We start from the raw sequence: 57,671 nt of genomic DNA on the forward strand, positions 1-57,671 counted from the left end.
TCACCGTGCAATCGCCCTGCAATAGCCCCGCACATCGAACACGTCATCGCAGCGACATACGAACGAGGGTACCGTCGGCCGGTTTGGTTGATACGCCCGCACGGGCCGGATTCTCTGCGTGATCGGCGGTGAACCGGAACGTTTTGACAAACGCGCCGACGGTCAGCCCCACTTCAAGTTCCCCGAGATGCTTTCCCGGACAAACTCTCGGGCCGTGTCCAAAACCGAAATGCAGAATATCTTTCGTCGCACGGCCCTTGGCAGCTAGATTCCGCCACCGTCCAGGTTCAAATTCGGTCGCGGGAAAACCCGTTGCCTCGACTCCCCAATGATCTTCGTGCCGATTGGCATGCCACACGTCTAACAAGATGTGCGTCCCCCAAGGGATCAAGATTTTTCGCTCGTCGCTCGTCGTTACCCATGTGTCCGTGGTCGCTCGCCGTGGCAAAAAATACAGCGAGGGTGTCAACCGCAGCGTTTCGTCGAGTACGTCACGTAGATACGACGCACCGGCGAGAGCCTCCGGTGTATACACATCAATCTCTTTGACTTCGTCGTACACCCGCTCTTGCGCGTCCGCATGCCGAGCCAAATGAGAGATCGCCCACGTGGCGTAAGAGGTGGTTGCCTCCAGTGCCCCCGCTAAAAACACTTTCAGATTACTGATCAACTTTTCGTCAGGTGCGTCTGATTTGAACTGTTTCCACAAGGCCCGTTTCTGGGCACGCGGGGCCAATACCAAATGCGTCAACTCCTCGAACGCGGCGTCATCTTCTTTTGCCTGCAAGATGCGTTTGCTCAGACTGGGAAACCGACGCCAAGGAATCCCCATCCGGTTCTTGACAGTGTCAGACACGATGTGATCAATCACGCGTTCCAATGCAGGCACGTAACGGTCTCGCAATTCGGCATACGAGATTTCGGCGCCAAAGAAGTTGTTAGTCAGCATTTCTAACATCACCACTTTGACTTCGGACTCCAATCGAATTTCGACGGATTCGTGCCCACTGCTGGCCAAGTGTTCTCGCAGCACTTCGATCCGAGATCGAACGGTCGTGCGAAACGTCTCGGCAAACTCATTGAATTGCTCCGGTTGAAACAGCGTCGTTTTTCCAAACGGACACGCCGCAATTTTTCGCTGCTTCTTCCATTCCGCTCCGTTGGCATACAGCAACGTGTCCGTCCCGGTCGCCCGGGCAATCCCAACCGAAGGCAGCGTGTCGCGATCAAACTGCCCCTCACGATCGCCGGTGGCGGTTGCAATCGCCCGAATCATTCCCGGATCTCGCGTCACGAGAACGGGCGCAAACCCGGGGACATCCAAATACCGGTTGTGTCGTCCCGGCCCCATCTCCTCATCCGCCTTCCAGAAATAGGCCTCGAGAATCCACACCGGATCTTGGTAATTCCAACGATGCGGGAACGGCAGCGACGGACGCCCGGACCCTGGATCAAACAGCCGCACCCTCGATGGCAGACAATCACCATCAAACGGACAGACGGCAAAGAGTTGCTTTGGCAACCGTAAAACGCGTCGGTAACCCGGGAGTGATTCGCACAGAAGATGATTGAGGTCACGCATGATCAAGAATCCTTTTCATCGCACCCCTCGCCAAAAGCCACACCGTCATCGGTTCATCAAAACCGACCGGTGATCCTTGTTCACAAGTCACCAAGTCGCACACCGATCACGCAGATTGTAGCACCCGCGGAGCATCCATCGAGTCAAACGTGGAAAAGAATTCCCGCTCTAACCCAGTCGCTTGCGATCCGCCAACAACACGACCGAGGATCGCGATTGAACCAAATAAGACGCAACGTTTTCTAGCGGAGCACCTTCGCCGATGTCATGCGGCGAAGGCAAGTCGGTGTCGATCATCCTCTTCCACGGATGGAAGTGATCAGGCACCTGAGGCAACTCGAACTCAATTGGTTTCCAATACGTGTTGAAGATCAAATGAAACCAGCGGTCCGCGGCGGGAATCGTAAACGCAATGCTGTGTGATTGGTCGCTCCAATCTGGGCAATCCACCTCGCGACCGTGCCATCGAACCTGCGAAAGCGAAATGACATTGGCGAGAGTCAAATGCGGATCGGCCCGTTCGGGCAATCGTTTTCGATAGTCCAACAAGTATTTGACAAACCGATGGATGCCGGCGTGCTTTTCCAACAACTTCCAATCGAGCCAACTGATCTCGTTGTCCTGACAATACGCATTGTTGTTCCCATTTTGGGTGCGACGCATCTCGTCGCCCATCAAAAGCATTGGGACGCCGAATGCCAGCACATTGATTGTGAACAGATTCTTAATTTGTTTGGTGCGTAGACGTTCGATTTCAGGGTCATCCGTCGGCCCTTCCACACCGCAATTCCAACTGACATTTTCGTTGTGACCGTCGCGATTACTTTCCTTGTTGGCCTCGTTGTACTTGCCTTCGTAGGTGACCAAATCATTCATCGTGTATCCGTCATGAGACGTCACGAAATTAATGCTTTGTTCAGGCTCGCGGTTGCGATGTTCATAGATATCGGGACTGCCCAAAAATCGCTTGGCAAACGTCCCCACCGTCCCGCTGTCACCTTTGACGAAAGCACGGACATCATCACGAAAGTGACCGTTCCATTCTTTCCAGTGATCACCAAAAAAGTTCCCGACTTGGTACAATCCGGCGGCGTCCCAGGCCTCCGCGATCAATTTCGTGCCGCTCAGCACGGGGTCGGTTTCGATGTCCCACAAGATCGGCGGGTTGGCTTGCGGATGGCCGTTGATATCACGCGACAGCACCGAGGCGAGATCGAAACGGAAACCGTCAACGTGCATCTCCTCGACCCAGTACCGCAGACTGCTGAGGATCAACCGGCGGACGACCGAATGGTTCCCGTTGAGTGTGTTTCCGCAACCGCTGTAGTTTGCATACTGCGACCGTTGGGCGCCGGAATGATCAAAGTGCCCATCGAGGATATAGTACGCCGAATTCTCGAGCCCTTTAAAACTGTAGGTCGGCCCCGCCTCATTTCCTTCGGCGGTATGGTTATAAACCACGTCCAAAATCACTTCGATGCCCGCCCGATGTAGAGCCTTCACCATGTCGCGGAACTCGTCGAGAATCGCGAGCGGCGAGGCGGCCGACGCATAACCGGTATGCGGAACAAAAAACGACATCGGGTTGTAACCCCAGTAGTTACTCAGCCCGACGGGGGCCTCTTGCGGATCAAACTGAAACACCGGTAACAATTCGACCGCCGTGATTCCGAGTTCTTGCAAGTAAGGAATCTTCTCGACCAGTCCGGCGTACGTGCCTCGCTTTTCCTCACCCACCCCGGAACTGGGGTCGACGGTAAAGCCCCGCACGTGCATCTCATAGATCATCGTTTTGTTAAACGATCGGTAGAGCGGACAATCACCTTCCCAGTCGTATGTTGAAAGGTCAGCAACGACGCTCTTCATCGCGTACGGCGTGCTGTCACCAGGCCGGCCACAGGCGACCCGGTTGAACGCTTTGGGAACCGCGATGGCTCGCCCATACGGATCCAACAGAACCTTTTCACCGTCAAACCGCAGTCCGTGGTCAGGATCATAGGGCCCGTGGGCACGAAACGCGTAGATTTGCCCAGACTTCAGGCCGTCCACATGAACGTGCCAGTAGTGAAACGTGCGGTGTTTGGCGGGATCCAGCTTGATGACTCGCGCCGGCTTTCGATCGTCCGCATCATCAAACAACAACAAATCCATCCGCGAACAACTCTTGGAGTGAACACTAAAGTTGACTCCTTCGGACGTGATCGATGCTCCGAGCGGATAGGTTTTTCCGGACGAGATATTGGACATGCTGAAATGAACCCAAGCGGAAAGTGGCCAAACGGAACATGAGTGTGATCAGAATATCACTTCAAACCGCGAAAAAACACCAATCGTCAATCGTATTGCGCCCCGCCCTCCCAAACGCCCCTTCAACGCGATTTGGGAGGTTGTTAATTTTCCCCTCGCTTTCCACCTTCGGTTTCAGCAACAAGTCACGCTGGAATCGGGCGGTTGCGATGGACCACCGAGTAGACGCAAGGAACGAGAATCAGTGTCAAAACCGTCGACACAATCATGCCACCCAACAACGCTCGAGCGAGTGGAATCATGGCTTCGTTGCCCGGCGCGAGTTGAAACGACAAGGGCAACATCGAAGCGACCAACGTGAGCGACGTCATCAAGATCGGACGCAATCGGACCTGCGCCGCTGACAACGCCGCGTCTCGAGGCGCCATCCCTTCACGTCGACGCTGGTTGGCGAACTCCACCAACAAGATCGAGTTATTGACCACCACACCGATCATCATCAACGTCCCCATCAAAGACTGAATATTGATGTAGGTATCCGTGAAGTACAGCACCGTAAGCACGCCACCGATTCCCAAAGGCACCGCCAACATGATGATCAACGGATCGAGGAAGGATCGGAACTGCGCCATCAAAACGAGATAGACGAGCAATGTCGCCACCGCCAAACCGACACCGAGCATACTCATCCCGGACCGCATTTTTTCAATCGGCCCACGCAAAGCCACCGACACGCCATTTTCGAATTCCATTCCCGCCAGCGTCGTTTCGATATCGGCCGCGACGCTACCGAGATCCCGTCCCGCGACGTTGACATGGACGTCGTTGACGCGAGAGATATTGTAGTGGGCGATTTCCGCGGGAATCGTCACTCGGCGGACCGTCGCAACGTTGGCCAGCGGAATGGTGATCGGACCGTCGGGCGTGTTCAACGACAACGGAATGTTACGAACGTCGTCGAGGGATTCAAACTTATTCGATTCATACTGCACGCCCATAAAAAAGTCGGTCCCCGATTTGGGGTCGATCCAGATCGTCGGTGAATATCCAACGCTTGACCCCAGTGCTGTGAGCACCGTCTGGGCAACTTGCTCCTGATCGACGCCAAGATACTTGGCCCGCGTGCGATCGACTTGCACATCAAACTGAGGGTAATCGAGTGACTGTGCAATTTGGACATCGCGTGTTCCTGCGATCGGCTGCACCGCTTTGACGATGCGTTCCGCCGCGTCACGGCATTGTCCGAGCGAACCAGCTGAGACCTGAACGCTGATCGGTGTCGGCACTCCTTCATTAAGTGCCATGTTGACGATACCACCTGACACGAACAGGAATTCTTCGAGCGGATATTCAACCGCGAGTTTTTCACGCAGCTGCTCGATGTAGGTTTTTGTACCGACGCTTCGATTCTCTTGCGACAGATTAACGATGATATACGCCGTGTCGGGACCTGAGTTGGAACTGAGCACGGTTGAGAATCCCGCACCTTTGCCGACCGGTAATCCGATGTTGGAAATCAACGTCTCAATTTGTTGTTCAGGAATAACCTCCTTGATGGTTTCCTCGATCTTGGCCACCAGACGTTCGGTTTCTTCGAGCGCGGTTCCCGGCAACGTCTTCAACCGCAACTCAAACGAGCCGGCATCGACTTCGGGAAACAATTCCGATCCGAGCCGAGGGTACAACGCAAACGTCGCCCCCACACCGATGACGATCGCTAGCGCTGTCACCGCAGGGGCTTTCATCGCGGTGTTCAATAGCCGACCGTAGGCACCGCGTGGCATTGCCGAATTCGCGGCGGATTCGTCACGTTCGTTTGCAGTCTGCTTGTTCCGCACTTTTTCACGCACAAACGTCGCACAGAACGCGGGAACCACTGTCAACGCTAATAAATACGACGCGCCGATCGTCAACGTCGCGGCAAGCGATAGCGGCGTGAACAGATATTTGATCATGCCTGTCAAAAACACCGCTGGCAAGAATACGGCGAGCGTCGTGAGTGTGCCCGCTAAGATCGCTCCCGAGACCTCGTGCGTCCCATCTCGCGCGGCATCCATTGGTGATTTGCCCATTCGTGAATGACGAATCACGTTCTCGACCACAACGATGCCCGCATCGACCACCGTCCCGATGGCCAGCGCGATCCCGCCGAGGGTCATGACATTGATCGTTTGCCCCGAGAACGCAAACCCGAGCGCACCGATCAAAATCGCCAGAACAATCGTGGACACGATAATGACCGTGGGAATCACACGGCGCAGGAAAACAAACACGACCAACGAGACCAACAACGCCCCCAGTCCCACTTGCGTCAACAAGTTCGACATCGCTTTGCGAATGTATCCCGATTGGTCGGAAACCAGCGTCACTTCGGTCGCTTCGGGGATATCGCCGCGTTCCTTCATTTTTGGAATTTCACGTGCGATCCCTTCGTAGATGCGATCGACGACAGCGATCGTGTTTTCGCCCGGCTCACGGAGCAGGGGGCAATAAACGCTGCGAGTGCCGTTGACTCGCACAATGTTGTACTGCAACGCCGCGTCATCCACGACTCGGCCGACGTCTCGAATGAAGATCGGTCGATCGTTGCGGACCGCCACCGGAATCGCCTCAATGTCTTCGACGTTGGGAAGCGTGTTGAGCGGATGCACTTGGTAATCGGTACCGCCCATCGACGCCGTTCCCGCTGCAAGAACGAGGTTCGACTTCTGCATCGCATCCACCACGTCCGTAGCGCTGACGTGATAGGCCTGCAATTTTGCAGGGTCCACATAGACCATCATCTGGCGAAATTTGCCACCGAACGGGTGCGGGATTTGAACGCCTTTCAACCCGCCCATTTTGTTTCGAACCGCATAGTACCCGATCGTGTACAGCTCCGATTCGGAAAGTCCTTCGCCCGAAATTGCCGCCAGAACGACCGGCAAATTTGACGGTTCACTGCGCAGCGTGAACGGCCACTCAATGCCGGGCGGCAAGTGAAACATGTCGCTGGCTTCGAGGTTAACGATGTCATTCATCGCCGAACTCGGATCCGCACCGGGTTGAAAAAACACCTTGATCACGGCCGCGCCTGGCACGGTGCGTGATTCCTGATGTTCAATCTTTCCCGCCAGCGTCAAGGCACGCTCCACCCGCGATGACACAGACTTTTCCATGTCGAGTGTCGGTAACCCCGGATACGAAAAGAAGCTCACAACGACCGGTTTCTTAAAATCCGGAAGAATGTCAATCGTGATGCCTGGAATGACGGCAGCGCCGAGCACACACAATGCGATCGCTCCCGCCAAAACGGCGAAGCGATTGTTGAGAGAAAAATTGATCAACGACATCAGTTGCCACCCCGCAGCACGGCAACTTTTTCGCCATCGACAAAACGTTTGAGGTGCGGTCCGATCACGCGTTGCCCCGGCTCGACCCCCGACAGCACCTCGATCGAATTCCCATCGTCGATACCCGTTTGGATCGAAACGACCGAGACGGTTTCGTCATCGCTAACCGCATACACGTAAGCATTACCCGTTTCGTCAAACCGGATCGCTTGCGCGGGCAACATGTTGGCGGCAACTTTCGTGTTCAGATTGATGGAGGCTTGGCCAAACATCCCCGGCAACAATTTGCCGTCCGCGTTTGAAACCTCCGCTTCCACTAACATCGTCCGTGTACTCGGATCAAGACTTCCGCTGCGACGAGTGACGCTCGTGACGATTGGTGATTCCGATGCAAACGATGGAAACGTCAGCGTCACTTCGTCACCGCGGTTAACCAACGGAGCATCGGACTCGGGAACGGGAATGCGGATTCGAACCTTGTCAACTTGGCTAACCACAAACAGCGGCTTACCGCTGCCGACTTCGCTTGCCTGACGAACCAGATCTCCCGGCTCGATATTACGTTCCGTGACGACGCCCCCGAATGGAGCGGTCACGGTCGCGTACTGGATCATCACATCCAACTCTTCGAGCTGTCGCCTCGCGATTTGGGTGTCCGCTTGGGCCGCATCGAAATCAGCAATGGCGGACTCGACTTGTGCCTGGGCGACTTCCACTTGGGCTTGCGCCGACTCAACCGACGATGCGGTCGCGTCTCGACGAGCCAATTCGGAATCACGCTTCATGCGTGCTTCGTCCAACATCCGATTCTGCAGCGACCCGCGTTGCACCAAATCTTGGGTGCGATCGAACTCAGCCTCCGACGCCGCGAGTGATGCCTCCACGCCTCCAAGTTGCGACTTCGACTCCGACAACATGGCTTCCGCCGAACGCACTCGAGCTTTGGCCAGATTGATGCCCGCCGTCGCTCGACGTTCTTCCGATTCCAATCGTTTAATCTTCGCTTCGACGACGTCGCGTTGTTTCAGCAGCTCCGGGACATCGATCGATGCCAGCTCGGCGCCCTTTTCCACGTAGTCGCCGATGTCCGCGTTGATCGCAATAACGAACCCTGAGGCTTTGGCACGTACTTCGGCGCGGTAGTAGGCATGGACCGTCGCCGGCTGTCGCGTGGTTCGTTTGACCGCAGTCGTTTCGACGGCCACCGTTTTGACGGACAGCGTGCGTGGTTCGCCCTGTTTCTTCGCAACAGGCTCACCGCCAGTACAACCTGCGACCATCAGAAGGCACGTGATGACGCTTCCCAACTGTAAGACGCGACGGCATCTGAAAAGATGTTTCATGGAGTGGAATTCGAGAGGGGGGGTGGGCAAAACGGGTGGGACGCGGCCCGAAATCACAAGGCGGGATCAGTAAAGACAAAATGAAAATCAGCCGAACTTTCGGCACAGCCGGAACAATCGATACGGCCCGTTCCAATTTGCCAATGTGGAGCACACATCGTAGTTGGCACAACACACGATATCGATAGCCCGCAGAATGAAAGCATCTGATTCAACGTAATCCGCCGTCATCATCGATGCGTTCGGATGCCGAAGCATGTTTCATACGATCCTTGCGGTCCTACCAGCGATCGCCGCCACCCTCATGAATCGATGCCCCCTTTCCCGATTCCAGACATTCAGAATCGGACCGGGCATGAAAAGCGAGTTCCGGCCAAGGTTCAGCCAATAGTCAAGGACGACAAGATGCAACCAACAATCAAATCCCCATCGCTCCTTCTTACCCTTGGGCTAGCCGTCGGCGGGTGTGCCGGTGCCCGCCATTTCGCCCAAACGCCTGTCGCGGAAGTCACCACACAATCCAGCCTCGTAGCCTCGGCCGACGAGACACGCCCTAATATTGTTGAACCTGAAAACAATAACTCGCACGCCCTCGTTGCCTACCAAGACGACGAGGCAGTCGTTTCATCGAGCGATCGACTCGTTTCTCGAAACTCCGAGTCGACGCTCGTCGCGACCCCGTTTCCAGAAGCGGGTTCGCTAGCGATCCCCGCCAACACGATCGACTTGAATTTACCGTCGGCCCTCGCAATGGTGGGCGGCCAACATCCGGTCGTTGGCTTTGCGCAATGGCGCGTCCAAGAAGCCTACGCTCAATTGGCTCGCGCCGAAGCGTTGTGGCTCCCATCGATCCAAACCGGATTCAGCTTTCACCGTCACGACGGGAACTACCAAGCCAGCGATGGATCGATCGTTGACGTCAATCGCAATTCATTTCAGTACGGTCTCGGCGCCGGCGCAACGGGTGCGGGAACGACCAACACACGACCGGGCATCATTGCCCAATTTCATCTTGCGGACGCGATCTTCCAACCCGAGATCGCCGAGAAGACGGCATGGGCACGTTCTCACGCGGCCAACTCGGTTCTCAACGAACAACTGTTGCAGGCGGCATTGGCGTACACCGAATTGCTAAACGCCCACCAAGATGCTCGGATCCTTGAAGAGACTCGCGACCGCACCGCCGACTTGTCACGGATCACGGCCGATTTTGCCGAAGCCGGCGAGGGGCTGAAGTCGGACGCCGAGCGGATGCAGACCGAGCTGATCTTAATGGACAGTCGTTTGAATGCCGCTCAAGAGCGAATCGCGATCGCGTCTGCACGGCTCGCGCAAGCGATCAGCATCGATGCATCGAATCCGATTCATCCAATGGATGTCACGGTCATCCCCCTCGACCTCGTCGGTATCAACGCGGACAAAGCATCGCTGATCGGCACCGGCCTTGCGGCACGCCCCGAATTGAAGGAGTCACAAGCTCTCGTCGCCGCCGCATGCGAAGCGTTCAAACGTGAGAAGTTCGCTCCGTTCGTTCCGAGCGTTCTACTCGGATACAGCACGGGAGGTTTTGGCGGCGGTCTCGGCAACGATCTCAGCGACGTCGAGGGCCGCTACGACTTCGATGCCATCATGTCATGGGAAGTACGCAACCTCGGATTTGGCGAACGCGCCGCACGTCGCGAAACCGCAGCAAGAGTCCAGCAGGCCAAGTACGAAAAACTGCGTGTCATGGACCAAGTCGCACGCGAAATCTCCGAAGCGTACAGCCAAGTGGAATTTCGTCGCCAGCAGATCTCGATCACCCAACAAGCGATCGAAACCGCCCAAAAGTCGTACGAGTCTAATCTCGACCGCATCCGAGACGGCGAAGGACTGCCGATCGAGGTTCTGCAAGCCGTCCAAGCGTTGCAGGCCGCTCGACAAGCGTACCTGCAATCCGTCGTCGAGCACAATCAAGCACAGTTCCGTCTGCAATGGGCACTCGGTTGGCCCGTGAGTGCTTAGACAACCGCCCAGCTGCAGCCTTTGACGAAACGCCGCCTAGGGATCCTGAATCACGAACCGGCTTGCACGACCGGTTGAGTGTGGCGGTCGCTGCACAACACCACGAGCAAATTCGACACCAGCGTTGCCCGTTGCTGATCGTTCAGTTCGACAATGTTGTCGCGTTTGAGATGTTCGAGTGCCATGTCGACCATTCCCACCGCACCGTCAACGATCTTCGTTCGCGCCGCCACGACCGCCCCGGCTTGCTGTCGCTGCAGCATCGCGGACGCAATTTCAGCGGCATACGCGAGGTGACTGATCCGCGCTTCGATAACATGCACGCCCGCGGTCTGCAGACGTTCTTGGATGTCTTCGCGGAGCCGACTGCAGATTTCATCGGTACTGCCTCGCAACGACTCTTCATGGTCTTCGCTGTCGTACGGGTATCGCGTCGCAAGGTTCCGCAGCGCCGCTTCACTCTGGACTTCCACAAAGTGAACGTAGTCATCGACTTCGAACAAAGCCTCTGCCGTATCGGTCACCCGCCACACCACGACGGCCGATATTTCGATCGGATTGCCGTCGCGGTCATTCACTTTGGAAGGGCGGCTGGCCGAGCGTGATTTCGCTTGCACGACCGTTCCCGCCGCATCTTTCTGCTCTGGCGTCGATGTCGAACCGGTTTCAAAGTTGCGGATACGCAGACTCACCCGTTTCTTGGAATAGAACGGATTGACCCAAAAGAACCCCGACTGTTTCACCGTACCGCGATACTCACCAAACAGGATCAGCACCCGCGAATCGTTCGGCGTGATCGCCATCAATCCACACAAACCGATCACCGCAATCGGCAGCAACATGATCCCCAACACGGCCGCAAAGCCCGAGCCAGAAACAATTCCTCCGATCATCATCAAGACACCCAGCACGAGCAAACCCAAGCAGCTCGCAAGAGCCATCCATCCGGTCGCGGGGACGACAAGTCTTTCGGGATGGACGACGGGAGGTTGTTCACCGACAGACGGTTGAGCGTAATTGGACATCGAACGTGACCTGAGAAGGGGCATGGAACGTGGGTCCGCAAAACCGATCACGAACACCACTCTCAATCAGGCCAATTTGATCGGATCACCGGGCGCAAAAACACCGCGAAAGCGTCTTTTTTCGTTGCAAACCAATCAATTTCCCGACCGACGCCCTACTTCGCCAGGACGGGCAATTGCATGGACACGCCCACGGGCTTCGCAGCCGGATTGGTCCGCATCGACTTTCCAATCGTGGAAACAAACGTGTCTGGATGCTCGATGATGTCCGCAGTCATCTTGTGATGGTGATAATGCATCGCACACTTGATCACATAGTAAAAATAGATCGCCGGATCGCTCAGCCGTCGACGAACCACGTTCAGAATCCTCCGCCGATAGATCTTACGCAGATCTCGATCGGGCGTGTGTCGCATCAACCGCCAAAACAGCACCGCGAATCCTGCGAAATAAAATGTGGCTTGGCGAAAGCGAAGCAACGGTCGTTTTCGAAAGTGCTCGGTATCGAACACACGGGTTCGGAAACCGCCTTCGATGAATAACCGATCGAGTCGATCGAAATAGACATCCGGTTGATAAGCATGCTGCATCGTTTCGATGTAACCGTCACGCAGTTCGGCACGCGACATTTGCTTTGGAATCACGTTGGTCCCGAACGCCTGATCGTCATCGAGATCGAGTCTCCCTTCTGCTTGCAACCGTGCGTGAAGAGGTGTCTTGGGTATCGCGTGCAACAAACCGATCATCGCATGAGCGATGCGTGACTCTTTGAGGAACGTCTTTTGGATCTCAAAGATCTCGGTCGTGTCATTATCAAATCCGACGATCAACCCGCACCAGACTTCGATCCCAAAGTCCTGGATCTGGTGAATTTTCTCCAGCATCGTGCCGCCTTTTTCGCGCACGTTCTGAAACTTCTTGGTCTCTTTCAACGACTCTTCGTTGGGCGTTTCGATACCGATAAAGACGGACTGAATATTGCATCGTGCCATCAACTCCATCAACTCTTCGTCCTCGCACAAATCGAGCGACGCCTCGGTGCTGAAGGCGAGCGGATAGCCATTGTCCTCCTGCCACTTCGCCACCTCTTGCAAGACCGGTTTGATGCCGCGTTTGTTTCCGATCAGGTTGTCATCGACAATGAACGCAATCCTCAGCCCCTCACGGCGAAGACATTCCAACTCGTCGATAATCTGCGACGGTTGCTTGATTCGAGGTTTACGACCGAACGTCACGATGATGTCACAGAACTCACACTGAAACGGACAGCCGCGTGAAAACTGCAGGCTTCCGAACATGTAGTGATTGTTTTTGAGCAGGTCGTGACGGGGCGTCGGCACCGTCGACATGTCCGTTCGCTCGGCCTGTTCGTATCGATATTGGTGGGTACCGGCCTGCCATTCGGCCAAAAACTGCGGCCAAGTTGTTTCAGCCTCCCCGATAAAGATCACGTCCGCGAGGTCCTCAAAATATTCCTCTTCGACCGTGACCCAGGGACCTCCCAACGCGACGAAAATATCACGTGCCTTCAATTCCTGCAGGATCTCCGCCATCCGGAACCGCTGCACACTCATCCCCGTAACACCGACGAGATCAAAGTCAGCGAGTGCGTCGAAGTCGATCGGCTCGACATTCTCATCGATCAACGTCACGTCGTACTCGGGCGGAGTGAGAGCCGCCAGCAAAGGCAAACTCGCCACAGGCATGTTGGCCCGTCGCCCCAACATCGGCTGAGCATGTTCCAACCCCCAATACGAGACTTCGAACGCGGGGTTAATAATCGCGATCTTGACCATGATCGACCACCCGAAAAGGAGGAGACTCAGCACCAACGAGTAACACCACCCTCATTTGTACCAGGAATCCCACCCTAGCGTCGCAATTTTCAAAAACGCTTGCCCAACTCAAACGACGTTGCAACGGGCACTCAACGTGACTCACACACGTCTGCACGACGATTAACGCGAGGTTTCTGATTTCACCGGATGACTCGATTCCGCATGCATCCTAGAGCGGTATCAAAAATGACGAGAGCGCTACCTTGATCTTGCTGGTTCGCTTGTAGAAGGCGAACCCCGCAAACACCAAGTCGCGAACCGATGACAGGTGCCGTTGCCGGTGGTTCGTTGGTGCGCACACCCTGTTTGGTATCGTCGCGTGGGACATTGATTGAATTACTAGGGGATTTCAAATGTCGCGGAATAGCGCGAGCCGTCTGGTGACTCGGGACCGGACGGCTCGCGCCGTTCCGCTAAAAAGAGCACTAAAACAATCAATGTCCCTTGCGAATCGCTTCGCTTTGTTTCCTCACGCCACGGACTCGCGTCGGTGGCTGTTACGTGTGGTGGCGATCGACGCCTGATGATCAAGCGAGCGACGCTCAGTAACGGTAGTCCGCTCCGTCTCGGCTTCTTTGGCAACTGGCTTCGATTTCAGCTAGTTTTTTACTTAGCACTGACAATCGTTCCGGTGCGGAGGCGGAGAGATCGTTCTCTTCGTAAGGGTCTTTGCTCAGATCGTAAAGACGGATTTTGCCGTCCTTCTTGGCTTCTTGAAGCAATTTCCAGTCACCCGAAATGATCGCCTTGCCGTCGATACCTTGGACGAGTCGCCGATAACCGAAGAACAAATCTCGCTCCAGATCGTCGACTTGGCCGGTCAAAAGTGGCATCAAATCCACGCCATCGATCGGCAGCGATTTTTTAATTGCTGACTTGCCGAGACAGATGCCCGCGATCGTGGGTAGGTAGTCAACCGTCGAGCATCTCGCGTCAGTGGCGGTTCCCGCAGGAATCACACCCGGCCACTCAGCACACGCGGGAACCAACAGTCCACCGTCGTACATCGTGTGTTTGTGCCCATGAAAACCGCCCGCGGACGCGATGCCTTTCTTGGCCAGCCCATCAGACGGGCCGTTGTCACTGCAGAAGAACACCACTGTGCGTTTTTCGATTCCCAACTCCCGCAGCTTCGCCCGCAAACGACCGATCTGCTCGTCCATTGCCGTGATGCAGCCATAGTAGTTCTGTCTTGCGCTGCCCGATTTGGCGTACAGTTTTTTGTACTCTTCACCCGCCACGACCGGCTCGTGAGGCGTGTGAAACCAAACGGTCGCAAAGAAAGGCTGCTCTTTGTTTGCTTCGACGAACGGGATCACGCGATCCATGATCACTCGGCTATCGTCACCGTCCATATTTTCCGTCACCTCGACGCCGTTCTGAACATACGGTGCCCCACCTTTCCAGGGTTTGCCTTCGTCGCCGCCCCAACTATCCCATCCGGCGGGAGTGACCGTGGGATTCCAAGTCGGCACCGCACTCGTGGTCGCGAAGTACTCGTCAAAACCATGATGCGATGGCGGTGAATAAAACCCACGTGGGCTGACTTCATCCGGCTTGACCCAGCCGATATGCCACTTGCCAAAGAAAGCAGTCCGGTAGTCTTTCTTCTTAAGCATCTCGGGAATCGTCGTCTCGCCCACGCGCATCCCAGCGGTATGTGCCGCCAGAATCCCATATCGAAACGGATACCTCCCTGTCAAACAGCTGCCACGGGTGGGTGAGCACAGCGGAGCAGCGGCATAGAACCGTCCAAACCGCACACCGGAAGCCGCCATGTCGTCAAGGTTCGGTGTCTGCACGACGTCATTACCGTTGAAACCGACGTCGCCCCAGCCCTGGTCATCGCTCATCAGCATGATCACGTTGGGCACATCGGACGCAGCTTCAGCAGGAGCGGTCTCGGCTGCCGCCGCATGCCCCGCGGTGAGCGATCCCCAACCGCAAAGCACGAGCACGAGCACGAGTACATATACATACAAATATCGAGCGTTTGTCATCATTGTGAGTGTCATTTAACTATTTCGCCTTCGGTCAGGATGTCGATCCAGCGAGCGTGCTGTTCTTTGATCGGTTGTAATTCGGGACGATCCGCGAGGTTGGTCCACTCGTGGGGATCTTTTTCGTGGTCATAGAGTTCTTCGGAGCCGTCTCGATAACGAATGTATCGCCACCGCTCCGATCGCACCGTGTGATTTCCAGCTTTCGTGGACGTGAGCGCGGGACGCGTCCACTCGGCCTGCGGATCAATCAGCAACTCGTGAAAGCTCTCACCTTGAAGTTGGGCTGGTGGTTCGATGTCGCACAATTCTGCAAGCGTTGGAAAGATATCGATCAGTCCCACGGTCCGATCGCAAAAGCTGCCGTCATCGGTCAGACCAGGAACATGGACAGCCAATAAACTGCGTGTCGATTCTTCCCACGGCATCCATTTTCGCCAGTGGTGTTTCTCGCCGAGGTGCCATCCATGGTCAGACAACAGAACCACGATCGTGTTGTCAGCATAGCGGCTATTCTGAAGATGCGTGAGAACTTGACCGATACAATCATCCGTCAAGGCCACGCAGGCGTGATAAGCGTGAACCAACTCGCGGCGATACGTTGGGCTATACAAATCCACCGCGTCGTCAGCGATCAATTCGCTGCGATCGAGCACCCAACGTTTGCCGATCTCGGGAACGTCGTCCAAGTCGTTCTCTAAAACAACCGGCATTGTGAGTTTTTCGCGATCGAACAAATCAAAGTATCGCTTCGGCGCCGTCATCGGCGTGTGGGGTTTGTAGAAACCTAACGCGAGGAAAAACGGTTTTTCGTGTTCTTGATCGAGCTGCTCCTTTCCCCAGGTCGCGATTTGCTCATCCGGCATCTCACCCGGTGCGATATCGAGTGCCGCCCAGGCCAACGAATCTTGGACACGGTCGCCAAAGCGTTTGGTGAACTGTCGACCTTCGGGAGGTTCGGGTCCCCAACGCAGCGTCTTCGGACCAACCTCGTCCCAATACACTTTCTTGCCATGATCGTTGTGATAAATCTTTCCCATACACAACGTCTTGTAGCCGTTCTCACGGAACCAAGCCGGCATCTGCTCTGCCGAGCGATACGCTGGGCGGGCGTCTTTCGTGCTGTTGCCATAGATGCCGGTGGTAGATGCGTACATCCCCGTCATCACCGAGGATCGCGACGCGTTGCACAAGGCGACTTGGCAATGTGAGTTTCGAAACAGAACGCTTTGTTGTGCAAACCGATCGATGTTCGGAGTCTTCGCATCCGGGTTTCCACCCAAGCAACCGACCCAGTCATTGAGATCATCGACAACCAAGAACAAAATGTTCGGAGGTGTTTGGGTTCGGTCCTGCGTTGGTGTTTCGGCATGCACGAGACCACAGCGAAACGCAACGTTCAGACCTACCAAGATCAAAACGATCGGCATCCACCCAGATCGATTTGTTTTCGCAATGCAAACGCCATCGAACCGCGACGCGGTCACATCATTTTGCAACCAGTCAGCAGAACGTCCATTCTCGAACACAGAAATCAGCGTCATCGTTGGATAGACTCAAGGTGCAGAAACGAATGAAAACAACGCTACGTCAAACCGCATCGAGCAGGAAATCTCGAATGCCATCACCTCGAAGAAAGATCTCACGGACGGCCGCAACGATGCTACGGCTGTCCGTGGTTCCGATATCGATGGAAGATCAAAAGCAGTGGTGACTTCAAGTCAGTCCCACAACCTTCCAACTACTTAGTCTCTTTTTCTTCTTTATCTGATTTTGCCTGCGACTCCGCAACCATTCTGCGGTACTCGAGCAACGCTTCTTCATCGGCGTTCTCGGTGACGTCGACGGGTTGCGAATCGGAACATCCCGTGATGGGAACCAGAGACGCAAAGGAAAGGACCAGCAAAAAGCAAATGGGTTTCATGAAAACTTCCGTAGAAAAACAATTGAGTAAAACTTGAGATCATTGGAGGCGGATTAGAACTCGCCATCGACGACTTCCTTGGAGGCGCGCGTGCCGATTGCACCCCACAAGCCATAAGGACTCCTCGCCCCGGGCACATTCCCTAACGTGGCGTTTCCACCTTCCCAAACCATCGCGGCGCGAGAATTCCCGGCCTCGATGGAGTCGGTGATAAACTTGACAGCACCGTCTCCCATGAGAATGTGCGCGCCACCCTGGTGACGGCTTGTTGCCGAAGCCAACGTGTCTCCCGTGTCACTGATCGAGCAGACCTCCGAATTCGGTGGCAGGATCGTGTAGAAGCCACCGTAATAGGGAAGGTATTCAGCCCATCGGTAACCGCGGCCTTCGACGGCAGAGAACACAGGCGTTCCCGAGGCCCAGAACTGAGGCCGTTGTGCGTCGATCAAACCGGGGGTGTCACGGCAATGCGAGGGATTATCTCGAAAGTCTTTGTCCACGCCTGTCGGACCGTCGTATCCCATCGTGCGTTTGTCTCGGTCGCCCAAGTCGGTCGCGATTTCGCCAGCGGCGACGGTGTTGGAAAGTCCGTCGAGAACGTCGCGGAAGCGAGTCACGTCGTGCGGCTGAAAGAGGCCACGATTTTTCGCCCGTGCGGCTTGAGCAAATGCTTGATCTTGTGGGTACGGCAAACGAGTCGCAGACGACCGAACAATTATCGATCCATCCCGACCGTCGTAGGTGCAATCACCCAAGCAAGCGACGTAGTTCGTTCGTCCCAATGACGGCAGCCCGACACCGGGATCACTCGGACAACGAAACGAAGGAATGTCTGTCGCCCAAGGGCTGTATTGGTCTTTATCCGGCGTTGGTCCCATCGGCGGGTACTGGACGCCGTTGCGGTCGTATGGATTCGAAATGGTTTCCCAAATCGCTTGTTGCTCCACAAACGGAGTGATGCCGACCAGATAGCTCAAACGTCGGTTCGCAGAATTGCTCGTGTTGGACCAAATGTTTCGCGGGGTCGGATGGTGGGTTCCCGCACCGTGTAATGGCAACTGATTGTACGCGGAGTGGTAATTGTGAATCGCCAGCCCAATTTGTTTGAAATTGTTGCTGCAGCTCATTCGCCGCGCTGCTTCACGAGCCGCTTGGACCGCCGGCAAAAGAAGTCCAACCAAAACACCGATGATCGCGATGACAACAAGCAGCTCCACTAACGTGAAACCAGACGGTTCGCTTCGACGATTACGAGATCGCATGTACAGTTCCTTTAAAATGAATCGAAATTTCTGGCTTTCGCGAGATTGTTCGCGGCCTACTGACCGGACGGACTTAAAACGACATTGTGTTTGGATAACTCCGTACACGGCCCTTAATGGGAAAGGGCATACCTCTAATCATTTTGGACACCATTTCTTTCATTTTGAGCACTATTTTCGGTAACGAGTCAGATTTGATTTTTGGAACAATCACCTTGTACAAACAATGTCCAAAATGGGCCCGCCGCGCCCTATACAGATAGCCGGTCGTGGTACAGCATCACCTCGATGACACCACCCCATGGCGAGTGAACAAACAATGTCGAGTGAACAAACGCCAATCAATTCCTAGAACGCCTCGTCTCCTTTCATGTCACTTGATTCAGAACATTCCGAATTCGCACGGCTGATCGCGCAGCATCAGCGGTCGATTCAGGGATATATCCTCGCGAATGTTCCGCGATGGGGTGACGCCGACGAAATCTGGCAGGAAACCAGCGTCCGATTGTGGCTCGAATTCGATAAATTCGAACGCGGCTCCAACTTCGCAGCCTGGGCGATCCGGGTCGCTCACTTCGAAATTCTGACCTGGCGAAAAAAGGTTAGCCGCAGTCGTTTGATCTTCGGGGAAGACTTCATTGAGTGCCTCGCGGACCAACAAGAACAATTCACCACCCCACAGGCGCAGGACCGTCTCAAAGCGCTCGACCAATGTCTCGAAAACAGCACTGACCAGCAGCGTGAGTTGCTGTCACGTTTTTACGAACCGGATCGCCAAGTGCACGAAATCGCCGAAGCAATGAAGTGCAGCGTGGATGCGGTCTACAAATCGGCCCAACGGATTCGCAAAATGCTTAGGCAATGTATCGAACACCGACTTCAAAATGCGGAGTTGCCGTCATGAGCATGCCACCTGAGGAATCAAGGCGTTTCGACGTCATCCATGAACTCGTCACCCGTCAACTCGATGGGACGGCGAGTGAAGCCGACGAGCAACAACTGCATGATGCCGTCACCAACGATGCTGAGATGCGGAACGGATACATCCGCTACATGCAGGAACTGACACATATCACGGCGCGACTCGTTCATCCAAAAACGCCGAACGACTTTTCGAAATCAAGCGTGCTTGCGGCCACGACGACCGATCAGCCCCGCGTCACTGAAAACAGCCCGATCATTGCCACGCCACCAAATACCGGCGCGGCGTCCAATCCGTTTTCGTCGTGGATGATCACGGCCAGCGTTCTGGCCGCATCGGTATTGCTGATCATTTCTTTCGCCGTGCAGTCCGGCGTTCGCTTGGGCGAAGAACATGACATTCCGTTTGATGCCGGCCGACAACTCGCAGCCTCCGATTCACCCAAATCGTTGGACGGAATCGAGGTGGCGACGTTGACGGAATGCATCAACGTGAAGTGGGACAGCAAAAGGAACGCCGTCGAGGAACTTAGCCGCGTGGCGGTCGGCCAGAAACTCGAACTACGCGAGGGCCGCATCAAACTGGTGTTTGATACGGGCGTGGAGGCGCTGGTGTTGGCACCGTGCCTCTTGAAATTGCAAGACCGCAATCGCGTCTACTGCACCTATGGGCGAATCACGGCCAAGGCATCCGAAGGCGGTAAAGGGTTTGAAATCGAAACACCCGTGGCACGGGTGACCGACCTGGGAACCGAATTCGGGATCGCCATTAGTGACACCGGCGAAACCGAGGTTGCTGTGTTCGAAGGCGAGGTCGATGTGGAACTCGGATCGGCAAACCAACGTAGCTTGCCCGGACGCATCGCCAAAAAAGAACATCTCGTTCAAGGCCAAGCGACACTCGTCGACCATCAGGGCCAATCCCGAAGAGTGTTCTCAATAGACAATCAGCGAATGCCAGGCGTCCGTGATCTCGCACCACTGCATCATGATCAACCGGTCATCTCTGCGGTACGAGACAACATCAGCGAGCGACAACCTGAAAGCCGCATGTTCTATCGCATCGTCCATGCGGGGCTGCGTGAAGACAGCCGTGCGTTTATCGATCGAGAACATCAATGGAACGGAATTGCCCCCGAAGGCATGCCCCGAGAACTATTGGGCGCCGATTACGTGATGCCGTTTAATGACGACAAATTTGTCGGCGACCTGCGTGTGCAAGTTTCGATCGCCCGACCATCCACCGTCTACATCTTCTTTGACAACAACACCCAGCCGCCCGAGTGGCTGACGAGCGAGTTCGTGGACACGGGGTTACGGATCGGGCTCGACGAAGGGGCGAACCGTTTTAAACCGAAGAAAAAAGTTGCCGTCGGCCCCGCGGCAAGCATCGATAACACGTTTTCAATTTGGAAACGTTTCGTCGACAATCCCCAGGAAATCGAACTCGGTTCGTTCGAACGGCCAACTGACTTCAAACGTTCCTACAACATGTACGGAATCGCAGCGGTTGCGCGTTCCAAACCATAAAGCGTCACGCTTCGCCGATCGTTCGATGCGTACGATCATCGCGAGCGTTTGCATCCTGGCGTGCCGAGAGCCTAGACGACTTCCGCTGCCTCTGAATTTGCGATCGGGTTCGATATTAGTTTTCGAGCGGGCGGGCCTGTAAGCTCCAACTGTGCAGCATGCCGAAGCGATCGCTGCGGGTGCCTCGAATCACCAATTGCCAAATGCCTTTGACCGATTTTCCGTTGAAGATCGAAAGCCCCGGTTCGCGTTTGAGCAGTCCTTCGGGAATGTAGCTGCCCTCAAAAGGCGGCCTACCCTTGACGATCGGATTGGTCGCTTGGTCGTCAAAGATCGTTTCGTTGAAGTTGTCATCCGTTCCACCCACTTCGGTGAACAGTTCGATCCGTTCACCGCCCGGTCCGGTCAGGTACGCGTCCAAATATCCGGTGTACGAATGCGTGATCGACAGCTGCACGTTGAGATCCGCGATCAAGAAGTCTTCGTCGATTTCGATTTCTGAAATCACCGTGCGTCCAGGCGGCAAAGCCACTCCTTCGTCGCAGCGGAAGGTGCCACCGACCGCAGCCCGCAATCCCATCAGTTCAGCGGTCGTGATCAGCCCATCGTCGTTGGCGTCCCATGACACAAATTCGGCGATCGTCTCCGGTGTCGGCTCGGGCGCGAACTCGGCGAGCGAAACCTGATTGTCGCGGTCAATGTCGCGTTCATAGAACCAGCCGGGAATGCCTTCATTGAGGCCACCGACCTCCTCTTGAACCTGCTCCAAATGTTGATGGAGTTCTTCACGAGAAATTTCACCATTTCGATCCAGGTCCATCTCGGCGACGGGCATGCCTAGTCGAGCCGATTCTTCGCGTTCGAGTTTTCCGTTTCGGTTCAGATCGAATCGCCCCATGATGCTCGCCGACAACCACTGCGTCGTACCGCCCCGGGCGCGTCGGCCGCGGTAATCATCGCTGCGTGAGACCGTCTTGGACGGCTCGATCCCGGTGCCCGCACGCTTCACCTTTTGCAACAACTCGCTAGATTCGCTGGACAACATCCGACGCCGCGCATAACGCTGGGCGAGTTCCAAGCGGCTGAGGCGATCGTCCTTGTTCAAGTCATCGGCGAATGGATCGCGATGCGTCCAATCCCCACGCCGAGCTTCATCACGATCAATCGTCCCGTCACGGTCGCGATCATAACGGCGCAACGATTTCTCAGCCTCGTCCAGGTCGCCTTCGGTATACGGGTATTTCACATCTCCGATTCCAAACTCGGGAACGAGCGGCTCGTGGCGTGCCGTTCCGAAGGGACGCAACTGCCCGACCCGTTCGGGACGCACCTCTTCGCGGGCGACACCGTTTTGTTTGGCGTAGTAGATCCGCGCGGCTTCTTGCAGTTTATCGATCCGGTTGGGGCGGTCGAGCGACATTCGCCGTGCCTCAGCGATGCGTTCGAGATAAGGCCGTGCCAGCGGGGTGATTTCTTTCGGGTCAATCTCCCCATTACCGTTTGTGTCCAGCTGCTCGAGCGATTCACGAAGCCCGGCTTGGGCGAAAACACGCTGGCCACCGCCGCAGACGATCATCATGATCGCAACGACAAACAACCATCGCAGCGAGGCCGCGATGAACACTTTCTGACGGGGAGAATCTGAGAGAGACAAGTGATCCATAACTTATCGTCCTGTTTTCGATCGCGATCGGTCGGATGTCGAACGGCTGCTCCGCGAAGTTTCGATCAACATTCCTTGCAGCGCCTCTTCGACAACGTACACGTTGCTAGGCACAACAACTTCGATCGCCTGTTCACCACGTGTGTCAATCAAACTCACCAGCTCCTCCACCTCTTTCAAAAGGCTGTCGGGAGCTGTGATCACGAGTGAATTGCTTGGCTCGTGGACGGCGACGGTCATCTTCGGTGCAAGATCCTTTGGTTGCGATGCCGCTTTGGCCAGCGCCGCGAGTTTTTGAGTCGCAGCGTCGTTTTTTGCGGTCCGAGGGTCCGCGGGCTTGGCTTTAGCAGCTTGGGCACTGGATTCCTTTTCGCTCGCCACAACCCGGCTACCGAACGCTTGCCGGATCACTTCGGCGGCTTCGGTCGCCTTAATGTTCACCAGCTCAATCACTCGTGGCCGACCGTTCGTCAGCACATCGGCGATTCCTTCGGGTTTGTCGATGATTTGCAAGTAGTTTTCGATCCGCTCGATGTCGTCGGTCGATCCCTGTGCGATCAAACGATTGAGCCGAGTATCAGCGACCACCGTCATCGCACCGCTGGTCAACGTCAACGTTCCTTCGGAGGTCGAAAGAAAACTGCCCGACAAGAACGACGACTGCGCGGACAGATAACCGTTGACGAGCGTTCCCATGTCGGATTCTTTGGCGGACTCGCCACCATCGAGCAGTTTGGCAAGCATCCGCAATGCGTCATCGGCTTTCGTGTACTGCATATAAAACACGATCGGCTTGGACGTTGAGACATCGGCAGGCCCCGAGATCACCCGGACCAATTCCTCGAATTGATCGAGCGCATCGATGTCGTGCGACTGCAGGAGGAGCCCTCGCGAAGTCACTTGGCAACGGATCGGAGGCTCCTGGCCATAGAACGACGCGTCGACTTTACCCACGAGTTCACGCTGGCGACTGACGTTGGTGAACGACTGGTCGTCACGTTGCGAGTCCGTCGGGCGATTCACCCGGGGGCTTTCGCTCGGTTTCGAAATGGATTGATCTTCGTGCACTTGGCCGGGAACGCGTTCGGTCGGTATCGAATCCCAATCGTCACCCGAAATCCTCGAAATCGGATTGCCGCCTCGCCAAAATTGAATCGCGGTTTGCAAGATACGCTCGGATCGTTCGCTGGGGATCGGCAACACCCGCAGGTCTTTGCCGACGCTTCCCGATTCGGAGGATTCGAGGTCTGCAATGATCTTTTTAATCTGTTCGATTTGTGGTCGTTTGGCCCGAACAAACAATCGCCGGTTCCCCGCGTCGGCATCGATTTTGGGTAGATTTTCGTAGTCTTCCGCGTCTTCGTCGAGCAAGCCGGTGGGTAGGTCGAGCATCTGCTCGAGCAAACTGATCGCGTAATAGGCATCGATGTTCTTGAGCTGGATGACTTCGAAATCGGCGTCGGTAGCCTGTAACTGCTCCACCGTCATTTCGATTTCGCGTTGGGTTTGAGCGTCCGCAAGCGCGACGATGCTACCGGCCATTTGGTCCATCGATAATCGAACCGGTTTCCCCGCCAGCAACGTTTGCAGCACGTCGTAAACCATTTCCACGTTGCCGCCCGCGACGAGGTGCGATTTCAGAACCGAATCACGTTGTACTTGCTCCGCCTCTGGATCGGGTTGATCGATCGCCGCGACTAAACCCTCGATGACTTTAATTTTGTCTTCGACACCGGTAACAAACAGATTCTTTCCGAGCACGTCGGCCGAAAGGCTCACATCGATACCGATCATTTCACCGGTGGCCAAACCGAGGTGAGGCCGCGCCACCTCCAACACATCTTCCGCGTCGACGTGTTGTAATCGAAAGCTCTTAACCATCGTGCCGTTTTTCATCGCGGATGGATGGAACGATTCCAAGATCGATTGAACGCTGCGTAGCTTCGCGACCGTGTCGATGATCATCAATTGGTTCGTCACCGTGAGCACCGCAGGCGGCTTCATCAACTGCAATGCGGACAGTTCATTGACCGCGTCGTCGGCTTCGAGGGTCTCCAACCGGAACAAACACTTCACGACTTCGTGGTCGTCTCTCGTGGCCAGCTCGGCGGGTGTCACCATCTCAGCGATCGCGTTGAGCTGTGACAAACTGCGAGGGTCTGTCAGATTGATCACCGTCAACAAGTTCCCCGAACGCACCAACGCGAATCCTTCTGGGATCAGGAACAAGTTCACCCGGTTGATTGCTTCCTCGGGCCTGAACGCACCCGCGTCGTTGTACGTGAAGCTGCCGGTAGGCAACTCTCCGAACTGCAGAGCCAGCCCAGCTTCATCGGCAACCCATTCGATCACGTCCCGCCACGGAGCCGCGTTGAATGAAAACCGGATCTCGGAGTCGGACAAGAGCGAGGCCGGAGCATCGGAAGGAAGAGGCTCTGCAAGCGTCCCCTCGTCATCGACGTCGGACGGCATGGCGTCAAACGGCTGCAACGCATTCTCGGTCGTTTCAGAATTCCCTGGCGTGATGATGGCCGGCATATCGTCACCGGCTGCCACGTCCTGCGGTGGCTCCACGGTCTCTACGACTTCTGCTGTCTCGGGCAGTGTTGGCGGCATGATCGGTGTCCGCACGACCTGTGGCTGAACTTCCGGCTCTTGCGTTTCCGGTTGTTCAGTTTCCGGTAGTTCGATGGCGGGTTGCGGAACGTCCAATTCCGGTGCAACCGGAGATTGTGTCACAGGAGGCTGCGTCACCGGCGTTTGGGCGACCGCCGGTGTGACACCGACAACGAGGACGGCTACCAATCGGGCATGGCGAGCCGAAATGGGGAAACGTCCGCGAAAGCCGCGAAACAACCCAAGAATGCAGGGGGCTTCGAATCTTTTCATGGGATTCATTCAGGTTTTGCCACTGCGTTCTCGCTGAATTTTCACAATGAACGGTGAAAACGAGGGCCGCAAAATGGCGGTGGTAGACGCCCGAAAGCCTGAACTTTCGAAACGTAGGGGTGGGATGTCGTGCGGGAACCAAAATTCCCACGGCAGGAGCCCATAGAGTAATCGACAAACGCCCTTTGTGGCAAACGTATTTCGGCTCCCAGCGGTGAAAACTCCACCCGAAAAACACTGCGAAGCACTGCCGCAGCCTCCCTTACGAGCTGCCGATCAACCACCAAAACCGAGCATTCAACCACGTCTTGCCCATCAAAACGGTGCTTCGCCGCTCCTGAGGAGCACTTGGGCATCGCGTCACGATGCGAATCGGCCGCTCCTGGGCATCTTGGCAAGCACGGCAACGCCAACCCAGCATGTGACGTTTCGCCGCTCTTGAGTTGGCAGATCTCGGTGCTGTTCGGTGCACCCGTCACACGCTGCCACGCCCCCCGCCGCCCATTTCAACGCCCGAAAACCCTCAACTGCCACGGCCAAAAAAAAGATTTTTCGCTTTGCGAGAAACGTTGACCGAACGCGTCACTGTTTTGCCATCTATCCGTTGAGCTCCTCGCGAACAACTCGCTCAGGAACGTTCCACAACGAAAACAACCGGTTCAAAACATGAAAAGACTTTACACGCTGGCTTTGGCAACGGCATCGCTCACATTCTCCTCGGCGACACTCCTTTCATCCGGGAACGCGTCCGCTTGTGGTGGAGGTGGATACTACGCTCCTCCGGTGCAAAGCCATGCCTACGACGTGCCGTCGTATCCGATACACACGAGCTACTACACAACACGTTCGTATCCAACTCATGCCCACAACCCGCCTGTGCATCACACGCCCCACACCCCCGGCGCGTCGTCCGTCACGTCCTTCCCAACTCCCTCGCCTCCAAGACCGCAAGTGTCGTTCCCGAGCAACTCATTCCCTAACAACACGTTCCCCAACTCCATCCCATCCACATTCCCTCAGGTTCAGCAACCGAATTTTCCTGGTAACTCCACCGGCGGCCCCGGCAACGCATCGGGACCATCGATCCAGCTAGGCCAGATTGGCGAAAACTCACTTCGCAACAGAGAGTAGGGTCGTACTCGCAATTCCAGTTCCGTCCGGCAATGGATCGGGCGTGTGTCCTGCTGTCGCGATTGCGGCAGCAGGATTTCTTGTCGTTTCACCGTTGGAATTCGAACCATGCGACTGCGTCTCTTGATCGTCCTCCTTTTGATGCTGCCAAACTTCTTGGCGCAAAACCGACTGCGAGGCGACGATGTCGCTCGACTCACGACGGCGTACGAAACGGCAATGCGTGCGTACAACGATGAGCGATTTCACGATGCCGCAACGCACTTTGAAATCGCGGTAAAACTCGCTCCCAGCGTGTACGGTCGCGGGCAAAAGGGGCCACTCCACAACAACACGGCACAACTGACCAAGCTGCTCGCTGACAGCTATCAAGAAACCTTTCGTTTGAACGAAGCCCAGCGTCTTTACGACGTCGCCGCTCAAGCACTCAGCAATGAAAACGGTCCACACAGCCCCGCAGCTCTGCTATGCCAAGACAGCCTCGGATCTCTCTACCGACGGCTCACGCAGTGGGATAAAGCGGAAGCGGCGTACCTGCTGGCGTACAAACATCTCGACGATGAATCCGCCAAAGCGTTGACCGCGAAAAAGCTCGGCCGTCTCTATCTCGAACAAGACCGATTCGGAGAAGCGAGGCGTTTTCTCGATGAGTCGCTCGCGTTCTTCGCATCGCGATCCGATCGCAGGAGCCGCTTGGGTGCCGCGTCCTGCCAACATGAACTCGCGATGGCCGCCCTGCGACAAGGCGATCTCGAACGTGCGACGACGCTCATGCAACAGGCCTTTTCCAACCGCTCGGCCTTATTGCCCCAAGGCAGCCGCCTGATTTCACAATCGGAAGGCATGCTAGCCGTGGTTCTTGCTAGCCGGCAACGCGATGATCTCGCGCGCCCGCAACTCGCCCACTCGATCGAACAAATGAAGCGATTCTGGTCGACGGATGAGAATCTCGAGGTCGCCATTCTCCAACACGAATTTGCGTTGCTGTTAGGCCGTGAAAAACAATTCGCCGAAGCGGCCGAATGGATGCAGCGGTCACGACAAACGTATCGAAAGTTCATCGTTGATACCCTGGCGTCGTTGCCACAAAGCGAGCAACTGCGCTTTTTGCAGCGAGAACAGACAGGACTCATGGACGCCCTTGCCATGGCCCTCGTTTGCCAAGGAAACCCAAAGATGCAAACTGCGGCATTGGAATGGGCCATCAATTTCAAAGGACTCTCGCGAGAAACACTCGCACAGCAAGAATTGCTCGCCCGCGAAACGGCGACCGGCTCACCGCTCGCAGACAAAGTGTCGGAATTGCAATCGCTACGTGCACGCCTCTCCGCACTCGCCGTCTCGGCCGAGTCTCCTGAACAAATCGAGCTGAGGAATAAGCTTGCCGCGCAAGAAGCCAAGCTTGTCAACACGCTGGCCCAGTCGGGCGCGACCGCCGCGAGTCAACGTGGATGGACGACCGTGCAAGACGTCGCGAATCAATTACCAGTCGACGCGATGCTCATCGAAATCGTTCGGCTTGATCGCGACACCCCTGCGATCACGTCCATGTTCCCTCCCGACCGGCAAACGACCAACGCGTGTTACGTCGCATGGACGCTTTCCTCGAGCGGGCAAACGAACTTCGTCAATCTTGGATCGGCGAAACGCATCGACGCAGCCATCGAGCAAGTTCGCCGACAACTCGATGGCGAGGCGGCAGTGCAGTCGCTGACGACCGACGCGAGTTCGGCTCACAAGAATTCAATCGAGTCGCTACGGCAATTATCGCAAAGGATCCTTTGGCCCCTGCTTCCACATTTGCAAGGTTCATCACGTTGGGTCGTCAGTCCAGATTCCAACCTTTGGCTCGTCCCCTGGTCGGCGTTGCTCATGCCGGACGAAACTTTTGCGATCGAAACTATCACGATTAGCAACGTGGTCAGCGGCGCGGACCTGATTCCCAAGCCTGAAAAAACTCGGGCACTCGATTACGGATTCATTCTCGCGAACCCCAACTTCGATTTGTCTGCCGAGCAAGTGCAACTGGCGTCGGTAAAAACCGTCAGCTCCATCGAACTCGCGCAGTTGCAAACCCGCAGCGTTAAACTATCGACCGTTCCCATCCCACGCACATGGAACCAATTGACCGGCACACAACGCGAAGCCGAGGCAATCGGGACGCCGCTGGGAAAACTCGCCGGCGGAAACGTCTACTTGCTCGAAGGAGATCAAGCGCTCGAGGCGTACATCAAACGCTCGTTGCCGCGGCCCAAGGTTGCCGTCTTGGCAACGCACGGCTTCTTCCTGCCCGACGATTCGAGGTCAACACTCAACCCCCTGCTGCGATGCGGCCTTGTGCTTGCGGGAGCGAATTCGCGGGATCTATCAACCGCCCAAAACGGAGACGATGGGATTCTCACCGGAATGGAAGTTCTCAGAATGGACCTGCGAGGCACCGAAGTCGTCGCATTGAGTGCTTGCGACACCGGCATCGGCGATGTCACCAACGGCGAAGGGGTCGCTGGCTTGCGTCAGGCGTTTCACCTAGCAGGAGCACGGCGTGTGATCGCGACGCTTTGGAGCGCATCGGACTACTACACACCGGACTTGATGAAGACATTTTGGGAATCAATCGATTCTCAAACATCCCCCGCCGCAGCCTTGCGAGTCGCCCAGCTCAAACTGATCGAACGGCTGAAGAAGGACGGCATGCCGCCCCATCCATGGTTTTGGGCACCGTATTCGCTAACCACCGTGGGCAACCCGGGCAACTAATAGGGAAGCGTCCCACGCGGATGCGGGACAACGACGGCGTTCGCTGCTGACGCAGCGGATGGCGACATCGAACGGCCCCTGAGGACTTTCGCTACGCAAGCGTCACGGGTATTTGCGTTCTTGTTGCCGAGTCTGGACGTGCATTTGGTGCTTCAGCACTTGGTTTCGGCTCCACTTCTCACCTTCGGTCCATTTCGGCGGCGCCAATTCGCTTTCCCATTCTGCCAAGCGTCGCTTCATCAACGTGACCTTCTCCGGATGATCACTCGCGACGTCATTTCCCTCGCCCGGATCACTTGCCAAATTGAATAGCAGATCGGGGTTTCCTTCGACTCGAATTAATTTCCAGTCGCCCATACGAACCGCCGCCGCAACACCGCGCCGCCAGAACAACGCGTCGTGAGGCGGACCGGATGTGGGATCGGCGATGAAGGGCAACAGGTTCACGCCGTCGAGCGGCAAGCCTTGATAGGTCGCCTCTGCAGCAGCGAGCGTTGTCGGCAGAATATCGAGGGTGCTGACCGGTGCATCGAACGAGAATCCGCCGGGAAGATGACCGGGCCATGTCATGCAGAACGGAATCCGAATCCCGCCTTCCCATTTCGATCCTTTCATTCCGCGATACGGACCGTTGTCGGATCCGTTACTGGTGGCACCGCCGTTATCGTTGGCAAACACGATCAACGTATCCTGATCGAGCTCGCGATCGACGAGCGACTGACGAACCCTACCGATTCCTTCATCGAGGGCCTTCATCATGGCCGCATAGGTGCGACGCTTGCTATCGGAGATCGAATCATAAAACTCCTTGTCGGCCTCTTTGCCGTGCAGCGGTCCGTGCGGGGCGTTGTAAGCGAGATAAATGAAAAAGGGATCGTCCTGATGCCGCCCGATGAATTCGACGGCCGCATCGGTTAAATCGTCGGTGAGGTACGTGACCTGTTCTTCCGGCAACAATTCGGTGGCGCTGATCTGAATCCGATTGCTGCGATTGGCATTGCCGGGATAGGGCCAATAACTGCGATGCCCTGCTTCGATCGCAAACACCTCATCAAATCCTCTCCACGAAGGATCGTATTTGCTGCCTCCGCCCATGTGCCACTTCCCAACACATTGGGTGACGTAGCCGGCATCTTGGAACGCGTTACCGATCGTCCGCTCGTCGACGCTCAATCCCATATCGTCCGCAGTGTATCCTTCGGTCGGGATCGCAAAGTTGTTGAACTCATGACCAAAACGCTGTTGATAACGTCCCGTCAAAAGACCGGCTCGCGATGGGCAACAAACCGATGCGGTCACGTAGGCATTTGTAAAGTTAACACCATCGGCGACCAATTGATCGATATGCGGAGTGAGTATCTGGCTGCCGCCTGTGACCCCCAAATCCGCGTAACCCATGTCGTCGGTCAGGATCACGATCACGTTAGGACGTTTCGCGTGAGCTTCGTTGAATGCCAATACACCAATTAGCAATGCAGCGACCACATGGTATCGATTCATAAAGCAGACTTCTTTGTTTGGTTCTTTTTCAATTTCTTGTTCTTGGCACTTTCCGCGGACGAATTGTATTGCGGATTCAATTCTGTCGGCACGGGAGCTCCCGTCTTGGTGCGCCACTGGGTCAACATAGCGTGCAATCGGGACGCCTTTTCGGGCATGGTCGCCGCGAGATTCTGCCGCTCACCCGTATCGACATCGAGGTCGTAGAGTTCGAGCCGGCCGTCTTCGAAGTATTCGTGAAGCTTCCATTTCCCCAATCGGATCGCAGACCCGGGACGGGTGCGAAAAAGCGGATCGTGAGAGTCATCTTTCGCACCCGCATACGCTTGCAAATAAATGGGGAAGTGCCAATACAGGGCGCGTTCGCCTAAGTCACCCGATTGCGTCAACAGAGGCATCAAACTCACCCCGTCGAGCTGCTTGCCTTCGGGGACATCGACTCCGGCAGCCTCTAAAAACGTTGGGAAGAAATCGATCCCGATGACGGGCACATCGGTCGTACTACCGGCGGGAACTTTCGCTGGCCAGCGAACCACCAGTGGCTCGCGAATACCGCCCTCAAAGTACGATCCTTTGCCCGAACGAAACGGGGCCTGATCCGAAATATTGCGAATGCCTCCATTGTCGGAGCAGAACAACACCAGTGTGTTTTTGGTCAGGCCGAGGGCATCCAGTTCGTCGAGAATTTTGCCGATACCCTCATCCATTTTCTCGATCATGGACGCGTACACGGCATGGACGTTTTCTTTGCCTTGGTATTTTTCAACCAAGCCGGGAACCGCTTCGAGACGGGTGTGCACCGAATAGTATGCCATGTGCATGAAGAACGGCTTTGCTTGATTCGCCCGCATGAACCGGATCGCTTGATCGGCATAGATATCAACACGATGTGTCTTGGCCGGATACTGATCGCTGAACGCTTTCATCGGCCCACCCTGGAACGGCGAAAAATAGCCTCCACCCGATGGGCTTCCCGACGTGTCACCGCCGATATTGACATCAAAGCCTTGCTGGGTCGGATCCGGCCCCAAGTGCCATTTACCAAGGTGGATCGTTTGATAGCCGGCGTCTTGCAAGACGGCCGCGATCGTGAGGTTATCAAGAGCAAGATGTTTGGTGTTGTTGGTCGGAACGAGCTTCCGATCACGCGTTTTCCCACGTTCAGACGTATCGACGGTGTAAACCCCGTGGCGAGGCCCGTACTGCCCACTCATCACACACGCCCGGCTCGGCGCGCAGTTCGCCGCGGGTGCGTAAGCGTTGGTAAACAGCATGCCATCGGCACGCAGTTGATCGATATTCGGCGTGTGATAGCGATCACTGTTGAACCCAACGTCCATCACGCCCAGATCATCGGCGTTGATGTAAATGATATTGGGCTTGGGTGGTTCGGCGCAGACACCGGTTGCACACAGGCACGCGAACATCGTCGCGATTGCGATGGGGATGATTTTCATGTCGTTTGGTACCTAGCTAATTCTCAGCATTAAAACGTTAAACGAGACCAGCCCGCCGGCACCACGCCGCTAGGCTTTTCAGCGGCAGCAAGCCGAACCGCCGGTTGGAGTAACACCGGGGTTTGAACTTGACAAACCACGAGCAATCGCTGTGACGGGTTATTTCTTTTTGGGTTTGCCGAATTGGAAGTGATCACTCGGCGTGTGCACATCCGCGAACAGCTTTCGGGCTTCCGCAACCTTCTCGGGATAGTTCCGAGCAAGATCGTGTTTTTGCTCGAGATCCTCTTTGAGATTGTACAACTCGATGCGGTCGACGTTCGGGTCGGAGGAAGTCGTCTTGTCCTGCAGTGCTACCCAGTCGCCCATCCGCAATCCTCGTTTGTCAGGATGATGCAGCTCGAAATAGACGAGATCATGCTTTGGCTGGGCCTCAACGTTACCTTTCAGCAACGGCACGTAACTGATCCCATCGATGCCCGAAGGCGGATCGACGTTTGCCAGTTCACACGCCGTCGGCATGAGATCCCAATGGGCGGCGATATGATCGCTCGTCCGCCCGGGCTCAATCACCGATGGCCACGCGGCGATGAAGGGAACTCGAACGCCGCCTTCGTACATGTCGCGTTTAATCCCTCGCAGCGGACCGTTGTCGTCAAAGAACTCGATCTTCGCTCCGCCGCTGTTGTGCGGTCCGTTGTCGCTTGTGAAGATCACCAAAGTGTTCTCTTCGAGCCCCAACTCTTTAAGCAACTCTCGTATTCCGCCGATATCACGGTCCATCAACGTGATCATCCCGGCGTGTTTCTTTTGAGCTTCCGGCCAATCCTTCTTTTCGTACAGCCGGTAGGCCACGTCTTCGGATGGGATTTGCAATGCCGAATGCGGGATCGTGTAAGCCAGATAGAGAAAGAACGGATTGGCCTGATTTTCGGTGATAAATGAACGCGCTTCACGGGTCATAAAATAATGGCTGTAACCTTCTGGCGTGTTCGCTTTGCCGAGTTCTACCTTCTCGCGATTGCGCCACACCCAGCCGGGATAATAATTATGTGCGTGCCGCTGGCAGTTGTATCCGGCAAAGAAGTCGAACCCTTGATTGAGCGGATCGCCCTCACTCTCGGGATAACCGAGGCCCCATTTCCCAACCACGCCGGTTGTATACCCGGCTTCCTTCAGCCGTTCGGCAACGGTGATTGTCTCCGACGGAATCGGGAGCTGGCCGGATTCGTTGGTCGGTGTTTTCTTGATTTCATGATTGCCGCGGATAAAGCAGTGCCCGACATGTAACCCCGTCATCAACGCGCAGCGTGATGGCGCACACACGGCGGTCCCTGCGTAGTAATCCGTCATGCGAAGACCGTCGCTGGCCATCTGATCCAAATTCGGCGTCTGGATCATTTCTTGGCCATAGCAACCGAGTTGGCCGTACCCGAGATCATCAGCCATGATGAAAATGATGTTCGGCTTTTTGCCAACATCCGCGGCAGCAACGGGACCGCATGGCCCCCACACCCCCACTAAAACCGCGATCCACAGAAAAAACGAAGTGCGTAACATGTGATTCGTAATCATTTCCGTCATCCGCCTTTGGATTCATGTGGTTCAAACAGGTCTCACATCCTCATTAACGCCAGCAAGAATAGCTTAATCGGGCGACGAGAGACAACTTGCGGCAAACACGAGTAAATCGTGGGGCTCGATTCAGCTCGACCGCAAAGTTGATGGTAGCCGGAAATCGCCGATGGTTTGACGCGTTCCACGATCTGAAGTGGGCAAGTGCGTTATTGGCATTGTTAGTGGGGAGAGACCGGACGGCTTGCGCCGTTCCGCTACGAATAGCGCTGAAACAATCTCTGTCCCGAGAGACCGAGCTAGGTAAACGGCGTTGCGTGAACAGCGTGCTGCCTCCGCCAGACGTGGACCACGTTCTGGCGGATGGATTGACGTATCGGAGGCCTACGTCATTTTCAAAAATCAGCAGCAGTGCGTTAGCGTGCAGCCGCCTTGTCGGATGACAAACGGCAGCGAATTTTTTCTTTGACCAATCGAGAAAGGAAACCAATCTTGCCTGTGTTCTGCGGCTCTTCACCTTTAAGCCGCCGCGCCCGAATTTGCTTGAGCTCCTCGTCAATGACCCTGGCGCGAACAGGCTCGCCGTTGGCTTCATCAAAGCAGTGAAAGACCGGCTCAAAAAGATATCGTGCGTTGAGCATCATCAACATTTTGGCGAGTCCACCCTGTGCGACCGTCGATCGTGGGACGATGGTCTCGCTGTTGATATAACGAATCGAAGCGGCAACCCGACGCGTCGACGAGTCTTGCGTCCGGTGAATAATGTCTCCGCGGAGCAACAACAAATCCCCAGGGCGGAGTTGCGGCGTCTCTTCGATTTCGGCGAGATCGAAATCGAGCGTTCCTACCTTGCCGCCTTGGTCATCATCTTTGACGATCCAGCGTTTGCCCGAACGCAACACACGGGTCGCTCCTCGGCCCAATAACCGGTCGTGAATTTCAGGAGCCCGCTCTTTCAATCGATCCAGCGGAACAACAGTGAGGTTGGACTTTTCAAGGACCGGTTTGACGACCGGCATGTAGAAATTCAGATAGTTTTTGACGTCATGCCACATCCAATAGTTCTCGTGGTCCTGGTGCCACGGGAACGCCTGCTGGGCCCCCTTGCCGGAGCTACTCAAGGTCACTTTTTCGGACACGGTCGAAAAATAAACGCCGTCGTTGAGGCAATCGACTCGGACGCTCGAACACGCTGCAACCTGTTCGTTGACGTGCCGAAACTTTTCCTCGAGACGGTCCATGGCCGCCGGTGAGATCCTGCGAACGCTGTAATTCGAATTGACTTCGAGTGCCGCGGCTTCAAAGTCCTGGTGGAGCATTTCAATCTCCTCTTGATCCAAAAAGGATCGGATCAGGAGAAATCCGCGTGAATCCATGTCGGCAAAGGAAACCGGATCTGCTTCACTCATCAATACACTTCGTTTCAACAAGGGGTTGCGTACACTACAGCCCCCAAGATTAATATCAAAAATCTCGCTGTCACCTGGTAATTGTGGCAAATCGATCGGCGCAGCCGGATGCTCGCTCGGCAAACGCCCGAAATCCTACAATCGGCCAAAAAAAGACACTCAGACGGCCCGCGCCGCTGCGCCGACCGCAGAACCGAGCCTGCGGGGCGGTGACGGAATCCAGACCGGAGCTTCGCGAATCCTTAGCGGGACTCGAGCGGGGTGACGTCGCGTTCGGTGCAACCGGTGTAGATCTGACGCGGCCGGTTGATCCGGAACGCCGGGCTGCTGTGCATTTCACGCCAGTGGGCGATCCAGCCTGGCAGACGTCCGATCGCAAAGAGCACCGTGAACATCTGGACTGGAATCCCCAGTGCGCGATAGATCACGCCGGAGTAGAAGTCGACGTTGGGATACAGCTTGCGTTCGATGAAGTACTCGTCCTTCAATGCGACTTCTTCGAGTTGCTGAGCAACTTCGAACAAGGGGTCATCCAAGTTGAGTTTCGCAAGCAGTTTGTCACAACAGGCGCGGATGATCGTTGCCCGCGGGTCAAAATTCTTGTAGACGCGGTGACCAAAACCCATCAGGCGGAATTGGTTGTCTTTGTCCTTCGCCATATCGACGTACTTCTTGACGTTGCCGCCATCAAGTGCGATCTGCTCGAGCATGTTCACGCAAGCTTCGTTCGCTCCACCGTGCAGCGGCCCCCACAGAGCACTGATGCCCGCGGAGATCGATGCGAAGAGGTTCGCGTTGCTACTGCCAACCATCCGTACAGTCGACGTGCTGCAGTTTTGTTCGTGATCGGCGTGAACGATCAACAATAGGTTCAGAGCTTCGGCGAAGTCCGGATCCATGTAGTACTCCGACGCCGGAGTCGCAAACATCATGTGCAAGAAGTTCTCGGTGTAGTTGAGACTATTCTTGGGATACATGAACGGCTGGCCGATCGATTTCTTGTAGCTGTACGCCGCAATCGTGGGCAGCTTGGCGAGCAATCGGTAAATCGAAATCTCGACCTGCCGGCGGTCGTTGACTTCGAGCGAATCTTGATAGAACGTCGAGAGTGCACCCACCACGCTACTTAGAATCGCCATCGGGTGAGCGTCGCGAGGGAAACCGTTATAGAACGATTTCATGTCCTCATGAATCATCGTATGTTCGCGAATCCCGGCTCGGAACGTTTCGATTTCGCGTGAGGAGGGCAGTTCACCGTAAATCAGCAAAAACGCCGTCTCGATGAAATCGCAGTGGGCGGCGAGTTGCTCGATCGGATAACCGCGATAGCGAAGCACGCCTTTTTCACCGTCAAGGAAAGTGATCGCACTGCGGGTGCTGCCGGTGTTAACGAAACCTTCGTCGAGCGTGATCGCCCCCGTCGTGGCTCGCAACCGACTGATATCGAGGGCTCGTTCACCCTCCGTTCCTTCGACCAAAGGCAGTTCACAGCTCTGGTCGCCCATCTGAACGCGAACCGTGTCAATTTGCTCGGTATCCAAACTTGCTGAGGGCTTCATATGAAGATGCGATTCGTGTGAGTCAGGGTTGGCAAACGGATCGTTCGTAAATCGGGTTGTGGGGGGGCTCCCTTCGTGAACGTTGCCGTAGTGTAGCCCTGTGTCGGGTCATCGACAATCAGCGTCCCCGTTTTCAAAATTGGATCGACAGTTTTTCAAAACGCGACCAGCGGCTTCGAAAACCGTTTACGAGGCAACGTGTTGTGAAATTTTACGCCGCACGTGATAGGATTCGCTGAGAGAGAGCCAAATCGATTCCGAGGAAAACGAAAAACGGGAAATTTTTCCAGTGCGCGCACACATCATGGTGGTCGAAGACGAGCAGCATCTCGGCGTCGGCATCAAATACAACCTCGAAGCCGAAGGGTACCGCGTTTCGCTGGTCGAAGACGGCCCGGCGGCGTTGAAACTGATCGACCATTCGCCGCAAAGCATCGATCTGGTGATCCTCGATTTGATGCTGCCGGGGATGAGCGGCTACACCGTTTGCCAACGGATTCGAGAAGCTGGGTTGGGTTTGCCGGTGCTAATGCTGTCGGCCCGGACGCTGCCCGAAGACCGGACGCGAGGATTTGACGTCGGGGCCAACCAATACATGAGCAAGCCCTTCGAACTCGATGAAATGCTCAGCCGTGTCAAAAACCTGTTGCAAATTTCACAACACACTGGCACATCCGGAAAGACCGGAAACGCGTCCGCCGGCAACCACGCCCCGCCGCCGATCCCGTCCCAAAAAGTCGATGCGATCGAGTTCGGCCAAGTCGCGGTGGACTTCCGCACCCACCAAGTTCGCGTTGCCGGCAAGCCCGTGCGGATGACGCCCAAAGAACTGCGTCTGCTGCGTTACTTCGTCGAGAACCCCGAACGGGTCATCAGCCGCTCGGAACTTCTCGTTCATGTTTGGGAAGTATCCGGCAACGTCCAAACCCGCGCGGTCGATCAGTTTATCGCGAGATTGCGAAGAATCATCGAACCCGCCCCCGCCACCCCCATCCATTTGCTCACCCTCCGGGATGCCGGCTACCGCTTCGTGCTGCACCCTGAACCGGAGCAATGAAGAGGGGAACCGGAAGAATGCCGAGGGCACGGCGTTGCATCCGGGTCCGGGAATCTGAACAGAGTCTCGCGGCGTCCAAAGAGGCGAACAGGCACAACTGCGGCGACTCCATGATGACGGCCGAGCCTCAGCGGCGATCCTTCAGATGCTGCCCTTCCCATCCGCACACGTCGCCCAGATCCGCAGGCGATCTTCCTGCGGCAGATCGTCACGCAACGCATATTTCCCCGTGCGCCAATAGTTTTCGCGGCGGTGAATCCCTAGGCTGACCACGCCAAACTCCTTACACTGCACGTCGCCGACGTTTTACGCAAGTTTCCTCCACGCACCCATCAGACGTCCGTGTCCGAACTCACTCGCTCGCAATCGATTTTTATCCGCCATGAATTCGCGATTCGGCGGTTGCACTCGCTCTTGGGCATCGTGCCGCTGGGCCTTTACATGTGCATCCACCTGACCACGAATGCCAGCCTGCTCAACGGAACCGAAACGTTCCAACGGGCGGTCTACTACATTCACTCACTCGGCGCAGCGTTGCCGTTGGTTGAATGGGGAGGCATCTTCTTGCCGCTGCTCTTCCACGCCATCCTCGGCGTTTGGATCATCAAGACCGGCAAGTCGAACTTGGGCAATTACAAGTTCACCGGGAACAAGCGTTACACATGGCAACGCTGGACCGGACTGATCGCGTTCGTCTTCTTGATGTTCCACGTCCTTCACCTGCACGGCTGGTTCCACTTCGGGCCATGGCTCGCCGTGATGAAACCGCTCGGCTTTGCCCAATTCTACCCCTACAACGCGGCCTCCTCACTGGCCCTGGCGATGGACCAATGGGCCTGGGGCTTATTCTGGCCAGCGTTCTACTTGATCGGCGTGTGGGCAACGGTATTCCACCTCGCCAACGGGCTGTGGACCGCCGGGATCACGTGGGGGCTGTGGATCTCCCCCGCCGCCCAAGAACGAGCGACCAAAGTTTGTGTGGCGTTCGGCGTCCTTTTGGCGGTTATCGGAACAGCGGCTTGGTGGGCGGCAGTTGCTCCTGGACCGGAACAAATCGCCAAAGCTCGCGAAACCGAAGACATCATGTTTGAGGCGGCCCTTAAAACCGGCCTTGTCTACGACATGCCCGAAAAACGATACGAGGCCGAAGGTGAAACCGCGGAACCAGACGCGGACGACGTTGACGCGATCATTATCGAAGAAACGATCATCGTTGAACCGACCGCCGAAACCGAAACAGAGCCGAGCGAATCTGAATCTTGATCAGGACTCGGTAACTTTCGCCGATGGACAAACCGTCGGCGGAACCCCCATTTCATCACACATCCACTGACCCTACTGGTTCCACCCGGACACGAAGGTTTTTTCAACATGGCAGCGTCCACTCAACCCGCCCGCGTCGTCGTAATCGGTGGCGGACTCGCCGGACTCGCATCGGCGATGAAGCTCGCCGAACTTGGTTCCAAAGTCGATCTGATCAGCCTCACGCCTGTCAAACGTTCACACAGTGTTTGTGCCCAGGGCGGAATCAACAGCTGCAACGACCAAACTCGGCAACTTGGTGACGACGAATGGAAACACCTCGACGACACCGTCTACGGAGGTGACTTCCTGAACCACCAGCCGCCTGTCAAAGAGATGGCGTTCTGGGCTCCGAAGGTCATCGAATTGATGGACCGTCTTGGCGTTCCGTTTAACCGCACCGGCGAAGGTTTCATCGACCGTCGTCGATTCGGCGGAACCCTTTACAAACGCACCGCATTCGCCGGAGCGACCACCGGACAACAACTTCTCTATGCCTTGGACGAACAAGTCCGACGCCAAGAAGCCGCTGGTGCGATCAACAAATTCGAGTTCTGGGATTTCCTTGGCTTGGTTCAAGACGAAACCGGTCGCTGCCGTGGTGCCGTCGCCCAAAACATGAACACGATGGAAATCCGCTCCTTCCCCGCCGACGCCGTCGTCGTCGCGACCGGTGGTTGCGGGCTGATCTACGGACGCAGCACGATGAGCGTGTTCTGCACCGGAAGCGCCGCCAGCCGTTGCTTCCAAGTCGGTGCGAAGTACGCCAACGCCGAATTCATCCAAGTGCACCCGACCGCGATCCCCGGTGCCGATAAGCTGCGACTGATGAGCGAATCGGCTCGTGGTGAAGGCGGACGCGTCTGGGTTCCTCGCACACCACAAGACTCACGGGCCCCACGCGACATACCCGAAGCCGACCGATACTACTTCCTCGAAGAACGTTATCCCGAATACGGGAACCTGGTTCCACGCGACATCGCGACACGTGAAATCTTCGACATCTGCGTCAACGAAGGGCTCAGCGTGGAAGATGACCGGATGTGCGTCTACCTCGACTTGACCCACATCGAACGATCCGAACTCGACCGGAAACTCGGCGGTATTCTCGAAATCTATGAGAAGTTCCAAGGGGTCGATCCACGGGACGAGCCGATGAAAATCTTCCCAGCGGTTCACTACAGCATGGGCGGATTGTGGGCGGATTACGTCAAGAGCGCCGATGGTGGACTCGAACCCGGTGCCCCGCGTAACCACATGACGAGCATCGAAGGTTTGTACGCGATCGGTGAATGCGATTACCACTACCACGGCGCCAACCGCCTTGGTGCGAACTCGCTGCTATCGTGCATCTTCTCCGGATTGTTCACCGGTTCGTCGATCGTCAACTACGCTGCCTCGCAATCGTCAGGCGCCGCCGACGTTCCTCAATCGCTGCTCGATGCCGCGGTCAAGGCACAACAAGAACGCCACGATCACTTGCTCAACGGCAACAAAGACAGCAACGAAAACCCGTACCTGATTCACCAAGAACTCGGCGACATCATGACCCGCGTCGCAACGGTTGTTCGCAAGAACGACCAACTTCGCGAAGCGATCACGAAAGTTGACGAACTGCACGAACGTGCGATGCGAGTGAACCTTGCCGACACGGGTGCCTGGACCAACCAAAATGTGATCTTTGCCAAAGCGCTTCAGGACATGTTCCCGATCGCCAAAGCATTGCTACGTGGAGCGTTGCAACGTGACGAATGCCGTGGCGCCCACTTCAAACCTGAGTTTATCAAACCGCCGTTGACCTCCGATGATCCGGCCGAACGCCGCCGCCAAGCCGAAGCGTGGTGTGATGCGTTCCAAGAAAACAACGAGAAGTATCTCAAGAGCACCATCGCGACCTGGAACTCCGGTTCCAACCAACCCGAACTGACGTACGAAGACGTGGACACATCACTGATCCCACCACGTCCTCGACTGTACGGCCTCGTCGGCGCCGAAGCCATCGAGGAGGTCTGGAACGAACGAGCCGCAGCTCTCGCGGCAAATAACCAAACCAGCAAACCGTACGCGGGTTCTCATTGATCTAGAATGAAATTGCCGGCCGGGTCGATTGGCCCGGTTGCGGTGATTTTTCATCCGACATTTTTTCGCTCGAATCTTTCACCTTCCGCCGCCAAACGAGTCTTCAATACCGATGATCGCCCTGGAACCTTCGATTAAGAATCGTCCCGAGTTCATCAACGTCCGTGTTCGTCGCCAAGACGCCCCGGGCCAGAAATCTTACTGGGAACTCCACAAGATCAAGTACGAACGGGAGATGAACGTCATCAGCGTGCTGCAGCGGATCGCCGCGCAGGCCACCACCGTTGACGGCAAAAAGGTCTCACCCATCGCATGGGATTGCGGCTGCCTCGAAGAGGTTTGCGGTGCCTGCACAATGGTCATCAACGGCCGCGTACGTCAAAGTTGCAGTGCACTCGTCGATCGTTTGCTCGTAGAAAACTCTGACGAAATCGTGCTCGAACCGATGAGCAAATTCCCCGTGCTCCGTGACCTGATGGTCGACCGCACCCGGTTGTTCAAAGGACTCGAACGCGTCAAGGGATGGGTTCCTGTCGACAGCTATTACAACCTCGGTCCTGGCGAACGCATCTCGCGAGATGACCAAGAACGCAACTACCCACTCAGCCAGTGCATGAGCTGTGGCTGCTGCCTCGAAGCGTGCCCGCAGTACACCAAAATTGAACTGACCCGCGAGGAAGGCGAAAGCCAGGAAGCATTCGAAGCTCGCAAGAAAGCGGCATACGAAGAAGCATTCGTTGGACCGCATGCGATCTCCCAGGCAATGCTGTTCAACAACCACCCAACCGGCAAAGCTCTCGCGGCCGAACGACTTGACGCGTTGACCGGACCAGGCGGAATCGCTGCCTGCGGCAATGCTCAAAACTGCGTCGCGGTTTGTCCGAAGGAAATCCCGCTGACCACCTCGATTGCTCGCGCAGGCCGAGCCACGACACTGCACGCGATCAAGAAATGGTTTGATCGATAGGAGCAGCAACGAAGCTCGCACATCGATCGCCCGTGCTCGCCAATTCTCACACGCGACAACTCTTATTCGCTACTGGCGAGCCGGCACCCAACCGGCCCTCGTAAAGACACGATGGGCCATCTTCCGGCGCGTGAGCCAATTCCGCGCACGCCAGCGGTTTGCTGAGTGGATCGCGCAGCGCAACGGTGCATCGCTTGAATCGAGATCCGAAATGGAAGTATCGATTCGCAATCCGAAGTGTGAGCGATGGATCCATTGCCATCCCGGGCTCAAACTCTTTGAAGCCGTGTGCTTGACTTCACATTCCCGCGTGCATGAGGGCCGGACGCGGTAGTGGCCGGGGGGACGCGTGGGAGTTTTCTACGCTCACGTAGCAGGAGGCTCCGAACGCGGGTAACGCCAGCAATTCTCGGTCTCGGGGGACGTCGATTGTATTACTGAAGGATTTCAAAAGTAGCGGAACGGCGCGAGCCGTCCGGTAACGCGGAACCGGACGGCTCGCGCCGTTCCGCTAAAAAGAGCACTAAAACAATCGACGTCCCGAGAGACCGATCTACGTGAAAGGTAACGACGCGCAATTAACCCCCGACAAACAACGCGCCCACACCGAAGATCATCAACAGAACGATGATGATCAGCAGCGCGATCACGACTTTAGAAGTGTGGTATTTGACATCGGGAGTCAACCGAATCACCTCTTGATACTCCGGCGCAAAAATCGTCCTCCCCTTGGCCGATAATAGGAGATAGAGGATATACCCGTTGATGATCGTACCGACCGGAAACCCCAGCAAGCCCAGCGCACTGAAGATGCTCGCGACGATCCGCGCTGCGGGACTCAGCCTGCGAAGGCCCAACCCCAACCAAATCCACAACACGCCAAGACCGAGATAGACCAGCCCGATCACTCCCAATTCGATCGGCGCTGGCCCGCCACGTGCCATGAAAGTCCCCGCCGCAGCAAAAGCGCCCATCGGGATAAATACAATCGCCCCCAGGAAGTACAACACACCAATCGATTTGATCGATGCCTCGTGAGCGATGTGTTGCCGCCTGATCTGATGCGCATCCGAATCCACCGCAACGATGCTCTCGCCCAACTGACTCGTTGGCGCAAATGGATTGACGGGCGCGTCAGCCTGGGACGCTTGGGGTTCATAACCGTAAGGATTGGGTGGGTTGCCTGAACTCATTAGTCACTTTCAATACGGGTGGGCAGGGACACACTCGATCGCGTCGCGTGCCAGCTTAACGATTTCGCAATCGCACTAATAGTTGAGCGAAGAGATCCGGTCGAGACGGCGTGTTTTTGGTATCCTGGTCGACGACACGCTCTCTTCGCGATGCCGGAGTCTCTGCCCCGCGCATTTGGCTACAGTGAACCTCGCCCATGACTCCACCGAAAACTTTCGACGTTTGCCATCCTTCGCCGGCTGATAGAATCGGACACATGGATGTGACCTCCCTCTGCCGAAATTACCTGCGCATTTTTGATGCCATCCCTTCGGATATCCCGTGGGGAGTGATCGCATTGGAACGACACGTGATGGTTGTCGACTCGCGCGAGGAATCAACGAGTGTGATCATGGAAGCGGTTGCCTCCCGATTCGGAACAATCATCGCGACCGAATCCATCGCTTCCCAGCGCTGCGATTCTGGCCCCCTGCTAGGTTGTCTCCTGCACGTTGCAGGCGATGCCGACGACGTTGAGGGACGGCTCCGCGCAGCCTATTGGCAAGCGACCGAACCCTGCGGAGACCGGGAAAACCCGCCCTTTTGACCAAACGTGTCCACCGGGTCGCCAATACTGAATGACGTCGTACCCATCATTCACAAAAAAGGGGGCCCTTTTCATGAACCGATCCTTCATCACCTACCACCGCGACAATAAACAACTCCACACCAGCAAGCTCAACGGATTCCCATTCGTTTCATTCGGGATTCCTGTCGGCCAAATCAACGGTTCGACATGCTTTGAGAGCGTGACCATCACGATCGGCGGAAAGCGTGAGCGTGTGGTGACCGAGCGGGACTTCGGCGGCCCAGTTTCGATCTGCGTCGAGACCAAAGGACAGCCTCCGCAATGGTTCGGCCTAGCCTCCCGTATGCCGACGGCGGCTTCGGAAGAATGCCAGCCGAACCAGGACTCATACCTTCAAGAAATTTCCGCCTGAGATGAACGCACTGCGATCGGGATCGTGACGTCGGACCAATGCGAATCCGGTATCGAAACAAGTACTAGTCTCACGGTGACACCGAACCACACGCAGCTCCAACCAAAACGTGGGCAAAACCAATCGCACCCGTTCCTTGGGGTACAGCTGAAACGGTGTCACGACGCCGCACGCGTCCTTGGAAAAGTCCTTCGTATAAACGCCAAAGAAACGCTTTTCCCGCTTGATCGAGGGCAATGGCCGATCAATCGACATCAACCCACGCATCCGTACGATGCGCCGCTGCTTATCACGACGATCCGGATCGACGACTGCAACCACCCCGGTCTCAGTGAAAAATTCATTCCACTGTTCCGGAAGTTCGATATCCCACGAAACTTGTTGAATCAGACCGGCATAGTGGACTGGATAATCGAAGTCCAACATTTCACCATCTCCGGGTCGAGGGCATCACCACTTTGTCGCTCCAGCAACTCGATTGCTTGAGGCCGCGTCATCGGTGTACGGTAAGGACGCTGACTGGTCACTGCTTCGTAAATATCGACGACCGCGCACAACCGCCCCCATGGATGGATTTCGTCTCCGGCGCATCCCACTGGATATCCACCACCGTCGAGTCGCTCGTGATGCTGGTAAACCATCATCAACTGTGCTTCGGTTAAGTCCGCGCGGCCGGCGACCTGCCGAAACCCCGTCAGCGGGTGTTTCTTAATAACGCGAAACTCCTTCTCGTCCAAACGTCCGGGCTTGGTCAAAATTGCATCCGGAATTTCCAGCTTGCCGAGATCATGGAGCAATCCGCCGGCAATGACCAACTCCACATCCGCGGCCGAAAACCCTAATTCCGTGGCCAAAATCCCTGCGTAGTAGGCGACATTGGCGCTGTGCGTGAATGTCGCGTAATCATGATTAAGCACGCGGAACAAGTCGCCTGCGGCAAAATCTTCCCGGGTAACGAGGCTCGCCGCGATCCCACTGAGCTGTGAAGCGGCATCGATCGTATCATCCGTATTCTTGCCTCGGAAACTCGTCTCCAAGACATCTAAAACGACTTCATTGAGCGCAGCAGAACGGTGCTCGTTGCTGACGCCGTCCCCATCCCCTGAGGCAACGTCTCGCAAATACTCTTGATACTGTGCCCGCGCTTCTCGCTCGATGAATAACTGATGCACCCCGCGCGATTTCAAGCGGTTCAGATCCTCCGGTGCCATCGGATATTCCGCACCACGATACAATTGTGCTCGATCTGATTTGTCGACACGACAATACAGATCCGCACCAATCGCAGCCGTCGGCGAAAGCGTCGATACGCTTATGGCGATAAGGTCAGAAACGAACATGGGGCATTTAAACGGAAAGAAACGATCCTGGAAGGAAACGACCAACCAACAATAGGTTACGAAGGTCAACACCATGACCTCTGTGACCAAATTCGACTTGTTTTTCACGGAAGCTCCGGAACTCCCCCTCTGCGGGGCCGGTCGAGATCCAAATCTACACCACTCGAAGTAACGATATCAGAAAAAAGTGGATTGTTTTCGATGGAAACCACATTTGTCGCACCCGCAGAATCAGTGCGATCGGTCCCTTCGATGGCAGCCTTGCGCGTTCATCGGTGAAAACTCACTTTTGCGCCGTTACCGCTTACTCCAAAGACGCACAAACTTCGCTACCATTGGCGCATTCTCATGCCCCAACCTGAATAGGCCTCATTAACGCCATGCCTGATTTCTATCAACACGATGTAATCACGACGATCCACGATCTTCGCAGCGCCAGCTTGGAAAACCTCGAGACGATGCTGCGTGAGTCAACGCAAAAGCAGAAAATCGGACTGGTTCTGCCGGTCACGGCATCTGACATGCGTGCCGCACCGTTTTCGAAGATCCTCAGCGAATTGGAACAAGCCGACTACATCGGCTCGATTGTCGTCAGCCTCGGGGTCGCACCGGACCAAGCCGACTACGACGAAACCTGCCAAAAAATTGCTCCACTGGGTGAGCGGGCAAAAGTCTTGTGGACCGATGGTCCGGCCGTTCAATCGCTCTATGACGAACTAATCAGTGCGGACATCCCTCTGGCAACGCCCGGTAAAGGTCGGAGCGTTTGGACGGCATTCGGCTACCTACTCGACGACCCCAACATCGAAACATTCGTGCTTCACGATTGCGATATCGTCGACTACGACCGCCAATTGTTGGCCCGCCTTTGCCTGCCCATGGTGCACCCGAGTCTGGACTTCGAGTTCTGCAAAGCCTATTACGCGCGTGTCACTGATCGCATGCACGGCCGCGTGGTACGGCTGCTCGTTGCACCCCTGTTGCGTGCGTTGATTCAATGTTTCCCCGAAAACCAATTTGTGCGTTTTCTCGGCAACTTCCGTTACCCGCTCTCCGGTGAATTCTCGTTAACACGCAACCTCGCCCGTAGCAACCGCGTCGCCAGCGACTGGGGGCTCGAAGTCGGAACACTCGCGGAAGTCTACCGGAACACGTCGCTAAAGCGGGTCTGCCAAGTCGACTTGGCTTGCCTCTACGAGCACAAACACCAAGAGATGTCGATCAACGATTCCCAACGGGGACTCATGAAAATGGCACTCGACATCCTCACCACCATCTATCGCACACTCGCCAGCCAGGGCATTGTGCTAAGCCACTCGACCTTCGTGACCCTGCGGGCGTCATTCCTGCGAATCGCACAAGACTGCATCCGGCAATACGCCGCCGACGCACGTGTTAATTCACTCAACTACAACCGGCACGACGAAGAAGCCGCGATCGAAGCGTTCGCGCAGTGTGTGACTCAGGCGGGAGAGATTTTCTCTAACGATCCGAGCGGAAACCCAGCGATCCCGAACTGGACCCGCATCCGAGCGGCCTTCCCCGACTTCCCTAACCGCTTGCGTGAAACGGTTGGTTAACACGCGAGCCTGCATCCGCGTCGCCGCGGCCTTCATTCTCTGATAGGGCCGTTGGGCGACTCGCGGCCGGTTGCTCTATCAATCCAGCACGCACGCGAATAATCGCAACTGTCCGATCGGTGGTGAGACTTCCCAGAGTTCCTACTTGGAAATCCCTGGTGAAACCCACCACCTCATTTCATTGTCGCTAGGCTCGCTACACCATCCACTGCGGCTGCGATTTGGCGTCGTCGCCAAACCAACCGCGTTTCTTTCCTGCATCGACAAGTCGTGCGGGAGGGCGGACGACTAGCAACGTCGCCAACAGGATGAAAACGATCCCGGCGATGGCGAGTGGTCGGCGCATGTCGGCGATCACGTACACACCCCCTTCGCCTGGGCGGATGATCTCGGTCGAAGCGACCGGCAATCCGTATTGTTTGGCGAGTTTGACGGCGTTGATCATGTTAATGACCGGGACTCCGGACGACAGAAAACGCGTCGCAACGCAATCGGTCGCGGTCGCCGCAGCTGCTTCACCGGTCGGATCCTCAGCAGATGGCGTCCCCGCCTTGCGTGTGGCCGCGGTCACCTTGTTCAACCCCAACAGGTTACGAGGGTGAAATGACGACATTGGACGAATCACACCTTCACCGAGCACGTCGTTACCGATCGTTCCGCCTACCGACGCGTCACCACCACCAACGTTGATGTAGACCGCGTAGGTTTCATCTTCGACGGCCTGCGAGTAAACCATCATACGACGCTCGATCGCGTCGTCGTCGCTCACGCTATCCATCAACGGCAACCCGCTGCGTGCAATCGACGCTTCGAGGATTTCCCGGGTGTCGTCGCTCATGCCAGCGGCGCGGTCTTGGAAACCACCGCGGGAGATCATTTCACTGCGATGACGAATGATGCCTTGGTCGAATAACAATTTCTCCATGTCCGGCCACATCAGGTCGGGTGAGTTCGCACCAAACTGGCTCGACGCCGCACTGCTGATGATCACCGGACGCAAATCCATGGCTTCTGCTGCGGCATACACCGCGATATTGAGTGCTGGGAACGAACCGGTGCAACCAATCGCGATTCGGTCGCCAGGCCGCACTCCCGCTTCGATCAGCAGCCGCATCGCCACGGCGGCAAAGTTCGGGTTGACGCTAGTCAATTTTGCATCGAGGTGTCCGGGGAGGCTGGTCACCAACGACATCGAGGGCCCCACCATGCCGGTGTCGGCTGGGTCGTGGATATCGAGCATCCGGTGCCCCAATACCACACGCTTGCAATGGATCGCGTCGAACGCGTCTTGAGCTTGCTCCGAAGCCCGCAACATGCGGTCTTCGACATCAGGCACCTGCATCGCCGTACCCGCCCAACTTTCGAGCGCGGCCCAACGACTCGGCATGTTCCGCAGCGTGATCACGACCACAACGGACAACGCCGCGAGAAACAACAACGAGCCCGAAGAGATTTTCTGAGGCCGGTAATACAGCTTTTTCATGTTCCGTGTATTTGTTTATGTCATTCAAACAGCAAAAAAATCCAACCACCCACACCCAGCCTCGTCCGATCACGGACGACCCGAGTGTCTAACATCACCCTCACGCCAAGTGCGTGACACCAATCGCGACAAGCGTCAAATGAACCAACGCGGTAGCGATCACCAGCGGAGAAAGCGTTTGCACGACTCCGCTTCGTGCGATCCAAAGAGCCACCAAGCCAGGGATGACGAACCCGATCACGGTCATATTTTGCATCCAAGCCAGCGAGCCCGATGCGGCCGTCGCAACATCACCCGTCAGCGACATACTCACGCCGGGCCAAACCATCTCGAGTACCGCCCGGAGCGTTGCAGCAACTGCGAACCCAAACACCATGGTCAACACCACGCGGCGACGACCAAACAAGATCGCGTAACGATCGACCTCATGAACCAACCAAGCCGTCAGCAACGCCGCGATAATCGTGGCGATAATGGTCAGCGGTTGGTCAAACGAAAGAGCGAGATAGCCGGGAACGATCATCCCGCCGACGCTTAAACCGAAAGCCTCGGTAAACAGCAAACTGACGACCAAGCCGATGCCGATCGACAATGCAAGCCACTCCATCTCAGACCATCTCCATCACACGAACAGGAGCCGATTCGGGACGTTGAAATCGCTCCCACCCGTCTTTTTTCTCAAAGTAATCTGCCAAAGCCATCCCAGGGCCGGCGATGTTACCGACTCCCATTAGCAGCATTCCGGAGGATTGTTCTTGAACGACATTTGCCGCTGGCACGACCGATTCCGCGGCGGCTTCGGCGCGATGGGTTCCGCCATCGGCTTGCCACGTGACAGGCACGTCTGCGTTGTTGGTCGTAGCGGAGTTCGCATAGCGAGCTTGGGTAGTCTTGCTCTCGGCCTCAAACGACTCATGCAACATCGTGACGACTTCGTCACCCGTTGCGTTGCCCAAGCAGAGGATCCGGTTCTGGTCGATACCGCCCTTGAGCAACCGTCGCAGGAACACGTCCGTACCCGAACCAATAATCACCACGCGGTCGTACTTCCGCCAATGAACGCAAGCGTCCGCCATCGTTACCGAGCGGTCGATGCGGTCGACACGGCAGTTCATGACCAGCACGCGGCGGGTGACGCCGGGGAAATAATCGTAGGCGGCGTCCCAGATACGCGTTGTCGATTCGGGGTCGTTCGCGGCGAACGCGTTGACGAAGTGCCACGAATCACCATACACGGTTTGTTGGTGCACACGCATCGCACCCGGGTCCGGTTGAGCCGCCCACATGCCACGCAGTGCCACATCTCGGGCGACACCCATTTGTTCGCAAACAGCCAGCGAGAGGGCAACGTTTTCGGCGTGCTCAAGGTATGAGAACTGAGCCAACTCCTCCGGAGTCACCGTCGCAGAGTCTTCGGCTGTGATGTTACGCATGCTCGAACCACGGTCGGCACAAGCGGCATTCATCACCTGCAAAGAGTCGTTACGATCCTCGGCCGTGAGCAACGTCCCGCCGACGGGAACAGTCGCCGACAAGGCACGAGCGACGTCGAGCCGGGTCGGTCCCATCACATCGAGGTGATCGGCACGAGCATTCGTGATCACACCGTGGGTCGAACGAACGAGCTTCAGTTCGCAAACCGATTGCAGCAACGGTTGCAATGCCATGCACTCGATCACAAGCGCCTCGGCACCCTCGGCGACAGCCGTTTTGACAATCCGTTTTTGCTCGATCACGTTGGCACGATCAGGACGGAAGATCGGCAATTCCCGACCGTCGTCGAAGATCATCCTCGCCAACGTGCCTGTGGTCTTTGCACAAGTCCGAATCCCTCCGGCTCGCAATCCTGCAGCGATTAAGCGGGTAACGGAAGACTTGCCTCGAGTTCCATTAACGTGAATCCGATAAGGAATCTTCTCGAGCTGGCGACGATACCACCATGCTTCCAACAAGGCAACCAAGCCTACGATGACGGCAACCGCCACCAATGCAACCAAGCCGTTCACAGACGGTTCTCTTTCGACGTGAGGAGAAACTACAGTTCGCTCGATCCAATGCCAACAGAGGCAGAGGGGGAAAATCGAACAACTTTGCGTGACAGATCCAATGATTCGCTGCAATCCAACAGCGGATCCATGACTAGGTGTGTAAAACGCTTACCGTCTACCACATGGTTTCGCTCTATCGGTCTGCTGTCCAAACACCAGGGTGCATGACATCCGACCGATCTGCGGTGAACCTAACTAGGTTGGGAGCGTGTCGTTTTAGCTGTGAAAAGGATCGACGAACCGAGGCAGCTAGGCTCGATGTGTGTTCGTCGACAACGCGAGAATTATTCTATCTGTTCGGTCTGAGTAAAGACCGATACGCAAGAATTTTTCGCCAAACACCCAAAGGCGTCCGGCCAGCCATTGTATCGCCACAACGGCACATGCAGCTTCACTAAAAAGTTCGCAACATATTGACGCAGGTTCACTTTTTCTCCAAGAAGGCAATCGGATCTCGCCAGTTTCAACAGCCGGAGAACAAACCCATCCAATTGGCTGATTTACCGTCATATCGTAGGAATTGCGTCCAAGCTTCAACCGCCGATCTCTTGCCACTGACGCACGAGATCTTGGCAACCTCAGCTTGAGTTCGCGTGAACCCAAATCCTCTCTTTGCAACGGGAACGTGTTACCGACGGACGCGTTACAAACACCGCAAGTTGCCGCACCTACGTAAGCGTTAGGTCGTTGCATTCACTTGGTGGCGCACTTGCCGAGCGTTTTGGCGTCGACGGATTCCTCAAAACGCTCAATCGACGCAGCGAGGCCGTTTTCATCGCTTTCCACGATCGCCCCACACAACCGCACATCTCGGGTGGCGACGTGAAAGTGGCATGGCTCGAACGTGAGCGTTGTTTTGGTAACCCGCCCGACGTCGCGCCCGATGACGCTGTCGTACGGCCCACACATGCCGACATCACACTGCATTGCTGTCCCACCCGCCATCACATGAGCGTCGGCCGTCGGAACATGCGTATGGGTCCCCAACACCGCCGAAACGCGCCCATCGAGGTATCGGGCGAGCGTCTGCTTGTCTCCCGTCGCCTCGGCATGCATATCGACCACGATCGCATCGGTGTGGCCCTCCATTTCTTCGAGAGCACGATCCACCGCGGTAAACGGGCAATCCACCGGTCGCATGAAGACCCGCCCGAGGATTGAGATCACGCCGAGTCGACCGGCTGGGGTGGGCACGATGACCCAAGTTCGCCCAGCGGCGTCGGTGGGATAATTCGCCGGCTTCACGATCCGATCACTCTCCTTGAGGATCGGAATGATCTCGGCGCGGCGATAGATATGGTCCCCCATCGTGACCGCGTCGACGCCCGCATCGATCAGCCGCCGATACTGGCGTGGCATCAGGCCGGCACCATCGGCAGCGTTCTCCGCGTTCACAATGACCGCATCGAGCGAATGCTTTTCTTTTAGATCGCGGGTTCGCGCCAGGACCGCAGAATAGCCTGGCTTACCAACGACATCGCCAAGAAACAAGAATCGCACTGGTGTCCATCCCAAACCATTCGCCCGAAAGCGGAAATCAGAACATTACCACGACAAACACGCCAATTACCAACGCAGGCCGAAACGCTCGCCACCGGTATCCCGGTTGTTGCCACCCTTGAGTGGACCGGCGTGTTGAGGCTGCACCGCCACCTCGCGTGGTGGTTCATCGACCTCTTCTTCGGCCGCATCACTTGGTTTTTCAGCAACGGCGTTTGCCGCCTTGATCGAAAGACCAATTTTCTGCGCGTCGCGGTCAAAACTCAGCACTTTGACGGTCACCGTATCACCAACGTTAACCACGCTGCTGACTTTGGAAACCCGGTGGCTGGCCAGCTCACTGATGTGAACGAGCCCCTCAACACCTGCAGTCAAACGCACAAAGGCACCGAAGTCGGCCGTCTTGGTCACCGTACCGGAATGCACCGAACCGACCGCGAATTCGCTTTCGGCGGTATCCCACGGGTTTTCGAGTAAGTCACGGTAGGACAAACCGATCTTGCCGGTTTGCTTGTCGATCTTGTCGACTTTGACTTTGACCTTCTGGCCTTCTTTGATCACATCGCTCGGGTGCTTGATCCGCTCCCAGCTCAATTTGCTGACATGGATCAACCCGTCCAGGCCGCCGAGATCGACGAACGCGCCGAAATCGCGAACGCTGCGGACAACGCCTTCAAGGATGTCGCCGGCTTCGATCTTCTCAAGCTGTTCCGCACGACGAACTTCGCGTTCACGTTCAAGGATTGCCCGACGGCTGACGACGAGGTTGCCGCGGCGGGCGTTGGCCTCGGTGACGAGGCAAATCATCTTTTGATCGACGAATTCCGAGAGGTCTTCGACGCGATACTCGGTCACTTGGCTGATCGGCATGAAACCGCGGATCGACCCGATTTGGCATTCCAGTCCACCGGTGTTGTGTCCGGTAACGAGCACCTCAACGACCGAGCCTTCGTCGATGTCGTCCCAATCGCTGACTTCGATCGCCGATCCCGGCAAGGTGCAGGAATACAGGCCGTCTTCGCGATTGAACCCGCGAACGACGACTTCAACGTCGGTGCCTGGCGTCGGCTCCGTTTCGGTGAACTGTTCAAACGGGATGGTTCCCTCGTCGGGTCCACCGAGCGAAACGAATACGGTGTCCTCTTTGATTTTCAACACCTTCGCATGCACACGGGCACCTTCCTCGAGCGGCTCGCGACGATCGGGCAATCCAGCCGTTCCGCCGTAAAAGGCATCCAGATCGGCATCGGCCAGCGATGCATCGAGTTCGGCTTGCAGGTCGTCCGTCAAACCATGGCGGATATTCGGGACGCTGACTTTGCCCGGTTTGGGAACTTCGATCTTCGCCGACTTCGTGACGTCTTGGTCCGATTCACCGACCAAACGTGGACGCGGAGCCTTTTTCTTTCCGCCGCCGGGTTTTCCGCCGGCTTTCGGCTGGGCCTTTTCCAAATCTTCGGTCGAGACCGCTGCCGGCGATTGGGGTTTGGCAACGCCCAAACCTCGAGCGGCGAGTGGACCACTGCCGATTCGCGGCAATGGGGCTTTCGACTTTGATGGCTTCGACTCAGACGCTTCGGCACCAACGGCTTCCTTTGCGGTCGATTCAGCAGCGTCGGAAGCGGAAGCTTCCGGAGCAGACGACGCTTCCGGGGAAGGCGTTACCTCGGGGGAGGGCGAAGCGGCCGCAGAGGAGGCTTCTACGGACGAAGCTTCGGGCGAAGGCGGAGTGGAATCCGGATTCTCGGTCACTGACATGTTTCGGCGTCGGCGGGCAGGAGCAGGGGCATAGGAATGACGCGAGCACTCTCTGTTTTTACAACGAAGCACTCCCGTAGGTGCGAGACGAGGTCGCCCATTGGGACGTAGCGACGCAAGCACTCTTCATCAACAACCCGCAGTCTAGCAATCCAAACGCCCAGCCGGTAGCCTTCCCAGCGAACCTGTTTCACCCGAAAAGCGTCGACGCGCCGGTTCCCGCCCTCCATTTCGCGTCCCAGCCCCACCTTTCATCGTCCCATGCCCAGATTCGACGATTTTTTCCTGCCCACCGCGGATCAATTTTCTCCCGATCTTCGCGCGGCCATCGAAGCCGCTCCGCTGCCGAGCCTGACCGAGGGCCCGACCGACGCCGCCCTGACGAGCCTGCTCAGTCGCCCCCAGGCGTGCCGATTGTCCACCAACAGTGGCGGCTCGCCGATCCCGTCGCTGGCCCTCTCAGGATTATGGTTGCTCGCCGGTGATCTCGACCGCAGCCATACGATCAGTCAAGACGAACCGTCGCGTGAAGGCAGTTTCTGGCACGGGATCATGCATCGACGCGAAGGTGATTACTCCAACGCGAGCTATTGGTTCCACCGTGTCCGGTCGTCCGTCGTATTCGAACAACTCGCGGAAATCTATCCCGACTCCTACGGCGATCCGTTTGAGTTCAACGATGCCGTCGCCGCGGCCGTTCGCCAACGTGACGAAGACAAGGTCTCCGAACTGCAACAAATCCAGTGGACCGAGTGGCAACTGCTGTTGCGGGAATGCCTGCCCGCATGATCCACGGGGCGATTGATTGCCGGATACTGGGGTCGCTGGCGTGGACAACGTTGGCGTCCACCGACCTTGCCGACGCATCCTCGTGGGTGCGTTTTGGTCAGATCGTCAGCAGCGTGCTCGGCGTGTTTCTGATTATCGGCGTCGGTGCTTTTTGCCGGTCACGCAAATGGCTATCCGCGGAAGCCGACTTCTCACTCGCCAAGATCACCGCCAACGTTTTGATGCCGGCGCTCTTTCTCGATCGAATCCTCAACGACGAAACGCTCAACTCGATCTCAACCGCGTGGCTGCCCCCCGTGCTCGGCTTTGGGTTCACCGTCGTGGGCATGCTCACCGCATGGTCAGCGGCAAAAGTACTCGGCCGCTGGATCAGTCTCGTGACCGACAAACAACAACGTGCCTTCGCACTTTGTGCCGGCATTTGCAACTACGGCTACATCCCGCTGCCGCTCGCGCAGATCTTTTATCCGAGCGCGGAAGTGGATCTGATCCTGCATAACGTCGGCGTCGACATGGCCATGTGGAGCGTCGGGATTGCAATCATCTCGGGCGGCAACGGCACCAAAAAAGTGAAAGCCGCACCTGGATTGAAATCAAAACTTTCGCGATGGGTCGGGATGACGCTGCCGGCACTGACCAGCGCGCCGATCCTGGCCGCGGCAATCGCGGTCGCTATCCGCGTGCTCGGCTGGGACACGTTTGTTCCAAACTCGTTGATGAAAACGATCGGCATCCTCGCGGCGGCATCGATCCCAATGGGACTGCTGCTAAGTGGCGCGATCATCATCGATTTCCTCAAAGCCTCGCAGTGGACCGGTGCCACACCGCTGATTTTCTTTTCTATCGGGCTGCGACAACTGCTGTTGCCAGTCGCCATGCTCGGTTTCGCGGGACTGGTGCTGACCCAGACTGACCTCAAACAAGTCCTGTTGCTGCAAGCGGCCATGCCGTCGGCGGTGTTCCCCGTCGTGTTGACGCGTCTCTATCACGGCGACACGACCACGGCACTTCGCGTCGTCTTGTCAACATCGATCGCGGGCTTGTTCTTGATTCCCCTGTGGATGTCATTCGGCGGTTGGTGGCTCGGCGTTTGAGCTGACTCGGAGTTTGGGCCACCCGCGATTTCCATCGCTCATGCGACCACCACCTTGAGCCTTTTCAAAATCGACATGGGATGCAGAGCCGGTTCCTACCCGCTAAATCAAGGCCGTCCGGTGGGAAGTGAACCGACATCGTTTACAAAATGCTCGAAAAACCGCGTCCCCCACCCTCAACCAAAAAACAAAGCCACGCTGCGAGAACAGCGTGACTTCGATCGTTGAAACGGATCAGACGCAGATAGGCGACGTCCTAAAAGCCGGCTTCCAGGCCGACGCTCAGGCCGTAGAAACTCAGGCTGTCGTCGAGTGGGGAGTCGGTAGCGAGTCCATTGTCCGGACCGCGGAAGTACGCAGGTGGGTTGGGTCCGCCGACGCCGCCGAAGTGCTGAGCTTCCATCGCGACTCGCATCGTCAACCATTCCACCGGAACATACTGAATGCCGAATTTGATTTCAGCGTTCGTGACAAACGCGTTAGCGAGATCGTCCCACTCTGTTACCCGGACGGCGTGGAGTTCTTGCAGCGATGCGTTCGTCGTGTCCGATACCGCGTACTCTTGGTTGCCTAGCAACAAGGCACCACGGGCATCGGCGAACAATGACAACCGGTTGAGCGGTAGTCGATGAGTAAACCGCATCGCCACCGTGGGCCCCACCCCGCGAAACTCAGTATTGGAAAACACATCTTCCCGGCCCGACACGACAGACTCATTCGTCAATGCCGTGTAGCCCTGTTTGATTCGCGCGTATCGCAGACCTGCGAAAAGATCAATCGGCAAGCTGAGCGAACGTTGTACCTCAAGGTCGATCACGTCAGCGCGGACCGAACTGGTGAAGTCACCGTCTTCGACGAAACCGGCTCCGGTCACAATGTCGCCGTCCTCGGCATGGTAACCAACCGTTGCCCAATAGCCTGTCGGGATCATGGCGTTAGCGGCATCCGCTCGAAACGACGACGTGTGGTCGAATTGCCAATACCGCATCCGATACCCGAGTTTGCCGGCGGCCGGCATCACGCCGAATTCAACCCGTGGACTGTGCTCCATCTTCCATGGGAAAATGGCCTGCGCGAAACCATCATCGGTTTCAATCAAGTACGCCGACTGGTTGCTTTGCACCGCTTGAACGATCACGCTCTCGTACGTGGCGTAGTACCGCGGCGTCTTCCGCCCCGGACTGTGCAGCGGGCTGTTGAGTTGAGACCGCAGTTGCCCGATCTCCATGTGCTGTGCGGATAGTTGCGACTGCAAATCGGCCAATTGCAACGAGACCGGATCAACCGCCTGATAGTCTTCAAACGCGACCGTGCGCAACGATCCGTCGCGAATCGTCAGCGGCTGGACGTGCTCCTTGGTCGCCTCATCGAGTGGTTTCGCATCAGCAACCAACTGTTCGCTAAGCGTGTCCTCGTCACGCATTCCCAAAAGGCTGGCAAATTCTTCCGGAGTGATTTGCTGGGCCGCAACCCGCTCACCCGCTAGCATGTTGATCGATACCGACAACACGATTGCCGTCAAGAATACAATCGCACGAAACGGGACGTGAGC

At 56.3% G+C, this 57,671-nt stretch carries 40 protein-coding genes (1 of these 40 running past the window's edge); 14 read left to right on the forward strand and 26 right to left on the reverse strand.

The annotated features are described in order from the left end of the window. Positions 1-43: 43 nt before the first annotated feature. The 4 genes from NB063_RS18795 to NB063_RS18810 all read right to left on the reverse strand — a co-directional run bounded on the left by NB063_RS18795 (position 44) and on the right by NB063_RS18810 (position 8,504). The gene (locus NB063_RS18795; protein WP_250930302.1) at positions 44-1,582 is read right to left on the reverse strand and encodes a cytochrome P450; all 1,539 of its coding nucleotides are present in this window, start codon (positions 1,580-1,582) and stop codon (positions 44-46) included. Between the two features lie 168 nt (positions 1,583-1,750). Then, the gene (gene glgX, locus NB063_RS18800) at positions 1,751-3,829 is read right to left on the reverse strand and encodes a glycogen debranching protein GlgX (RefSeq protein ID WP_250930303.1); all 2,079 of its coding nucleotides are present in this window, start codon (positions 3,827-3,829) and stop codon (positions 1,751-1,753) included. Positions 3,830-4,014: 185 nt separating this feature from the next. Continuing rightward, positions 4,015-7,161 (reverse strand): efflux RND transporter permease subunit, encoded by a 3,147-nt coding sequence (locus tag NB063_RS18805; protein ID WP_250930304.1) that lies wholly within the window; start codon positions 7,159-7,161, stop codon positions 4,015-4,017. Next, a complete protein-coding gene (locus tag NB063_RS18810) occupies positions 7,161-8,504 on the reverse strand; it encodes an efflux RND transporter periplasmic adaptor subunit (protein WP_250930305.1) in 1,344 nt (447 codons plus the stop codon). The genes NB063_RS18805 and NB063_RS18810 overlap by 1 nt, the downstream gene beginning before the upstream one ends. Before the next feature lie 405 nt (positions 8,505-8,909). Here NB063_RS18810 and NB063_RS18815 point away from each other — a divergent pair, with 405 nt between their 5' ends. After that, complete coding sequence (locus NB063_RS18815; protein ID WP_250930306.1) at positions 8,910-10,508, forward strand: TolC family protein; 1,599 nt, start codon at positions 8,910-8,912, stop codon at positions 10,506-10,508. A gap of 50 nt (positions 10,509-10,558) precedes the next feature. Here the strand turns inward: NB063_RS18815 and NB063_RS18820 are convergent, their stop codons facing one another. The 6 genes from NB063_RS18820 to NB063_RS18845 form a co-directional block, all read right to left on the reverse strand. Further along, the gene (locus NB063_RS18820; RefSeq protein WP_250930307.1) at positions 10,559-11,533 is read right to left on the reverse strand and encodes an SPFH domain-containing protein; all 975 of its coding nucleotides are present in this window, start codon (positions 11,531-11,533) and stop codon (positions 10,559-10,561) included. A gap of 155 nt (positions 11,534-11,688) precedes the next feature. After that, on the reverse strand, positions 11,689-13,329 hold the full coding sequence (locus NB063_RS18825; protein ID WP_250930308.1) for a B12-binding domain-containing radical SAM protein: 1,641 nt from the start codon (positions 13,327-13,329) through the stop codon (positions 11,689-11,691). A gap of 584 nt (positions 13,330-13,913) precedes the next feature. Next, positions 13,914-15,374 carry a sulfatase-like hydrolase/transferase gene (locus NB063_RS18830; protein WP_250930309.1) on the reverse strand — a complete coding sequence of 487 codons (1,461 nt, stop codon included), beginning with the start codon at positions 15,372-15,374 and terminating at the stop codon, positions 13,914-13,916. Between the two features lie 8 nt (positions 15,375-15,382). Further along, positions 15,383-16,915, reverse strand: coding sequence for a sulfatase (locus NB063_RS18835; protein WP_250930310.1), 1,533 nt, complete (start codon positions 16,913-16,915; stop codon positions 15,383-15,385). Positions 16,916-17,112: 197 nt separating this feature from the next. Then, on the reverse strand, positions 17,113-17,295 hold the full coding sequence (locus NB063_RS18840; protein ID WP_250930311.1) for a hypothetical protein: 183 nt from the start codon (positions 17,293-17,295) through the stop codon (positions 17,113-17,115). Between the two features lie 53 nt (positions 17,296-17,348). Further along, entirely contained in the window at positions 17,349-18,557 is a 1,209-nt protein-coding gene (locus tag NB063_RS18845; RefSeq protein ID WP_250930312.1) for a DUF1559 domain-containing protein, read from the reverse strand. A 370-nt stretch (positions 18,558-18,927) separates the two neighbouring features. Here NB063_RS18845 and NB063_RS18850 point away from each other — a divergent pair, with 370 nt between their 5' ends. Continuing rightward, a complete protein-coding gene (locus tag NB063_RS18850; protein WP_250930313.1) occupies positions 18,928-19,461 on the forward strand; it encodes a sigma-70 family RNA polymerase sigma factor in 534 nt (177 codons plus the stop codon). Next, complete coding sequence (locus NB063_RS18855) at positions 19,458-21,008, forward strand: FecR family protein (RefSeq protein ID WP_250930314.1); 1,551 nt, start codon at positions 19,458-19,460, stop codon at positions 21,006-21,008. Before NB063_RS18850 ends, NB063_RS18855 begins: the two co-directional genes overlap by 4 nt. Before the next feature lie 115 nt (positions 21,009-21,123). Here the strand turns inward: NB063_RS18855 and NB063_RS18860 are convergent, their stop codons facing one another. Both NB063_RS18860 and NB063_RS18865 read right to left on the reverse strand, forming a co-directional pair. Continuing rightward, a complete protein-coding gene (locus tag NB063_RS18860) occupies positions 21,124-22,671 on the reverse strand; it encodes a proprotein convertase P-domain-containing protein (RefSeq protein WP_250930315.1) in 1,548 nt (515 codons plus the stop codon). A gap of 3 nt (positions 22,672-22,674) precedes the next feature. After that, on the reverse strand, positions 22,675-25,560 hold the full coding sequence (locus NB063_RS18865; protein ID WP_250930316.1) for a secretin N-terminal domain-containing protein: 2,886 nt from the start codon (positions 25,558-25,560) through the stop codon (positions 22,675-22,677). 666 nt (positions 25,561-26,226) lie between these two features. Between NB063_RS18865 and NB063_RS18870 the strand changes: the two genes are divergently transcribed. Together NB063_RS18870 and NB063_RS18875 are read left to right on the forward strand one after the other, a co-directional pair. Further along, positions 26,227-26,691, forward strand: coding sequence for a hypothetical protein (locus NB063_RS18870; RefSeq protein ID WP_250930317.1), 465 nt, complete (start codon positions 26,227-26,229; stop codon positions 26,689-26,691). Positions 26,692-26,799: 108 nt separating this feature from the next. Continuing rightward, on the forward strand, positions 26,800-29,448 hold the full coding sequence (locus tag NB063_RS18875; RefSeq protein WP_250930318.1) for a CHAT domain-containing protein: 2,649 nt from the start codon (positions 26,800-26,802) through the stop codon (positions 29,446-29,448). Between the two features lie 102 nt (positions 29,449-29,550). Here NB063_RS18875 and NB063_RS18880 read toward each other — a convergent pair whose 3' ends face one another. The 5 genes from NB063_RS18880 to NB063_RS18900 all read right to left on the reverse strand — a co-directional run bounded on the left by NB063_RS18880 (position 29,551) and on the right by NB063_RS18900 (position 36,948). Beyond that, a complete protein-coding gene (locus NB063_RS18880; protein WP_250930319.1) occupies positions 29,551-30,948 on the reverse strand; it encodes a sulfatase in 1,398 nt (465 codons plus the stop codon). Continuing rightward, complete coding sequence (locus tag NB063_RS18885) at positions 30,945-32,405, reverse strand: sulfatase (protein WP_250930320.1); 1,461 nt, start codon at positions 32,403-32,405, stop codon at positions 30,945-30,947. Before NB063_RS18885 ends, NB063_RS18880 begins: the two co-directional genes overlap by 4 nt. Before the next feature lie 159 nt (positions 32,406-32,564). Beyond that, positions 32,565-33,980 (reverse strand): arylsulfatase, encoded by a 1,416-nt coding sequence (locus tag NB063_RS18890; RefSeq protein WP_250930321.1) that lies wholly within the window; start codon positions 33,978-33,980, stop codon positions 32,565-32,567. Positions 33,981-34,396: 416 nt separating this feature from the next. Beyond that, positions 34,397-35,389 carry a phytanoyl-CoA dioxygenase family protein gene (locus NB063_RS18895; RefSeq protein ID WP_250930322.1) on the reverse strand — a complete coding sequence of 331 codons (993 nt, stop codon included), beginning with the start codon at positions 35,387-35,389 and terminating at the stop codon, positions 34,397-34,399. A gap of 242 nt (positions 35,390-35,631) precedes the next feature. Next, on the reverse strand, positions 35,632-36,948 hold the full coding sequence (locus NB063_RS18900) for a citrate synthase (RefSeq protein WP_250930323.1): 1,317 nt from the start codon (positions 36,946-36,948) through the stop codon (positions 35,632-35,634). 289 nt (positions 36,949-37,237) lie between these two features. On the opposite strand from NB063_RS18900, the gene NB063_RS18905 reads away from it, so the two are divergent. The 4 genes from NB063_RS18905 to sdhB all read left to right on the forward strand — a co-directional run bounded on the left by NB063_RS18905 (position 37,238) and on the right by sdhB (position 42,353). Continuing rightward, a complete protein-coding gene (locus tag NB063_RS18905) occupies positions 37,238-38,005 on the forward strand; it encodes a response regulator transcription factor (protein ID WP_250930324.1) in 768 nt (255 codons plus the stop codon). 342 nt (positions 38,006-38,347) lie between these two features. After that, entirely contained in the window at positions 38,348-39,268 is a 921-nt protein-coding gene (locus NB063_RS18910) for a succinate dehydrogenase cytochrome b558 subunit (protein WP_250930325.1), read from the forward strand. A 108-nt stretch (positions 39,269-39,376) separates the two neighbouring features. Then, the gene (gene sdhA, locus NB063_RS18915) at positions 39,377-41,386 is read left to right on the forward strand and encodes a succinate dehydrogenase flavoprotein subunit (RefSeq protein ID WP_250930326.1); all 2,010 of its coding nucleotides are present in this window, start codon (positions 39,377-39,379) and stop codon (positions 41,384-41,386) included. A 112-nt stretch (positions 41,387-41,498) separates the two neighbouring features. Beyond that, positions 41,499-42,353, forward strand: coding sequence for a succinate dehydrogenase iron-sulfur subunit (sdhB, locus tag NB063_RS18920; RefSeq protein ID WP_250930327.1), 855 nt, complete (start codon positions 41,499-41,501; stop codon positions 42,351-42,353). A gap of 578 nt (positions 42,354-42,931) precedes the next feature. On the opposite strand, the gene NB063_RS18925 is transcribed toward sdhB, so the two are convergent. Next, positions 42,932-43,546: a hypothetical protein gene (locus NB063_RS18925; protein ID WP_250930328.1), complete on the reverse strand. Its 615-nt coding sequence runs from the start codon at positions 43,544-43,546 to the stop codon at positions 42,932-42,934. A gap of 257 nt (positions 43,547-43,803) precedes the next feature. Between NB063_RS18925 and NB063_RS18930 the strand changes: the two genes are divergently transcribed. Next, complete coding sequence (locus NB063_RS18930) at positions 43,804-44,133, forward strand: hypothetical protein (protein ID WP_250930329.1); 330 nt, start codon at positions 43,804-43,806, stop codon at positions 44,131-44,133. A gap of 73 nt (positions 44,134-44,206) precedes the next feature. Beyond that, positions 44,207-44,527 carry a hypothetical protein gene (locus tag NB063_RS18935; RefSeq protein ID WP_250930330.1) on the forward strand — a complete coding sequence of 107 codons (321 nt, stop codon included), beginning with the start codon at positions 44,207-44,209 and terminating at the stop codon, positions 44,525-44,527. Here the strand turns inward: NB063_RS18935 and NB063_RS18940 are convergent. Both NB063_RS18940 and NB063_RS18945 read right to left on the reverse strand, forming a co-directional pair. After that, positions 44,501-44,953 (reverse strand): PilZ domain-containing protein, encoded by a 453-nt coding sequence (locus NB063_RS18940; RefSeq protein ID WP_250930331.1) that lies wholly within the window; start codon positions 44,951-44,953, stop codon positions 44,501-44,503. The genes NB063_RS18935 and NB063_RS18940 overlap by 27 nt on opposite strands. Next, positions 44,914-45,867 (reverse strand): HD-GYP domain-containing protein, encoded by a 954-nt coding sequence (locus tag NB063_RS18945; protein ID WP_250930386.1) that lies wholly within the window; start codon positions 45,865-45,867, stop codon positions 44,914-44,916. The genes NB063_RS18940 and NB063_RS18945 overlap by 40 nt, the downstream gene beginning before the upstream one ends. Positions 45,868-46,247: 380 nt before the next feature. Between NB063_RS18945 and NB063_RS18950 the strand changes: the two genes are divergently transcribed. Then, positions 46,248-47,447: a glycosyltransferase family protein gene (locus NB063_RS18950; protein ID WP_250930332.1), complete on the forward strand. Its 1,200-nt coding sequence runs from the start codon at positions 46,248-46,250 to the stop codon at positions 47,445-47,447. Between the two features lie 196 nt (positions 47,448-47,643). Here the strand turns inward: NB063_RS18950 and pgsW are convergent, their stop codons facing one another. From pgsW to NB063_RS18975, 5 genes are all read right to left on the reverse strand, one after another. Further along, a complete protein-coding gene (gene pgsW / locus NB063_RS18955) occupies positions 47,644-48,930 on the reverse strand; it encodes a poly-gamma-glutamate system protein (protein WP_250930333.1) in 1,287 nt (428 codons plus the stop codon). A gap of 100 nt (positions 48,931-49,030) precedes the next feature. Beyond that, a complete protein-coding gene (gene pgsC, locus NB063_RS18960; RefSeq protein ID WP_250930334.1) occupies positions 49,031-49,537 on the reverse strand; it encodes a poly-gamma-glutamate biosynthesis protein PgsC in 507 nt (168 codons plus the stop codon). A 1-nt stretch (position 49,538) separates the two neighbouring features. Further along, the gene (gene pgsB, locus NB063_RS18965; RefSeq protein ID WP_250930335.1) at positions 49,539-50,936 is read right to left on the reverse strand and encodes a poly-gamma-glutamate synthase PgsB; all 1,398 of its coding nucleotides are present in this window, start codon (positions 50,934-50,936) and stop codon (positions 49,539-49,541) included. Positions 50,937-51,671: 735 nt separating this feature from the next. Continuing rightward, a complete protein-coding gene (locus NB063_RS18970; RefSeq protein ID WP_250930336.1) occupies positions 51,672-52,478 on the reverse strand; it encodes a TIGR00282 family metallophosphoesterase in 807 nt (268 codons plus the stop codon). Between the two features lie 66 nt (positions 52,479-52,544). Continuing rightward, a complete protein-coding gene (locus NB063_RS18975) occupies positions 52,545-54,236 on the reverse strand; it encodes a 30S ribosomal protein S1 (RefSeq protein WP_250930337.1) in 1,692 nt (563 codons plus the stop codon). 261 nt (positions 54,237-54,497) lie between these two features. Here NB063_RS18975 and NB063_RS18980 point away from each other — a divergent pair, with 261 nt between their 5' ends. Together NB063_RS18980 and NB063_RS18985 are read left to right on the forward strand one after the other, a co-directional pair. Further along, a complete protein-coding gene (locus NB063_RS18980; protein ID WP_250930338.1) occupies positions 54,498-55,025 on the forward strand; it encodes a hypothetical protein in 528 nt (175 codons plus the stop codon). Beyond that, on the forward strand, positions 54,989-56,119 hold the full coding sequence (locus tag NB063_RS18985; RefSeq protein ID WP_250930339.1) for an AEC family transporter: 1,131 nt from the start codon (positions 54,989-54,991) through the stop codon (positions 56,117-56,119). Before NB063_RS18980 ends, NB063_RS18985 begins: the two co-directional genes overlap by 37 nt. A 256-nt stretch (positions 56,120-56,375) precedes the next feature. On the opposite strand, the gene NB063_RS18990 is transcribed toward NB063_RS18985, so the two are convergent. After that, positions 56,376-57,671, reverse strand: the 3' portion of a protein-coding gene (locus NB063_RS18990; protein ID WP_250930340.1) for an Lpg1974 family pore-forming outer membrane protein. Its footprint extends 48 nt past the window's final position; the window shows 1,296 of its 1,344 coding nt (coding positions 49-1,344); its start codon lies off the right edge, out of view; the stop codon is at positions 56,376-56,378.

The organism is Aporhodopirellula aestuarii (assembly GCF_023701485.1).
GTDB classification, from domain to species: domain Bacteria; phylum Planctomycetota; class Planctomycetia; order Pirellulales; family Pirellulaceae; genus Rhodopirellula; species Rhodopirellula aestuarii.

What these genes read in the sequence shown, in the direction of transcription:
- NB063_RS18795 (WP_250930302.1), bottom strand. Translation starts at nt 1,582, where the DNA reads ATGCGTGACCTCAATCATCTTCTGTGCGAATCACTCCCGGGTTACCGA.
- glgX (WP_250930303.1), bottom strand. Translation starts at nt 3,829, where the DNA reads ATGTCCAATATCTCGTCCGGAAAAACCTATCCGCTCGGAGCATCGATC.
- NB063_RS18805 (WP_250930304.1), bottom strand. Translation starts at nt 7,161, where the DNA reads ATGTCGTTGATCAATTTTTCTCTCAACAATCGCTTCGCCGTTTTGGCG.
- NB063_RS18810 (WP_250930305.1), bottom strand. Translation starts at nt 8,504, where the DNA reads ATGAAACATCTTTTCAGATGCCGTCGCGTCTTACAGTTGGGAAGCGTC.
- NB063_RS18815 (WP_250930306.1), top strand. Translation starts at nt 8,910, where the DNA reads ATGCAACCAACAATCAAATCCCCATCGCTCCTTCTTACCCTTGGGCTA.
- NB063_RS18820 (WP_250930307.1), bottom strand. Translation starts at nt 11,533, where the DNA reads ATGTCCAATTACGCTCAACCGTCTGTCGGTGAACAACCTCCCGTCGTC.
- NB063_RS18825 (WP_250930308.1), bottom strand. Translation starts at nt 13,329, where the DNA reads ATGGTCAAGATCGCGATTATTAACCCCGCGTTCGAAGTCTCGTATTGG.
- NB063_RS18830 (WP_250930309.1), bottom strand. Translation starts at nt 15,374, where the DNA reads ATGATGACAAACGCTCGATATTTGTATGTATATGTACTCGTGCTCGTG.
- NB063_RS18835 (WP_250930310.1), bottom strand. Translation starts at nt 16,915, where the DNA reads ATGACGCTGATTTCTGTGTTCGAGAATGGACGTTCTGCTGACTGGTTG.
- NB063_RS18840 (WP_250930311.1), bottom strand. Translation starts at nt 17,295, where the DNA reads ATGAAACCCATTTGCTTTTTGCTGGTCCTTTCCTTTGCGTCTCTGGTT.
- NB063_RS18845 (WP_250930312.1), bottom strand. Translation starts at nt 18,557, where the DNA reads ATGCGATCTCGTAATCGTCGAAGCGAACCGTCTGGTTTCACGTTAGTG.
- NB063_RS18850 (WP_250930313.1), top strand. Translation starts at nt 18,928, where the DNA reads ATGTCACTTGATTCAGAACATTCCGAATTCGCACGGCTGATCGCGCAG.
- NB063_RS18855 (WP_250930314.1), top strand. Translation starts at nt 19,458, where the DNA reads ATGAGCATGCCACCTGAGGAATCAAGGCGTTTCGACGTCATCCATGAA.
- NB063_RS18860 (WP_250930315.1), bottom strand. Translation starts at nt 22,671, where the DNA reads ATGGATCACTTGTCTCTCTCAGATTCTCCCCGTCAGAAAGTGTTCATC.
- NB063_RS18865 (WP_250930316.1), bottom strand. Translation starts at nt 25,560, where the DNA reads ATGAAAAGATTCGAAGCCCCCTGCATTCTTGGGTTGTTTCGCGGCTTT.
- NB063_RS18870 (WP_250930317.1), top strand. Translation starts at nt 26,227, where the DNA reads ATGAAAAGACTTTACACGCTGGCTTTGGCAACGGCATCGCTCACATTC.
- NB063_RS18875 (WP_250930318.1), top strand. Translation starts at nt 26,800, where the DNA reads ATGCGACTGCGTCTCTTGATCGTCCTCCTTTTGATGCTGCCAAACTTC.
- NB063_RS18880 (WP_250930319.1), bottom strand. Translation starts at nt 30,948, where the DNA reads ATGAATCGATACCATGTGGTCGCTGCATTGCTAATTGGTGTATTGGCA.
- NB063_RS18885 (WP_250930320.1), bottom strand. Translation starts at nt 32,405, where the DNA reads ATGAAAATCATCCCCATCGCAATCGCGACGATGTTCGCGTGCCTGTGT.
- NB063_RS18890 (WP_250930321.1), bottom strand. Translation starts at nt 33,980, where the DNA reads ATGATTACGAATCACATGTTACGCACTTCGTTTTTTCTGTGGATCGCG.
- NB063_RS18895 (WP_250930322.1), bottom strand. Translation starts at nt 35,389, where the DNA reads ATGAGTGAAGCAGATCCGGTTTCCTTTGCCGACATGGATTCACGCGGA.
- NB063_RS18900 (WP_250930323.1), bottom strand. Translation starts at nt 36,948, where the DNA reads ATGAAGCCCTCAGCAAGTTTGGATACCGAGCAAATTGACACGGTTCGC.
- sdhA (WP_250930326.1), top strand. Translation starts at nt 39,377, where the DNA reads ATGGCAGCGTCCACTCAACCCGCCCGCGTCGTCGTAATCGGTGGCGGA.
- sdhB (WP_250930327.1), top strand. Translation starts at nt 41,499, where the DNA reads ATGATCGCCCTGGAACCTTCGATTAAGAATCGTCCCGAGTTCATCAAC.
- NB063_RS18925 (WP_250930328.1), bottom strand. Translation starts at nt 43,546, where the DNA reads ATGAGTTCAGGCAACCCACCCAATCCTTACGGTTATGAACCCCAAGCG.
- NB063_RS18930 (WP_250930329.1), top strand. Translation starts at nt 43,804, where the DNA reads ATGGATGTGACCTCCCTCTGCCGAAATTACCTGCGCATTTTTGATGCC.
- NB063_RS18935 (WP_250930330.1), top strand. Translation starts at nt 44,207, where the DNA reads ATGAACCGATCCTTCATCACCTACCACCGCGACAATAAACAACTCCAC.
- NB063_RS18940 (WP_250930331.1), bottom strand. Translation starts at nt 44,953, where the DNA reads ATGTTGGACTTCGATTATCCAGTCCACTATGCCGGTCTGATTCAACAA.
- NB063_RS18945 (WP_250930386.1), bottom strand. Translation starts at nt 45,867, where the DNA reads ATGTTCGTTTCTGACCTTATCGCCATAAGCGTATCGACGCTTTCGCCG.
- NB063_RS18950 (WP_250930332.1), top strand. Translation starts at nt 46,248, where the DNA reads ATGCCTGATTTCTATCAACACGATGTAATCACGACGATCCACGATCTT.
- pgsW (WP_250930333.1), bottom strand. Translation starts at nt 48,930, where the DNA reads ATGAAAAAGCTGTATTACCGGCCTCAGAAAATCTCTTCGGGCTCGTTG.
- pgsC (WP_250930334.1), bottom strand. Translation starts at nt 49,537, where the DNA reads ATGGAGTGGCTTGCATTGTCGATCGGCATCGGCTTGGTCGTCAGTTTG.
- NB063_RS18975 (WP_250930337.1), bottom strand. Translation starts at nt 54,236, where the DNA reads ATGTCAGTGACCGAGAATCCGGATTCCACTCCGCCTTCGCCCGAAGCT.
- NB063_RS18980 (WP_250930338.1), top strand. Translation starts at nt 54,498, where the DNA reads ATGCCCAGATTCGACGATTTTTTCCTGCCCACCGCGGATCAATTTTCT.